General features: G+C 55.2%; 52 protein-coding genes and 1 other RNA gene (1 of these 53 running past the window's edge). 31 read left to right on the top strand and 22 right to left on the bottom strand.

The window, feature by feature from the left end; genetic code table 11:
• Both nifJ and KWG64_RS14895 read right to left on the bottom strand, forming a co-directional pair.
• A protein-coding gene (nifJ, locus tag KWG64_RS14900; RefSeq protein WP_218522315.1) for a pyruvate:ferredoxin (flavodoxin) oxidoreductase crosses the window boundary here: on the bottom strand, positions 1–781 show its 5' portion. The gene continues 2,750 nt to the left of window position 1, outside the view; 781 of the gene's 3,531 nt are visible here — the first part of the coding sequence; the start codon lies at positions 779–781; the stop codon falls past the left edge of the window.
• A 239-nt stretch (positions 782–1,020) separates the two neighbouring features.
• Positions 1,021–1,677 (bottom strand): MgtC/SapB family protein, encoded by a 657-nt coding sequence (locus tag KWG64_RS14895; RefSeq protein ID WP_195815298.1) that lies wholly within the window; start codon positions 1,675–1,677, stop codon positions 1,021–1,023.
• A gap of 249 nt (positions 1,678–1,926) precedes the next feature.
• Between KWG64_RS14895 and KWG64_RS14890 the strand changes: the two genes are divergently transcribed.
• The gene (locus KWG64_RS14890; RefSeq protein WP_152327127.1) at positions 1,927–2,211 is read left to right on the top strand and encodes a DUF333 domain-containing protein; all 285 of its coding nucleotides are present in this window, start codon (positions 1,927–1,929) and stop codon (positions 2,209–2,211) included.
• A gap of 32 nt (positions 2,212–2,243) precedes the next feature.
• Here the strand turns inward: KWG64_RS14890 and KWG64_RS14885 are convergent, their stop codons facing one another.
• The gene (locus KWG64_RS14885; RefSeq protein ID WP_152327128.1) at positions 2,244–2,660 is read right to left on the bottom strand and encodes an META domain-containing protein; all 417 of its coding nucleotides are present in this window, start codon (positions 2,658–2,660) and stop codon (positions 2,244–2,246) included.
• A 203-nt stretch (positions 2,661–2,863) separates the two neighbouring features.
• On the bottom strand, positions 2,864–3,589 hold the full coding sequence (locus KWG64_RS14880) for a pirin family protein (RefSeq protein ID WP_218522314.1): 726 nt from the start codon (positions 3,587–3,589) through the stop codon (positions 2,864–2,866).
• Between the two features lie 157 nt (positions 3,590–3,746).
• Between KWG64_RS14880 and KWG64_RS14875 the strand changes: the two genes are divergently transcribed.
• From KWG64_RS14875 to KWG64_RS14860, 4 genes are all read left to right on the top strand, one after another.
• Positions 3,747–4,637 (top strand): LysR family transcriptional regulator, encoded by an 891-nt coding sequence (locus tag KWG64_RS14875; protein ID WP_218522313.1) that lies wholly within the window; start codon positions 3,747–3,749, stop codon positions 4,635–4,637.
• A gap of 131 nt (positions 4,638–4,768) precedes the next feature.
• Positions 4,769–5,551, top strand: coding sequence for a phytanoyl-CoA dioxygenase family protein (locus KWG64_RS14870; protein WP_218522312.1), 783 nt, complete (start codon positions 4,769–4,771; stop codon positions 5,549–5,551).
• 756 nt (positions 5,552–6,307) lie between these two features.
• The gene (locus KWG64_RS14865; protein ID WP_218522311.1) at positions 6,308–7,150 is read left to right on the top strand and encodes an AraC family transcriptional regulator; all 843 of its coding nucleotides are present in this window, start codon (positions 6,308–6,310) and stop codon (positions 7,148–7,150) included.
• Between the two features lie 99 nt (positions 7,151–7,249).
• On the top strand, positions 7,250–8,308 hold the full coding sequence (locus KWG64_RS14860) for an NAD(P)-dependent alcohol dehydrogenase (RefSeq protein WP_195823204.1): 1,059 nt from the start codon (positions 7,250–7,252) through the stop codon (positions 8,306–8,308).
• 52 nt (positions 8,309–8,360) lie between these two features.
• Here the strand turns inward: KWG64_RS14860 and KWG64_RS14855 are convergent, their stop codons facing one another.
• A complete protein-coding gene (locus tag KWG64_RS14855) occupies positions 8,361–9,284 on the bottom strand; it encodes a DMT family transporter (RefSeq protein ID WP_218522310.1) in 924 nt (307 codons plus the stop codon).
• A complete protein-coding gene (locus KWG64_RS14850; RefSeq protein ID WP_218522309.1) occupies positions 9,281–9,868 on the bottom strand; it encodes a TetR/AcrR family transcriptional regulator in 588 nt (195 codons plus the stop codon). Before KWG64_RS14850 ends, KWG64_RS14855 begins: the two co-directional genes overlap by 4 nt.
• Before the next feature lie 220 nt (positions 9,869–10,088).
• Between KWG64_RS14850 and KWG64_RS14845 the strand changes: the two genes are divergently transcribed.
• Together KWG64_RS14845 and KWG64_RS14840 are read left to right on the top strand one after the other, a co-directional pair.
• Positions 10,089–10,520 (top strand): CopD family protein, encoded by a 432-nt coding sequence (locus KWG64_RS14845; protein ID WP_218522308.1) that lies wholly within the window; start codon positions 10,089–10,091, stop codon positions 10,518–10,520.
• Between the two features lie 196 nt (positions 10,521–10,716).
• Complete coding sequence (locus KWG64_RS14840) at positions 10,717–12,771, top strand: FUSC family protein (RefSeq protein ID WP_218522307.1); 2,055 nt, start codon at positions 10,717–10,719, stop codon at positions 12,769–12,771.
• Positions 12,772–12,837: 66 nt separating this feature from the next.
• Here KWG64_RS14840 and yahO read toward each other — a convergent pair whose 3' ends face one another.
• A complete protein-coding gene (gene yahO / locus KWG64_RS14835) occupies positions 12,838–13,116 on the bottom strand; it encodes a DUF1471 family periplasmic protein YahO (protein WP_195815310.1) in 279 nt (92 codons plus the stop codon).
• Between the two features lie 369 nt (positions 13,117–13,485).
• Here yahO and gntK point away from each other — a divergent pair, with 369 nt between their 5' ends.
• The 5 genes from gntK (at position 13,486) to KWG64_RS14810 (ending at position 19,891) form a co-directional block, all read left to right on the top strand.
• A complete protein-coding gene (gene gntK, locus KWG64_RS14830) occupies positions 13,486–14,043 on the top strand; it encodes a gluconokinase (protein WP_255562187.1) in 558 nt (185 codons plus the stop codon).
• Positions 14,040–15,377 (top strand): gluconate transporter, encoded by a 1,338-nt coding sequence (gene gntU / locus KWG64_RS14825; RefSeq protein WP_195815311.1) that lies wholly within the window; start codon positions 14,040–14,042, stop codon positions 15,375–15,377. The genes gntK and gntU overlap by 4 nt, the downstream gene beginning before the upstream one ends.
• 15 nt (positions 15,378–15,392) lie before the next feature.
• Positions 15,393–17,207: a phosphogluconate dehydratase gene (gene edd, locus KWG64_RS14820; RefSeq protein ID WP_218522306.1), complete on the top strand. Its 1,815-nt coding sequence runs from the start codon at positions 15,393–15,395 to the stop codon at positions 17,205–17,207.
• Positions 17,208–17,238: 31 nt separating this feature from the next.
• Positions 17,239–17,880, top strand: coding sequence for a bifunctional 4-hydroxy-2-oxoglutarate aldolase/2-dehydro-3-deoxy-phosphogluconate aldolase (locus KWG64_RS14815; protein ID WP_195823209.1), 642 nt, complete (start codon positions 17,239–17,241; stop codon positions 17,878–17,880).
• A gap of 676 nt (positions 17,881–18,556) precedes the next feature.
• Positions 18,557–19,891, top strand: coding sequence for an MFS transporter (locus KWG64_RS14810; RefSeq protein ID WP_218522305.1), 1,335 nt, complete (start codon positions 18,557–18,559; stop codon positions 19,889–19,891).
• Positions 19,892–19,955: 64 nt separating this feature from the next.
• Here KWG64_RS14810 and KWG64_RS14805 read toward each other — a convergent pair whose 3' ends face one another.
• Genes KWG64_RS14805 through KWG64_RS14790 form a run of 4 tightly spaced genes read right to left on the bottom strand, consistent with a single transcriptional unit; the run spans position 19,956 to position 22,875 of the window.
• Positions 19,956–20,645 carry a GGDEF domain-containing protein gene (locus tag KWG64_RS14805; protein WP_218522304.1) on the bottom strand — a complete coding sequence of 230 codons (690 nt, stop codon included), beginning with the start codon at positions 20,643–20,645 and terminating at the stop codon, positions 19,956–19,958.
• On the bottom strand, positions 20,629–21,039 hold the full coding sequence (locus KWG64_RS14800; RefSeq protein ID WP_195815316.1) for a DUF1987 domain-containing protein: 411 nt from the start codon (positions 21,037–21,039) through the stop codon (positions 20,629–20,631). The genes KWG64_RS14805 and KWG64_RS14800 overlap by 17 nt, the downstream gene beginning before the upstream one ends.
• Positions 21,040–21,054: 15 nt before the next feature.
• Positions 21,055–21,609, bottom strand: coding sequence for a SiaB family protein kinase (locus KWG64_RS14795; RefSeq protein ID WP_218522303.1), 555 nt, complete (start codon positions 21,607–21,609; stop codon positions 21,055–21,057).
• A gap of 9 nt (positions 21,610–21,618) precedes the next feature.
• A complete protein-coding gene (locus tag KWG64_RS14790) occupies positions 21,619–22,875 on the bottom strand; it encodes a SpoIIE family protein phosphatase (RefSeq protein ID WP_218522302.1) in 1,257 nt (418 codons plus the stop codon).
• Positions 22,876–23,156: 281 nt separating this feature from the next.
• Between KWG64_RS14790 and KWG64_RS14785 the strand changes: the two genes are divergently transcribed.
• The 6 genes from KWG64_RS14785 (at position 23,157) to efeB (ending at position 29,981) form a co-directional block, all read left to right on the top strand.
• Complete coding sequence (locus KWG64_RS14785) at positions 23,157–24,356, top strand: ceramide glucosyltransferase (protein WP_218522301.1); 1,200 nt, start codon at positions 23,157–23,159, stop codon at positions 24,354–24,356.
• 7 nt (positions 24,357–24,363) lie between these two features.
• Entirely contained in the window at positions 24,364–24,933 is a 570-nt protein-coding gene (locus KWG64_RS14780) for a DedA family protein (RefSeq protein ID WP_218522300.1), read from the top strand.
• Positions 24,930–25,607: a glycosyltransferase family 2 protein gene (locus KWG64_RS14775; protein WP_218522299.1), complete on the top strand. Its 678-nt coding sequence runs from the start codon at positions 24,930–24,932 to the stop codon at positions 25,605–25,607. The genes KWG64_RS14780 and KWG64_RS14775 overlap by 4 nt, the downstream gene beginning before the upstream one ends.
• Positions 25,608–25,836: 229 nt before the next feature.
• Positions 25,837–27,462 carry an iron uptake transporter permease EfeU gene (gene efeU, locus KWG64_RS14770; RefSeq protein WP_218522298.1) on the top strand — a complete coding sequence of 542 codons (1,626 nt, stop codon included), beginning with the start codon at positions 25,837–25,839 and terminating at the stop codon, positions 27,460–27,462.
• A 14-nt stretch (positions 27,463–27,476) separates the two neighbouring features.
• The gene (gene efeO / locus KWG64_RS14765) at positions 27,477–28,703 is read left to right on the top strand and encodes an iron uptake system protein EfeO (protein ID WP_218522297.1); all 1,227 of its coding nucleotides are present in this window, start codon (positions 27,477–27,479) and stop codon (positions 28,701–28,703) included.
• A 3-nt stretch (positions 28,704–28,706) separates the two neighbouring features.
• Complete coding sequence (efeB, locus tag KWG64_RS14760; protein ID WP_218522296.1) at positions 28,707–29,981, top strand: iron uptake transporter deferrochelatase/peroxidase subunit; 1,275 nt, start codon at positions 28,707–28,709, stop codon at positions 29,979–29,981.
• Between the two features lie 18 nt (positions 29,982–29,999).
• Here efeB and KWG64_RS14755 read toward each other — a convergent pair whose 3' ends face one another.
• Positions 30,000–31,022 (bottom strand): LacI family DNA-binding transcriptional regulator, encoded by a 1,023-nt coding sequence (locus KWG64_RS14755; RefSeq protein WP_218522295.1) that lies wholly within the window; start codon positions 31,020–31,022, stop codon positions 30,000–30,002.
• A 222-nt stretch (positions 31,023–31,244) separates the two neighbouring features.
• On the opposite strand from KWG64_RS14755, the gene KWG64_RS14750 reads away from it, so the two are divergent.
• Positions 31,245–32,441: an L-talarate/galactarate dehydratase gene (locus tag KWG64_RS14750; RefSeq protein ID WP_218522294.1), complete on the top strand. Its 1,197-nt coding sequence runs from the start codon at positions 31,245–31,247 to the stop codon at positions 32,439–32,441.
• A gap of 15 nt (positions 32,442–32,456) precedes the next feature.
• On the opposite strand, the gene KWG64_RS14745 is transcribed toward KWG64_RS14750, so the two are convergent.
• Positions 32,457–33,383, bottom strand: coding sequence for a LysR family transcriptional regulator (locus KWG64_RS14745; protein WP_218522293.1), 927 nt, complete (start codon positions 33,381–33,383; stop codon positions 32,457–32,459).
• Positions 33,384–33,565: 182 nt separating this feature from the next.
• Between KWG64_RS14745 and KWG64_RS14740 the strand changes: the two genes are divergently transcribed.
• From KWG64_RS14740 to KWG64_RS14720, 5 genes are all read left to right on the top strand, one after another.
• Entirely contained in the window at positions 33,566–34,315 is a 750-nt protein-coding gene (locus KWG64_RS14740; RefSeq protein ID WP_195815328.1) for a glucose 1-dehydrogenase, read from the top strand.
• Between the two features lie 291 nt (positions 34,316–34,606).
• On the top strand, positions 34,607–35,086 hold the full coding sequence (locus KWG64_RS14735) for an Hcp family type VI secretion system effector (protein WP_195823222.1): 480 nt from the start codon (positions 34,607–34,609) through the stop codon (positions 35,084–35,086).
• A 12-nt stretch (positions 35,087–35,098) separates the two neighbouring features.
• Complete coding sequence (locus KWG64_RS14730; RefSeq protein ID WP_218522292.1) at positions 35,099–35,998, top strand: hypothetical protein; 900 nt, start codon at positions 35,099–35,101, stop codon at positions 35,996–35,998.
• A gap of 16 nt (positions 35,999–36,014) precedes the next feature.
• Positions 36,015–36,443: a hypothetical protein gene (locus tag KWG64_RS14725; protein WP_195823224.1), complete on the top strand. Its 429-nt coding sequence runs from the start codon at positions 36,015–36,017 to the stop codon at positions 36,441–36,443.
• 127 nt (positions 36,444–36,570) lie between these two features.
• A complete protein-coding gene (locus tag KWG64_RS14720) occupies positions 36,571–38,199 on the top strand; it encodes an ABC transporter ATP-binding protein (RefSeq protein WP_218522291.1) in 1,629 nt (542 codons plus the stop codon).
• On the opposite strand, the gene KWG64_RS14715 is transcribed toward KWG64_RS14720, so the two are convergent.
• From KWG64_RS14715 to KWG64_RS14685, 7 genes are all read right to left on the bottom strand, one after another.
• The gene (locus KWG64_RS14715) at positions 38,196–39,017 is read right to left on the bottom strand and encodes a sulfurtransferase (RefSeq protein ID WP_218522475.1); all 822 of its coding nucleotides are present in this window, start codon (positions 39,015–39,017) and stop codon (positions 38,196–38,198) included. The genes KWG64_RS14720 and KWG64_RS14715 overlap by 4 nt on opposite strands.
• Positions 39,018–39,066: 49 nt before the next feature.
• Entirely contained in the window at positions 39,067–40,050 is a 984-nt protein-coding gene (locus KWG64_RS14710; protein WP_218522290.1) for an ornithine cyclodeaminase, read from the bottom strand.
• A 2-nt stretch (positions 40,051–40,052) separates the two neighbouring features.
• Positions 40,053–41,051 (bottom strand): 1-aminocyclopropane-1-carboxylate deaminase/D-cysteine desulfhydrase, encoded by a 999-nt coding sequence (locus tag KWG64_RS14705; RefSeq protein ID WP_218522289.1) that lies wholly within the window; start codon positions 41,049–41,051, stop codon positions 40,053–40,055.
• Positions 41,052–41,113: 62 nt separating this feature from the next.
• The gene (locus KWG64_RS14700; protein ID WP_218522288.1) at positions 41,114–42,496 is read right to left on the bottom strand and encodes a M20 family metallopeptidase; all 1,383 of its coding nucleotides are present in this window, start codon (positions 42,494–42,496) and stop codon (positions 41,114–41,116) included.
• Positions 42,493–43,407, bottom strand: a complete 915-nt coding sequence (locus tag KWG64_RS14695; protein WP_218522287.1) for an ABC transporter permease — start codon at positions 43,405–43,407, stop codon at positions 42,493–42,495. The genes KWG64_RS14700 and KWG64_RS14695 overlap by 4 nt, the downstream gene beginning before the upstream one ends.
• 1 nt (position 43,408) lies before the next feature.
• The gene (locus KWG64_RS14690; RefSeq protein WP_195815334.1) at positions 43,409–44,254 is read right to left on the bottom strand and encodes an ABC transporter permease; all 846 of its coding nucleotides are present in this window, start codon (positions 44,252–44,254) and stop codon (positions 43,409–43,411) included.
• A complete protein-coding gene (locus KWG64_RS14685) occupies positions 44,251–45,744 on the bottom strand; it encodes an ABC transporter substrate-binding protein (RefSeq protein WP_218522286.1) in 1,494 nt (497 codons plus the stop codon). Before KWG64_RS14685 ends, KWG64_RS14690 begins: the two co-directional genes overlap by 4 nt.
• A 185-nt stretch (positions 45,745–45,929) precedes the next feature.
• On the opposite strand from KWG64_RS14685, the gene KWG64_RS14680 reads away from it, so the two are divergent.
• Positions 45,930–46,595 carry a GntR family transcriptional regulator gene (locus KWG64_RS14680; protein WP_218522285.1) on the top strand — a complete coding sequence of 222 codons (666 nt, stop codon included), beginning with the start codon at positions 45,930–45,932 and terminating at the stop codon, positions 46,593–46,595.
• An 82-nt stretch (positions 46,596–46,677) separates the two neighbouring features.
• Here KWG64_RS14680 and KWG64_RS14675 read toward each other — a convergent pair whose 3' ends face one another.
• Complete coding sequence (locus KWG64_RS14675) at positions 46,678–48,189, bottom strand: anion permease (protein WP_152327167.1); 1,512 nt, start codon at positions 48,187–48,189, stop codon at positions 46,678–46,680.
• A 635-nt stretch (positions 48,190–48,824) separates the two neighbouring features.
• Between KWG64_RS14675 and KWG64_RS14670 the strand changes: the two genes are divergently transcribed.
• The 3 genes from KWG64_RS14670 (at position 48,825) to KWG64_RS14660 (ending at position 54,738) form a co-directional block, all read left to right on the top strand.
• Positions 48,825–51,602 (top strand): flavocytochrome c, encoded by a 2,778-nt coding sequence (locus KWG64_RS14670; protein ID WP_218522284.1) that lies wholly within the window; start codon positions 48,825–48,827, stop codon positions 51,600–51,602.
• 389 nt (positions 51,603–51,991) lie between these two features.
• Positions 51,992–52,073, top strand: a non-coding RNA gene (locus tag KWG64_RS14665) — RtT sRNA.
• Positions 52,074–52,422: 349 nt separating this feature from the next.
• A complete protein-coding gene (locus KWG64_RS14660; protein ID WP_218522283.1) occupies positions 52,423–54,738 on the top strand; it encodes a molybdopterin-dependent oxidoreductase in 2,316 nt (771 codons plus the stop codon).
• A 17-nt stretch (positions 54,739–54,755) separates the two neighbouring features.
• Here the strand turns inward: KWG64_RS14660 and KWG64_RS14655 are convergent, their stop codons facing one another.
• A complete protein-coding gene (locus KWG64_RS14655) occupies positions 54,756–55,643 on the bottom strand; it encodes a LysR family transcriptional regulator (protein ID WP_218522282.1) in 888 nt (295 codons plus the stop codon).
• 104 nt (positions 55,644–55,747) lie between these two features.
• Between KWG64_RS14655 and KWG64_RS14650 the strand changes: the two genes are divergently transcribed.
• The 3 genes from KWG64_RS14650 to KWG64_RS14640 all read left to right on the top strand — a co-directional run.
• The gene (locus KWG64_RS14650) at positions 55,748–56,377 is read left to right on the top strand and encodes an NADPH-dependent F420 reductase (protein ID WP_218522281.1); all 630 of its coding nucleotides are present in this window, start codon (positions 55,748–55,750) and stop codon (positions 56,375–56,377) included.
• A gap of 232 nt (positions 56,378–56,609) precedes the next feature.
• Positions 56,610–57,089, top strand: a complete 480-nt coding sequence (locus tag KWG64_RS14645; protein ID WP_218522280.1) for an Hcp family type VI secretion system effector — start codon at positions 56,610–56,612, stop codon at positions 57,087–57,089.
• Positions 57,090–57,098: 9 nt separating this feature from the next.
• On the top strand, positions 57,099–57,671 hold a 573-nt coding region (locus tag KWG64_RS14640; protein ID WP_218522279.1), incomplete at its 3' end, for a hypothetical protein.

Raw genomic sequence — 57,671 nt, 5'->3', positions numbered from 1 at the left:
CGACGTATTCGAACGGCTTATATTCGCGGCCGGTGAGGGCGGCGAACGCATTCATGGCGTCGATAACGTGCTGGCAGGTGGCGTTGTAATACGGATTGGTGGCTTCGCGGGACTGGAAATAAGTGTCCGGGTTGGCGGACGTGCCGCGGATCACCGGATGATCCGGTGACAAAGCGCGGGCGCGGTGTGCGTCAATCTGCGCCTGCGGCAGCATTTGCTGGAGCGTGTCGTCGCTCAGCGGTGCGATTTTATTGATTTCATGCGAGGTCCGGAAACCGTCGAAGAAATGGATAAACGGCACGCGGCTGTTAAGGCTGGCGACCTGGGCAATCAGCGCGAAATCCTGCGCTTCCTGCACGCTGGCGGCAGAGAGCAGGGCGCAACCGGTCTGGCGCACGGCCATGACGTCGGAATGATCGCCGAAAATAGACAACGCGTGCGTCGCGACGGTACGCGCCGCAACGTGCAGGACAAACGGCGTCAGCTGACCGGCCAGTTTGTAAAGCACCGGGATCATCAGCAACAGACCCTGCGACGAGGTGAAAGAGGTCGACAGCGCGCCGGTCTGTAATGCGCCGTGGACGGTGGAAATCGCACCGGCCTCAGACTGCATTTCCATTACCGTCGGGACATCGCCCCACAAATTTTTCTTCCCTTCGCCAGACCAGGCACCGGCAATTTCGGCCATGGTAGAACTGGGAGTGATCGGGTAGATGGCAATGACTTCGTTGGTGCGATAAGCCACGGAAGCGACTGCGTTATTACCGTCAGTGGTGATCATGGAATACCCTTTGCTTTGCTCACAAAAAGGCCGGGAAACAGTAATTTTTACCGGCAATAATCATAAAAGCTTAGCAGAGGGGGGATTAATCAATTTATCCTGATTGTGTGCAGGGCTTTTTCACCTGACATTTTAAGGGGTTATGTGCGGCGGGGCGGTTTCAGGAATAGTCGTAGCCGCTGGCAGGAATAACCTGTGCTTCAGCGGCGAAATAGGTGAATTCGCGCACTAAGTGGCGATTAATTAATATCGATGCGTTTTATTCCTTTCACTGACATCAGCGCTTCATAAAGTTTGTCGACACTTTGTTTGGGCCGCAGGATAACGTCCAGAATCAGTTCACATTTGCTTTCATCTTCATCGCGCTGATTGATTTTGATATGCCCGGGGCGAATACGCATTTTCTGTAATGCTAATAAAACCGAAGGCACACTTTCCGGCAATAAACGTATTTCGATTAAATGGTGATGACCGACCCAGTGATTGCTGATCTGGCGAAAAACTTCCAGCACAATTAAGGTCATAAAAGCGCCATATATCCCGATCTCATACAGGCCGCTACCAATCACCAGACCGATGGCGGCAGTGACCCATAATCCGGCAGCGGTGGTTAATCCCTTAACAATTTGCTTCTGGATAATGATGGTCCCGGCGCCGAGAAAGCCCATCCCGCTGACCACCTGCGCTGCCACGCGGCTGGGGTCAAAACTGACGTGCGTTTGCATCAGAATATCGGCGAAGCCGTATTTCGACACAATCATAAACATGGCGCTGCCAATCCCCACCAGAATATGGGTACGTAATCCGGCTTCTTTGGCGCGTAATTGACGCTCGATGCCGATCAATCCGCCCAAAGCACCGGCCAGGGCGATCCGCAGTAAGAAATCTGTCAGCATGTATTGCTCCTTTATCGTTATATTTCCCGTTCTAATTCAGGAGGAAAAGCGGTTAATCACGCTCTATTTTATGAGTTAAAGAAATAACCAGACGAAATAAAATGTGTCGGAGTGTTTAATTTTTGAATTATTTTAGGAAAAAGTTGATGTTATTTCGCCAACGGACTCGACGCAGGCGAAAAACCTCGGATATGATGGCGATTCGAAAAAATTCCCCGCATTACCCAAAATCATTCAGGAGCAGGACAGATGATCACTGCGTTTCGCGTGTTACTGGCCGCCGGTGTGCTGGTGTTAGCCGCATGCAGCAGCCACGACGATTCGGCTGACGTTCCCCAAAAAGGCAACAGCGTGAATGTCGGTCAGCGTACCGTCAACATGGACAGCCCGGCCTATGCAGCCTGTTCAATGGCGGGCGGGCAACTCAGATTAGCGCCACAGCTCGATGGCAGCCGCGTCGGCATGTGTTCGATGGCGAATGGCCGTCAGTGCTCTGAAGCCGCGTTGATGCAAGGGCGTTGTACTGCGGGTTAAAAAAGCCAGACGGGTGTCTGGCTTTTTCATGATTACATCCGGTCTTTCAGGCGGTAAACCAGCGTATGTTTACCCTGTTTCAGGACCATCTTGTTCTCATTGAGGGAAACGGCCGCGCCGTTATTGAGCACGTCGCTGATCACGTGATCCCATTTGTTCAGGTTCTCGTCCGGGCACAGCATCATGGTTGAGGCCAGGCCTTTCACCGTCAGCACGTTATTTTCCAGATTGCCCTGACCCATAAAGCGGTTACACATCTGGCCGGAAACATGCAGGTTTGAGCCGAACTCAATTTCCGGAATACGGCCCTGTGCGGCCGGAACCGTCTGACCATCCACACTCAGCAACTCGAAACGATGATGCTGCAAATCAGTTTGCTTCACGCCGGTCTGGCTGCTACATGCGCTGATAGTGATGGCGGCTGCCAGAACAAACAGTGACTTCTTCATGTTCTCTCCTGAGAAATATTCCATATGTGTCATACATATCGTTATATTCATCTTAATATATTACGTATCGCATCGCAATTATAGCGCAGGTGAATGCGTCGTCAGAACACTACCCGACGCCCAAAAAAAAAGCCTGCAACCTTCCTTTTCAGGATGATCACAGGCTTGGGCTTTTGCGTACTTTACTCAGGCATTACGCCGTATCAGCGTGACGGATGATTCACTTCAACCGGACGCAAATCAAACAGCAGGACTTCCGCCTGGTCGCCGTCGGTAAAGGTGACGCTATCTTCATTGCGGATACGCGCGCCGTCGCCGGTTCTGAATTCGACACCGTTCACCTTGATGCTGCCGCGGGCGACGTGGAGGTAAGCATAGCGATCCGCATCGAGGGCAAACGTCGCCTGTTCCGCACCGTCGAAGAAACCGGCATAGATTTTCATGTCCTGACGCACGGTCAGCGAACCGTCTGTGCCAGATGGTGAAACAATCAGGCGGAATTTTCCGCGTTTTTCCGCTTCTGCGACGGACACCTGCTGGTATCCCGGTTCGGTGCCATTTTCTGACGGCACAATCCAGATTTGCAGGAAATGCACGTTTTCTTCACCGGAGTGGTTGAATTCACTGTGTGTCACGCCGCTGCCTGCGCTCATCAGCTGAACATCGCCGGGGACAATCACGGAACCGGTGCCCATTGAATCTTTATGTTCCAGCGCGCCTTCGAGCACATAGGAGATGATTTCCATATTGCTGTGCGGATGCGCCCCGAAGCCGCGACCCGGTGCGACCTGGTCATCGTTAATCACCAGCAGGTCTGAGAAACCGACCTGTTTTGGATCCCAGTAATTCGCGAAAGAAAATGTGTGACGGGAATGCAACCAGCCGTGGTCACCTAAGCCGCGTTGTTCAGAGAGACGTTGTTCGATCATGGTGTACTCCTCAGTGTTGTCAGGGGGGAAGTGCGTTTGCGCTTCCGATGAACAGAGAATACACGTAAACTAATTTGCTCAACAATGAGGTGGATTGACTATCACTGTCACACTTTGGTTGACAATAACCGGGCGTATTCCTCAGGGCGAAACTGACATGCAGATTGAAGATCTCCGTATTTTTGTGGCGGTAGTGAAAGCCGGGAATTTCACCGCAGCGGCCGAACAGCTGCTGCTTTCCAAACAGTACGTCAGCCGCCGGATGGCCGCGCTGGAAGCGTCGCTGAGCGTCAGGCTGCTCAACCGCAATACTCGCAAACTGTCGGTGACCGAATCCGGCCAGCTTTTTGCACAACACGCGCAGCGCATTCTCGACGATATCGAAGAAGCCGAAAGGGCCGTTTCGCCTAAACGGCAGGCGTTGCAGGGCTCTTATCGCATCAGTATTCCGATGTCATTTGGCATCAGCCATCTCTCGCCGCTGATTGCGGAGTTTTTGCAGCAAAATCCGGCGATTCAGTTTCAGGTGGAACTGGTGGACAGGTATGTCGATCTGGTGGGCGAAGGCTTTGATATCGCCATCCGTATTGGCAATCTGGCGGATTCCTCGCTGGTGGCGCGCCGTCTGGGGCAGCTTAAACGCGTTATCTGTTGCAGCCCCGGTTATCTCGAACGGCGCGGCACGCCGGAAACGCCGGACGATTTACTCCGGCACGATTGCCTGCGATATGGCCGCGAAGGCCAAAACGGCTGGGAGCTGGAGCGCCACGGCAAACTGCGGATTTTCGACGTGCGCGGGCCGGTGCTGAGCAACAACGGCGAAGTGCTGCGCGACGCCGCCATTTCCGGGCTGGGCATTGTATTGCTGCCTGAATTTATCGTCGGTCCGGCGCTGGAAAACGGCTCGCTGGTACCCATCCTTGACGCCTTCCAGCCCGGCTCGCTCAGCCTGCATGCGCTCTATCCGCAGCACCGCCAGCGCAGCGAAGTCACCCGCGTGTTTCTCGATTTCTTACAGGAAAGGCTGAAAGCGCAGCGGGTGTCGTAATCTTTGCCACCCGCATCACATTCCCCTTCGGATAACACAAATATCCAGCTCTTTGTAGGATTTGCATCGTTTTTTCCTATAAAAATTGCCGTACTTTTGTGTTGCACAAACGTTAACTAAAGAGGTGGGAAATGATAAATTCATCTGAGCAATACCTGGATGAGCAGTACCTGGACGCCCTCGGCGCAACGCAGTCGCTTACCGCAGAACAGGCCGCTGAGCTGGAAACCCGGGGTTACGTTATTATTCATAACGTGATCGACAAAGACTGGCTGGAAGATATGCGCGTGACCTTCGATGCGCTGGTGGAAAAAGAGGGTGACAATCTGGCCGTTGAGCATCATCAGGAAGCCACCGCGACGCGTATTGCGAACATGATTAACAAAGGCACGGTCTGGGAAAAAGTGTGGTCGCATCCGCTGATCCTGTCCGTTTGCCGCCACATTTTCCGCGGCGCGTTTAAGGTCTCGAGCCTCAATGGCCGCGAAGCGCTGCACCGTGGCGGACATCAGCCGCTGCATGCGGACTGGAAAAAGCCGCGTCCGGATTTCCCCAAAGTACATCTGGTGAACTCCATCTGGGCGATTGACGATCTCAGCGCGGCAAATGGCGCACCGCGGATTATACCGGGCACGCATCACCGGCCAGAGCTGCCGGAAGATGTTCTGGCAGATGTCGGATTACCGCATCCCGACGAAGTGGTTTTTGAAGCGCCGGCCGGAAGCGTGATGATTTACGACGCGCACGCCTGGCACGGCGGCACCAACAATACCGTCGGCACACGCCGCCGCGTGCTGCACAGTTTGTACATCGACCGTGAAGATGCGCAGCAGCAGGACCAGCGCAAATGGCTTAAACCGGAAACCGCCAGCCGACTAACCCCGGCGCAAAAATGGCTGCTGGATGTGGTGTGAATGCCACTGCGGTTAAACTGGCTTTTAAAACAAAACATTGGACGTCGGCCCACACCGGTCAAGACCTTGGGCTCGCCGCCCAAACTGGCCCAAAGGGCGCGTTAACGCGCGCGCCCTCTGGACTCCCGCGCTTTTCAACTGCGCGCTACCGCTCGCTGGCACTATTTCAGGTACTACAGCTATTGCCGCGAAAACTTGCCGCTGCGCGGTGCCTTCATTTCGGTGTTCGAGCCCACGGTCTCGAAACTCTCACTCAGCAAGCTTTCTGAAAGCGGCCAGAAGCTTTAAAAAAGATAAAACCGTACTGCGTTTTTGAGATCAAAATCAGCGAGGTTGTGAACTAAAAAGCCATTGGCCGCTTTCAAAAATCACGCTGGAAGGAGAGGTGGAAAACCGCGTGTTTTTTCGCGCGGTTTGTAATCCGACTGGAAGGCACCGCGCAGCGGCGGGATTTTGCGGCACTAGCAAATGTTGCTGAAACAGTGCCAGCGAGCGACAGCGCGCAGTTAAAGAGCCCGGGATTCTCAAGGGGCGCGGCGACAGGCGCTCCTTGAGGCCAGTTTGGGTGGCAACCCAAGGTCTTGATTTTGACCCGAGGCCAGTTTGGGTGGCAACCCAAGGTCTTGATTTTGACCCGAGGCCAGTTTGGGTGGCAACCCAAGGTCTTGATTTTGACCTGAGGCCTGTTCGGGTGGCAACCCAAGGTCTTGACCTTGATGGCAAGATTCAATGCAATTGAAAAACTGAGAGAACACCATGCTGCCCGTTGTGATAGACACACTTTTCCGATCGTTTTGTGGCGGTGAAGCGCAGGCCGTGCGCTTTCCGGATAATACACAACCCATGCCCGAACTGGCGTTGCTGGTCAGTTTCCCGCGCATCGAATTTGTGGTCAGAGGCCAAGTTCATGACCGCAGTCTCCCGGCTGAAAAGGGCTTACTGAAAGAGGGCGAAGCGCTGTATATCCCCGGCGGAAAATGGAATCTCACTCAGTGGAGCGCGCCCGCCATGCTGCTGAGCATCTTGTTCAGCAAAGAAAAACTCGGCTTCAGCCTGCAATCCTGGGACGGCAACCGGTTTTCCGCAACGGACAAACAAAGCGTTGCCCGGCTGGGGCCGCGCGTCGGTTCGTTTTTATTGCAGGCGATGAATGAAATCGTTTCAAACCCGGATGACCAGCAAACTGCCCGCTGCGTGGTCGCCGGTTTACTGAGCCATTGTCAGGAACAGCTGGCGAACCGCACACAAATTCTGACCCGCAGCGGCGCGCTGTTTGAAGTGATGAAGAAATACATCGAGGAAAACGCCTCGCTGCCGCTGACCCGCGAAAACGTGGCGAAACGGTTCCATATCACGCCTAACTACCTGTCACATCTTTTCCGGAAATCCGGCGATACCGGTTTCAGCGAATACCTCAATCATGTCCGGCTGGAACGGGCAAAACTGCTGCTGAAAGGCTATGAACTGAAGATTAAAGAAGTGGCGAGCAGTTGCGGATTTACCGACAGCAATTATTTTTGCCGCGTGTTCCGTAAAAGCACCGCGCGATCGCCTTCGCAATACCGCAGCCAGTGGCTGAGCCAGCATCCCGAAAAGTAAACTGAACAGGATCAGGCAAGGATTCTGGAGAACTGTGGCTTGTGGCTTTGGGGGTAAATTCTATAGTGAAGGGGTCACTATCAACTCAGGAGTTTACCGATGAAAACTGTTGGATTTGCAGCGTACGATCCGAAAAAACCGCTGGCACCTTACGCATTTGAACGTCGCGGCCTGCGTGAAAATGATGTCGCAATGGAAATTTTGTATTGTGGCGTCTGCCATTCTGATTTGCATACTGCCCGGAATGACTGGGGCTGGAGCTATTATCCGATTGTTCCCGGTCATGAAATCGTCGGGCGCGTAACGCAGGTGGGCAATCAGGTTTCCCGCTACAAAGTGGGCGACCATGTCGCCGTCGGTTGTATGGTGGACAGTTGTCAGGAATGTGACCAGTGTAAAAAGGGCGAAGAACAGCTGTGCCGCGAAGGCAATACCGGCACGTACGCGGGTTACGACCGTTTCACCAAAGAGCCGACGCAGGGCGGATATTCCAAGCATTTAGTGGTGCGCGAGGAGTTTTGCCTGCGGATGCCGGAAGGGTTAGATCTCTCCAAAGCCGCGCCGCTGCTGTGCGCCGGTATCACCACCTGGTCGCCGCTGAAAACCTGGAATGTCGGGCCGGGCAGCCGCGTGGGCGTTATTGGTCTGGGTGGGCTGGGCCACATGGCCGTTAAACTGGCCGTCGGGCTGGGCGCGGATGTCACCGTGCTGAGCCGTTCCAACGCCAAAGAAGCCGATGCACTGGCGCTGGGCGCGAGTCGTTTGCTGGTCAGCGCAGACAGCGATGCCATGGCGCAGGCGCACGACCACTTCGATTTGATTATCGATACCGTGCCGGTCAAACACGACATCACGCCATACATGCCGCTGCTGGATGTGGACGCGACGCTGGTGCTGGTCGGGCAGGTCGGGCCGATGGAAGAGTTCAATACCGTGCCGCTGTTGCTGGGCCGTCGTCGTGTGGCGGGTTCGCCAATCGGCGGGATCCGCGAAACGCAGGAAATGCTCGATTTCTGCGCTGAGAAAAACATTCTGCCGGACTGCGAGATGATCCGTATGGATGAAATCAACGCGGCATTCGAACGTATGGAAAAAGCAGATGTTCGCTACCGTTTTGTCATTGATATGGCCTCGCTGGAAGCCCCTGCGGCGGTGTAAGAACGTGTGATTTTTGCTAAAAGAAATGGCCCTGCAAAGGGCCATTCTTCTTTCAGGCCGACGTCAGCACCGGCCTTCTTCTTAGCGGAACGGTGATGAAAATCAGGCAGGCGACGACCAGCCCGATGCCGGTCCAGCCCATTGCGGGCAGGCGTTCGCCGACAATCAGCACCGCCAGAACCGCTGCCACCGCAGGCTCGAGCAGTGTGATGGTAGTCGCCAGGCTGGCGGGAATGCGTGCCAGCGCATAACCAAAACACACATAACCGGTAAACATCGGGATCAGCGCCATGTAAGCGCCGACCGCGGCGTTATTCCACGACGCCAGCAAAGGCGCGCCGGTCACGAATAACACCGGCATCAGCAACAGGCCGCCGAGGCCAAACGTTGCGCCCATCGACACACGCGAAGGGACGCTGCGCTGCATCAGCTGGCGCGCCGCCCACGCGTAGAGGGCGTAAGTCAGCCCGGCAACCAGACCGAACGCCATACCCGCCAGCGCATGCGGTTGCTGCCCGGAAAGGGCGTGCGAGCTGCTTTCTGCCAGACATAACAACACCATTCCGGCCACACCAATGGCCGCGCCCGTCATCCAGCGGCGCGTCAGACGCTGGCCCTCGAGCCAGTATTCAATCAGTGCAGAAAGCAGCGGGGCAGAACCGATGGAAATCACCGTGCCCACCGTCACGCCCGCAAGGTGCATCGAGGCATAAAAAGCCAGCGGATAGATGCCGACGGAAAGGCCGCCGGTCAGTAAAATCCGCCAGTGTAAAGTGAGTGCGCGGCGGTGTCTGAGAATGCCCCGTGCGGCGATGACCGCCTGCAAAAGGCCGCCGATGCCCATTGCCACTGCGCCAATCGCCAGCGGGCTGACCTGCGGGGCGAACGTTGCCGCCGTGCCCGTGGAGCCCCATAACACCGAGGCAAAAACCACGGCCAGAATGCCGAGTAGCCGTTCTGCGGGCGAGCTTGTCACGGCGCCTCCATCATGGCTTCGGCCATCGCCATCGCCTGACGCACACAGGCACCGTTGCCTTCCAGCCCGGCGCGGGATATCGCTCCTTCAAGCAGGAATGAAAAATGCCGTGCCAGTAATTGCGCTTTTGCTTCATCGCCGGCAAACAGCTCAAGCAAATGGGCGGTCACGATGGATTCCACCTGTTCCTTGTGGCCGCGCACCGCCAGCCTGCCGGGCGCACCGGCCGGGAGTTCGGCGGCGGCATTCAGCAGCCCGCAGCCACGAAACCCACGTTCGTAGGAAAACTCCGCGTGGTCGTCATACGCGCGGAAAACCGCCAGCACTTTTTCTTTCGGGCCGGAAGCTTCCTGTTCGCGGCGGGCATACAGCGCCAGCCATTCGTCGTGGCGGACGGTGATGTACGTCGCGACCAGTTCTGCTTTGGATTCAAAATTGTTGTAGAGGCTTTTCTTCGCGACACCCGCTCTTTTCACGATGGCGTCAATGCCCGTGGCGGCGATGCCGTCGTTATAAAACAGGACATGTGCTGCGCCGAGCAGGCGGTCGCGGGCGCTTTCCGGTGGCGTTTCAGGTTGTGACATAACGTCGCTCATTTTGGTCTGTCATTGAGTAGGTAGCCCAGTCTACCTACTCGGTTTCCAAAAAGAAAGAAAACAGAAAGCCTGACGTTATGAAAACGCGCAGACATTACCCGTGCCTTTATCAGGGGAAAAGGACATAATCCGGTAAAAGCCGTGAAGAGACAGCAGGTTGAAGTTGTCCGGCGTACCGCATTGTCGTTAACTTTAGAAGGAATAAAACATGCTTCATGAGTGGCTGAATGCCCTGCACATTATCGCAGGGATATTGTGGATCGGCGGAATTCTGGCGATGGCGCTGGTTTCCATCACGTTTTCTAAAACCTCCGGAATGCAGGATAACGCGGGCAAAGCGGCGTTGCTCGACACCGTCCGCCAGTGGAACCGCTGCGTCACCAGCCCGGCGATGATTGTGCTGTGGATTGCCGGGATTGTGATGATTGTCAGCCACGGCCAGATCCCGCATGCGTGGCTGCTGATTAAGATCCTCGTGGTGTTCTTCCTTTCCGCGCTGCACGGGCTGCTTTCCGGCGATTTACGCAAACGCGCCACCGGGCAGCCCACAAAAAATTATGCGTTACTGCGCAATGCTGCGGGAATTATCGCTCTTTGCGTCATCATTATCGGGATTCTGGCGATCATCCGTCCTTTCTGAATCACCGACATTGTTACCCCCGATCCACGCCGCGGCGTGGATTTTTTTTGCCTGACGGAAGCGTAAATCGAGCGCGGGAGGCAATTTTGTAAGGTGACTAATAGTTTCGTATGTTTTGTTACACTCTTCAAAAGGGCGCAATCTTCCGCGCAGGCTAAAATACTGTTTTAAAATACGCTGAGCTGTTGATTTAAAAATGAAATGGTTAACAAAAAATGCGCTCTTGTTCTCCGTCAAAACCTGTATAGCGGCATTTTTAGCCTTATATATCGCGCTTGAACTCAATCTCGATAAACCTGCCTGGTCAATGGTTTCGGTTTATGTCATTTCCCAGCTCTATTCTGCCTCGACGCTTTCCAAAGCCACATACCGTTTTCTGGGCACGGTGCTCGGCGGAATTTTCATCTTTCTGGTGTATCCGTTTACGGTCACCGATCCGGTGCTTTTCAGCCTGAGTGTGTCGCTGTGGGTGGCTTTCTGCCTGTATCTTTCGCTGCATGACCGCACGCCGAAGGGGTACATTTTTATGCTGGCCGGATACAGCGCGGCGATCATGGGATTTGCCGACGTCGATACGCCGCTTTCCATCACTTATACCGTGATTTCGCGCGTCGAAGAGATCACGGTGGCGATTGTCTGTAGTTCGCTGATCCACATGCTGGTGTTCCCGGTGCGCATGCGTAATCTGCTGGAGAACAGCGTCAGTAACTGGTACGACAGTGCCAAAAAACTCTGTGCTGAGTTGCTGACCGTTACGCCAAAAGAGACGTCGCCTGAGCGCGAACACATTCTGGTGCAGATGGCGAACTATCCCATCAGCGTGGAAGCGCTGATTACGCACTGCGTGTTTGAAGGCGATTCCGCGCGCCGGTTAATTCGCCTGGTGACCGCGCAGTATCAGCATTTGTCGTATCTGATCCCGACCCTGACGGCGATTGAAAAACGTCTGAGCCTGCTGGGCGAGCAGGGCATTGCGTTCCCGGATTTTGTCTCCGCGACCTTCAGTCAGTTTTTGCTGTGGCTGAACAGCCCGGAGCAAAGCGGCAATGCGAAGGCGATTCAGGAAGACATCCGCGCGTCGCAGGAAAGAATTAAAGCGTGCTACGACCGGGGCGAAATGACGCCGGAAGAAGGGCTGCTGTTTATCGGTTTGCTGGAACGTTTGCAGAATTTCATTCACATTGCGGAATCGTACTTTGGCGTGACCGAACGCGTCAGCCAGTTCAGTAAAGAGAAAAAACGCAGCAAACTCAGGCTATTCAGAAAGCATAAAGATGAAGGGATGATCCTGTTGTCGGCCTTCAGCGCCTTTGCCGCCACCATGGTCGGCTGTCTGTTCTGGATCGGCACTGGCTGGCGCGACGGGGCTTCCGCGCCGATGATGGCGGCGGTCATCTGCTCGTTCTTCGCCTCACTCGACAGCCCGATTGCGTCGATCCACGTGTTTCTCAAAGGCGTGCTGATTGCGATTCTGATCAGCATTGTTTACGTCGCCGTGTTTATTCCGTTGGCAGTGACGTTTGAGTCCCTGATTATCTGCCTCGCGCCGGGCCTGCTGGCGCTGGGGCTGGTAATTGCCAATCCTTCCACCAACTTTATCGGCCTGATTATCGCCACGCAGATCCCCGGTTTTATCGGCATGAGCCATGATTTCAAACCTGACCTGCTGGTGATTGTTAACGCGGCGATATCCACGCTGGTGGGGATTGCGATTGCGTTACTGACCACGGCGCTTATCCGTAATAAACGGCCTTCGTGGACGGCAAAACGCGCATTGCGCAAAGGCATTAAAGAGTTATTGCAGTTTACCAGTGAGATCAAAATTAACGCGTCGTCACTGCGCGGGCGTCAGCAGTACGTCGCGAGTATGCTCGATAAAGTGAATATTATTTTGCCGCGTAATAAAGTTGATCCGGTGCCGAATGTCGCGCTGGGCGGAAATTTGATCACGGAAATCTGGCTGGGCGTGAATTGCTATGATTTTTATGCCCGCCATCAGGCTATTTTAAAAAGCCATACGCTGGAAACGGACGCGCTGATGTTTGAAATTAATCAGTACATTAAAAAGCGGCTGAAAAATATTTATATCTTGCCGCCGCAATCGCTGCTTGAGGAATTAAACCGCGTGTTGTTAAACCTCGAAGCGTTGTGCCGTTCGGACATGACGTTATTTAAACCGCTGTTCCATCTGTTCAATATCCGTATGGCGCTGTACCCGACGGAACGCTGGCCGGAAAGGCTTGCTGCCTGAAAACCCCTTTATTGCTGCATAAAAAAACCACGCCTTGGCGTGGTTTTTTACGATCACATTTTGGACTTATTTTTTCTTATACACGTCAGCGGTACCGTGGATTTTATTATTGGTATTGCCGGACGTTAATACAAAGACGTCGCCGCCTTTTTTATCGGCTTTCTTGGACAAATCTTCAATCGCGCCTGACTGAGAAGTTTTATTCGATGTGGTGACCGATCCGACTTTAGTGTATTCGGAAGCGACTTTTTCAAAATCGACTTTCTTCATGAGCTGAGCGGAAAAAGCGCTAAAGGACAAACCCGCAGTTAACGCCACAGCCAACAACGCGTGAGATATTTTCATTTTTTGCCTCAGAATATGAGTACCGGAAACCCGGTGGAAGAACTTCGGGATACGCCTGTTTTAATTACCCTGTTAAGTAATAACTCGATGCAAAAACAGCGGTTTATTACGTGATTTAAGTAATAGACAAGGAACGTGATTATTACAAGGCGGAATGAATATTCTTTGATGCGTCCCCCGCTGTGTTGCCTGCCTGTGTTATTCACCTGTTAATGGCCATACAAAAAATGTTTCATTGCTAATAGTTAACTTTGAACCTGATCACACTTATGGTTTTCACCCGCCGCCACCGATTGTCAGACGCCAAAATCCCTCTGATAATGTTACCGGTAACATTCTTAATAAAGATCCCGTGCCAGGAGCTAAATCGTGAGCCAGACCCAGAACAACAATCAGAATAACAACCGTATTTATATTTTCATGGGCGTGTCCGGCAGCGGGAAATCCGCCGTCGCCAATGCCGTGTCACACCAGTTGTCCGCCGGTTTTCTTGACGGCGATTTTCTGCACCCGCGCAGCAATATTTCCAAAATGGCCGCAGGCGAGGCGTTAAACGATGATGACCGTGCGCCGTGGCTGGCCGCACTCAATGACGCGGCGTTCGCGATGCAGCGGACCAATAACGTCTCGATCATCGTCTGTTCCGCGCTGAAAAAACGCTACCGCGACCGTCTGCGGGCAGGGAACGGCAATCTGTCGTTTATTTATCTGCAAGGCGATTTTCCGGTGATCGAGGAACGCATGGCGGCGCGAAAAGGCCACTTCTTTAAATCACAAATGCTGATTTCTCAGTTCGCCGCGCTGGAGCAACCCGGGGTTGAAGAGAGCGATGTCATCACCATCAATATCAATCAGCCGCTTGACGGTGTGATCGCAGAAACCCTGCAACATATTCAAAGTTTCCAGCAACAGGAGCACTGCGCGTGAATACAGTTACTTTAGTCGGGACAGCGGTCGGGTCAGTTTTACTGCTCCTGTTCCTGGTCATGAAAGTCCGCATGCACGCCTTTGTGGCGCTGATGCTGGTCTCCATCGCCGCCGGGATTTTTTCCGGTATGCCCATTGATACGATTGCCGACACCATGCAAAAAGGCATGGGCAGCACGCTCGGTTTTCTGGCGATCGTGGTGGCGCTGGGCGCGATGTTTGGCAAGATCCTGCATGAAGTCGGTGCGCTCGATCAAATTGCGGCCCATTTACTGAATCGTTTCGGCAAAAACAAAGCCAATTATGCGCTCGGGATTGCCGGGCTGGTATGCGCATTACCGCTGTTTTTCGACGTCGCGATTGTCCTGCTGATCGGCATTGTGTTTGCCGTTGCGCGCCGTACCGACGGTAACATTGTCAGGCTGGCGATCCCGCTGTTTGCCGGTGTTGCCGCGGCCGCCTGTTTCCTGCTTCCGGGGCCGGTGCCGATGCTTCTCGCGTCACAACTTAATGCGGATTTTGGCTGGATGATTGCCATCGGTCTGGTCGCCGCCATTGTTGGCATGCTGATCGCCGGGCCGCTGTACGGCAATTTCATCAGCCGCTATGTGAACTGGCCGATGCCGGTGGAAGAAAATGCGCCGACGCTGAACAAAGACAATCTGCCGTCTTTCGGTTTCAGTCTGGCACTGATCTTATGTCCGCTGGTTCTGGTGGGGATGAAAACCATCGGCGCGCGCTTCGTCACACAGGGTTCTCATTTGCAGCAATGGCTGGAATTTATCGGCCATCCGTTCACCGCCATTCTGATTGCCTGCCTGATCGTGATTTACGGTCTGGCTAAACCGCGCGGCATGACCAACGAACAAACGCTCGCCATCTGTTCTGCTGCCGTACAACCGGCCGGGATCATCCTGCTGATGACCGGTGCGGGCGGCGTGTTCAAACAAATCCTGGTGGATTCCGGCGTCGGCCCGGCCATCGGTGACGCCATGATTGGCACCGGTTTGCCTATCGCCGTGGCCTGTTTTGCGCTGGCCGCCGTGGTGCGCGTGATTCAGGGCTCGGCGACCGTCGCCTGCCTGACCACCGTCGGCCTGGTTCTGCCGGTGACACATCAGCTCGGGCTGAACGGCGGGCAACTCGCGGCGCTGGCAATCTGTATCACCGGCGGTTCCATCGTGCTGAGTCACGTGAACGACGCCGGTTTCTGGCTGTTCGGTAAATTTACCGGTGCCAGTGAACTGCAAACGCTGAAAACCTGGACCGTGATGGAAACCCTGCTGGGCACCACCGGCGGGATCATCGGCATGATTGCTTTCACGATGCTTTAAGAAAAGGAGAACGAAATGATTAACGAAACAGTCTCGCGCGTCACGCAGCGGATCATTGAACGCTCCGGCCCGACCCGCGAAGCCTATCTGGCGCGCATGGAATCTGCCCGTTCGAAAACGGTTCACCGCGCGCAGCTGGCCTGCGGCAATCTGGCGCACGGCTTTGCGGCCTGTCAGCCGGATGACAAAAACGCCCTGAAAAATATGGTGCGCAGCGACATCGCGATTATCACCGCCTACAACGATATGCTCTCCGCGCATCAGCCCTACGAGCATTACCCGCAGCGCCTGAAAGAGGCGCTGAAATCCGTCGGTGCCGTCGGGCAGGTGGCGGGCGGCGTGCCGGCAATGTGTGACGGCGTCACGCAGGGGCAGGACGGCATGGAACTGTCGCTGATGAGCCGCGATGTGATTGCCATGTCCGCCGCCATTGGCTTGTCGCACAACATGTTCGACGGCGCGCTGTACCTCGGAATTTGCGACAAAATCGTGCCGGGATTAGTCATGGCGGCGCTGTCATTCGGGCACCTTCCGGCGGTCTTTATTCCGGCCGGGCCGATGAGCACCGGGTTGCCGAACAAAGAAAAAGTGCGCGTACGCCAGCTGTACACCGAAGGCAAGGTCGATCGTCAGGCGCTGCTGGAAGCGGAAGCCGCGTCGTATCACGGCATCGGCACCTGCACGTTTTACGGCACGGCCAACACCAACCAGATGGTGATGGAAGTGATGGGCCTGCATCTGCCAGGTTCGTCATTTGTGCCGCCGGACACGGCATTGCGCGACGCGCTGACCGATTCGGCGGCGCGTCAGGTGACGCGTCTGACCGAAACCAGCGGTAACTATCAGCCGCTCGGGCAGATGGTGAATGAGAAAACCGTGGTGAACGGGATTGTTTCGCTGCTGGCGACCGGCGGTTCCACCAATCTGACCATGCACATGGTGGCGATGGCGCGTGCAGCGGGCATCATCATTAACTGGGATGATTTCTCTGAACTGTCCGACGCCGTGCCGTTGCTGTGCCGCATTTACCCGAACGGCCCGGCGGACATTAACCAGTTCCAGGCTGCCGGTGGCGTGCAGCTGGTGGTGCGCGAACTGCTTAATCATGGCCTGTTGCATCAGGACGTCAGCACCGTCGCCGGTTTCGGGCTGGAGCGTTACACGCAGGAGCCGTGGCTGGATAACGGCGAACTGGCGTGGCGTGAAGGGGCACAAAGCTCGCTGGATACAAACGTGATCGCCAGCGTTTCTGCGCCATTCGAACATCACGGCGGCACCAAAGTGTTGTCCGGCAATCTGGGACGCGCGGTGATGAAAACCTCGGCGGTTCCTGCGGATAATCAGATTATCGAAGCGCCTGCCGTCGTCTTTGAAAGCCAGCACGACATCGTGCCTGCGTTTGAGGCCGGGAAACTTAACCGCGATTGCGTGGTGGTGGTGCGTTTTCAGGGGCCGCAGGCCAACGGCATGCCGGAGTTACACAAATTAATGCCGCCGCTCGGCGTGTTAATGGATCGCGGATTTAAAGTGGCGCTGGTCACCGATGGCCGTTTGTCCGGCGCATCCGGCAAAGTGCCGTCTGCCATCCACGTCACGCCGGAAGCGTATACCGGCGGCATGCTGGCGAAAGTGCAGGACGGCGACATCATCCGCGTGAATGGCCGCACCGGCGAGCTGGCGTTGCTGGTGGACGACGCTGAGCTGGCGAAACGCACCGCGTACCAGCCGGATCTGAGTGCCGAACATACCGGCTGTGGCCGTGAGCTTTTCGGTGCCCTGCGCAGCCAGCTTTCCGGCGCGGAACAGGGCGCGTGCTGTATCAAATTTTAATGTCGAAGACGTGAGATAAGAGAAAACGAACATGAAAAACTGGAAAACAAGCGCTGAACAAATCCTGACATCGGGCCCGGTTGTGCCGGTGATTGTCATCAATAAACCCGAACATGCCGTGCCGCTGGCGAAAGCGTTGGTCGCCGGGGGCGTTCGCGTTCTGGAAGTGACGCTGCGCACCGCCTGCGCGATGGACGCGATCCGTGCGATTGCCCGCGAAGTGCCGGACGCAATTATCGGCGCGGGCACTGTACTGAATGCGCAGCAGCTGAAGGACGTCACCGACGCAGGCGCACAGTTTGCAATCAGTCCGGGTCTGACGGATGACCTGCTGAAGGCCGCAACGGCGGGAACCATTCCGCTGATCCCGGGGATTTCTACCGTGTCCGAACTCATGCTGGGGCTGGATCACGGGTTGCGTGAATTCAAATTCTTCCCGGCAGAAGCTAACGGCGGTGTGAAAGCGTTGCAGGCGATTGGCGGCCCGTTCCCGCAGGTGCGTTTCTGCCCGACCGGCGGCATTTCACCGGCGAACTACCGGGATTATCTGGCGCTGAAAAGCGTGTTGTGCATCGGAGGTTCATGGCTAGTTCCGGCTGATGCGCTGGAAAGCGGCGATTACGCGCGCATTACCCAGCTGGCGAAAGAAGCTGTGGCCGGTGCAAAAGCGTAACGAATAAACGCAGCAATAAAACCTAAATAGAAAAGCAGGCCCGCATGGAATCATTTCCGCGGGCCTGCTTTTTTTCTTTTATAACGCACTTATTGTTAAAGCTGTTTTGCTGATATTAAAGAACACACTGGTGAGTTCTTATTTATGCAGAAATAAACAGGGCTAACGTTGTTCTCTGAAAGGGGAATCACACATCGTCAATGAATACGGGTTAATGAAGGCAATTATAAAGTAAAGTTTCTGATTTCCCATTGTGCAACTGACCGGCTTTGCACGATGAATGCCGGAAGTTTTCTGGCATATGAAATATGAACTGTGACTTGCATCACTCTTTTTGAGGCGTGGCCGGTAAGCGATAAAAGAGTGTTATTTCAACGTTATCGTAATGTGAGAGTGCAAAGTAAAATAAGAAAATTCCCCGCAGATCCTTGGGCGTCTGCACAGTGTTATTTCTATTTCCCTTTCTTATACTGATTCAACCCTCTGAAGGTAGCCTTAAATCACAATCATTGCGTCAACAATACGGGTGAATTAAGGGCGTTATTTACCAAAAAAAATGCCAAATGGATTTTTTATTTTAACAGGGATAGCAAACCTCCGGTTTCTGCATTTCACACTTTAACTGAGATTGTTTCAAAGCGTGCTGACGCCGGAAAATGTTACAGAGAGGGATAACATGAGTGTTGAATCTGTGGCGTCAGGAAATAAAAAGACGCATGTCCGTTACATTATTCTGCTGATTATTTTCGTTATTACTGCCGTTAATTATGCCGACCGCGTGACGTTATCTATTGCCGGAACAGAAGTGTCTAAAAATCTGGGATTAGACGTTGTCGATCTGGGGAAGATATTCTCAGCATTTGGTATCTCTTATCTGCTGATGCAGCTGCCCGGCGGCTGGCTGCTTGACCGGTTTGGCACTATCAAAGTCTATACCTACAGCCTGTTTTTCTGGTCGTTCTTCACGCTGGTGCAGGGCTTTGTCGGCTGGTTCCCGGTGGCGTATGCCGTGGGGTCGCTGTTCCTGCTGCAATTCCTGTTAGGTTTTGCCGAAGCGCCGGCGTTTCCGGCCAACGCCCGCATGGTAGCAGCCTGGTTCCCGACGCGGGAACGTGCCACGGCGTCTTCCATCTTCAATGCGGCGCAGTATTTCTCGCTGGCTATTTTCTCGCCTTTCCTCGGCTGGCTGACCTACGCCTGGGGCTGGGAAAACGTGTTTGTGGTGATGGGCGTGATTGGTTTTATCCTGACGCTGTTCTGGGTGAAGTTTGTCCGTAACCCGCTTGACCATCCGGGGGTTTCAGCCAGCGAGCTGGACTATATTGAGCAGGGCGGCGCGGTGGTGAATATGGATCAGGCGAAATCCAGACAGGGCAAGCAGGGCCCGAAATGGAATTACGTTCGCCAGCTTCTGAGCAGCAGAATGATGTTAGGCATTTTCTTCGGCCAGTATTTCCTCAACACCATCACGTGGTTTTTCCTGACCTGGTTCCCGATTTATCTGGTGCAGGAAAAGGGCATGTCGATTCTGAAAGTCGGCCTGATTGCCTCAATTCCGGCTCTGTGCGGTTTCTGCGGCGGCATTCTGGGCGGCGTCGTGTCGGATAATCTGCTCAAACGCGGCTTCTCATTAACCGCGGCGCGGAAAATCCCGATTGTCTGCGGCATGATCCTGGCGTCCGGAATTATTCTGTGTAATTACACCGACAATAATGTGGTGGTGGTCGGGCTGATGGCGCTGGCCTTCTTCGGCAAAGGTTTCGGGGCGCTGGGCTGGCCGGTGATTGCCGATACCGCACCGAAAGAAATGATTGGTATGTGTGGTGCGATATTCAATATCTTCGGTAACGTCGCTTCTATCGTCACGCCGCTGCTGATTGGTTATCTGGTGAAAAACCTGCATTCCTTCAACAGTGCGCTGATCTTCGTCGGCTGTTCTGCGCTGATGTCCATGCTCTGCTATCTGCTGGTGGTCGGCGAAATCAAACGTCTCGAATTTAAGAAAGTGTGAGGCCAAAAAAAGGTGAATGCAGGCTGTCTGCATTCACGCTTTTATCTGCAATCCCGTGCCCTGACTATCCGCAATGCACCCGGTTTCTGCCGCGTCGTTTCGCTTCATACATGGCGGCGTCGGCGTCGTTGTATAACGTATCAAAGCTGCTGTTCTGCTTTCCCCAGCTTACGCCCAGGCTCGCCGTCACCAGCTGATGTGGCAGTAAATCCAGCGGCGATGCATTGAGCAGCGCGTGAATATAACCGGCGACAATCACCGACTGCGCTTTGGTGTAACGCGGCAGCAGGATGGTGAACTCCTCGCCGCCGACGCGCCCGATACTGCCCAGCTCCGGCACAGATTGTTCTATGCGCCGGATCAGCCCGCAAATCACCGCATCGCCCGCCGGATGTCCGTACTGGTCGTTGATCGCTTTAAAGTGATCGATATCGAGCAAAATCAGCCCGGCTTCTCCCGCGTTCAGCGCTTTCGTAATCTGATCAATGATGGCGCTGCGGTTATAAACCTGGGTCAGCGGGTCGTGCGTGGCCTCATACTCCAGCCGTTCATTGAGCTGGTTCAGATCCCGCTCGGCGCGGTCGCTGCGGCGGATCAGGCGGTAAGATTCATTCATGATCTTCTGATAATGCGCGGTCAGCTTGATCAGCGCGTCGCGGTAAACTTCCGCGTCCAGCCCCTGTGTCTCGGCCAGTTCGCGGTTGTCTTGCAGGATGGCGCTTTCTGCCGTGAATAACTCATCTAAGCTCGTCATGGTAGCTTTCCGCGTGGAGGTGGAAGGCGATGGCGGGGAAATCAAGGCTCAGTTCCTGGCCAAATTCTTCGGAAATATCATCCTCAGGATCGTAATACCAGTGCAGCGTGGTGGCGATCCCGGCGGCAGCGGCGTTATTCACCGCACTTAACAGGCTGAAAAGCATTTTGGTGCTGGAGCTGTTGAAGTAACTCAGCGCGACGTGCAGCGTCAGCGGCGAGCCGGTGCCCTGAGGTTGCGCGGGCACAAAGTTTTCCAGGGCGGTGATCAGCGGACGATAAAAAGCCGCCGCATTTTCCGGATAAGATTCACCGGCCAGCGACAGAGTTCGGCCATCAAAATCAAATTCAACTTCCGGCGTGCAGGAAGTCGCAGGGATGCTGATATTGTTCATAGTGATGCGCTCTTTTTAGATTATGGCTTTCAGATGAAAAGTGGACAGTTCAGAGGCTTCCACCTGATGAAAAGTAAATTCCAGCGGTTCACTGGCGTCGCGGGCGAGGGTGAGCAGGCCGATGTTGGCCCCTTTACTCCACACCGGGCTTTCCGCACGCAGCGACGCTTTATAGGTGAGTTTGATTTCGTCGGCGCTCATGGTTCTGATCGTCTCCAGATAGTCGCGCAGCCGCACAATATCTTCCGGGCGGATCAGGTTGGTGCTTTCGCACACGTAGCGGCCATTATCGATGCCCAGCGTGACGGATCCGAAACGCATTTCGTCGTCAGCACGCGCCAGCGCACGGCTGTCCGAGGAGTAACGCAGGATGTTTTGCACCATCTCAATAAAGGTGGAAAACAGTTTGCGGCGGGTGCTGGAAGACGCTTCATGCTGTTCCAGATACAAACGGATCACTTCGCCCATCGCGGTAATATTGTTTTGCGAGAAAAATCCGGTGTACTGCAATGCCACCACGTCATAATGCGGCGCACTGAACGGTTCGGTGAAAACGGGTTCGTTTGTCATAAATAAACTCTACGGTTGCCGGCCCCTGAGGCCACAATAACGAAAACCTAAAAAGGTCATATCATCGCGGCGTTGCTGATTGCCCTGCCAGTCGAGATAGGCCTGCATCATCGCTGCCGAGAGTTCGGGCACGGGCGCTGAACGGTGCTGTTCGAGCAGCGTTTTCACCTTTTTCTTCCCGAACATGATGTTGCGTTTACCGCCAACCTGATCGGTCAGGCCATCGGTATAAATAAACAGTAAATCCTGCGGATTGAGCGGGGTTTCATGCAGCGTCCAGCGATAATCAGCGGGCGTTTCGGTATACCCCACGCCCATGCGGTCGGCACTGAGCGCCACCGCTTCTTCACTTTCAGCCGGTAACAGGAAACCGGAAAGGCGCGCACCGGCCCAGATCAGCCGCGGATCCTGCGGGTCGATAAACGCCACCATCGCATCGCAGCCGTCGTTGGATGTGGAAGTCTGATTCGACTGTTCGGATTGCCCGAGCGTCTGTTTGATAAACTGATTCACGTGGCCGAGCAGCAAATCCGGACGGTTGGCCGGGCATTCCAGCAAGGATTTATCCAGCGCCGAGGAGAGGATCACGGTCATGAACGCGCCCGGCACGCCGTGGCCGGTGCAGTCGGCGACAAACAGCAGCCAGCCGCCGTCAACTTCATGAAACGCATAGAAATCGCCACCCACGCAGTCTCGCGGCTGCCACACCAGGCTCCAGTCTCTGAGCTGCGCCGTCAGCGTTTTATGCGACTTGTTCAGCATCGATTCCTGGATCACGCGCGCGTACTCAATGCTTTGCATGATTTGCTGATGCTGCTGCGTCTGGACGTTCGACACGGTTTTGATGACGTCGATCCCCAGCCCCATGCCGATGTAATGGCCGCCGGTGGTCAGAATAAATCCGTCAGTGACCGAACGGTCGCCGGACTCCACCATTTTCTGCGCCAGTTCATCGAGCGTACTTTCTGAATCAATCACCAGCGGATGCTTATCCATAAACGCGATACAACTTTTCCGGTCATAAAGTTCGCGAAAATAAGGGCGGGCCATCTGGGAAAGAAAGATATGGCGGTTGATCAGCCCGAACGGGCGGTTGTCCTCAACGACGGGTAGGCTGATCAGCGAATGGTGCTGGGTGAATAATTCCATCACTTTCAGGTTGTCACTTTCCGGGGTGACAAAAGGGACATCAATACACAATTCCCGGGCAGTTAGAGAACGGGAGCTGGGCGTAAATTGTCTTTGCAAATAGCCTGAGCGTTCCATGTTGACAGATCCGGTCACGATAAAGATGAACAGATTACTGCGGAAATATTTCAGTTTATCGGTGCCATTAAGAAAATTCCGAATAACAGATAATAAAAACATTTCCTTACGGCAAATGCCAACATTCATGCGCCCCGAAAGCCTGCTTTAAGAAAACCTTAATGAAACGTCTCTAGGATGATTATTACCTCGTAATCGTTTTGCCTGTTTTCTCACGATGCTGACCGCCGGAAATCACCGGTCACATCACGCCAGCGCTTAAAAAATGAAGGGGCATCATCATGGCTTTAAGCACCGCATTAACCGCCACCTTTGGCGGTTTCCTGATTACGCTGCAATTCACCTCTCTGGCGATCGCTTACTGGCGAATGCGCCGGGGCGTCCGGCGGGATGAAACGCAGGAAACGTCAGAATTTATCGCACTGGTGCGACCGCTGTGCGGGCTTAACGCCTTTGAAGAGGAAACACTGCGTTCCAGCTTTCATCAGGATTATCCCGGTTACGAAATTGTGTTCTGCGTCGCATCGCGCTTTGATCCGGTGATCCCGCTGGTGGAAAAACTGATGGCTGAATATCCGCATCAGCGTGCGCGTTTGCTGACCGGTGATGACAAAATATCGGCGAATCCTAAGGTGAACAATCTCAATAAAGCGTGGGAAAACACCACTGCCGGGATTGTGGCGATGGCGGACAGTAACCTGCTTTTACCGCCGAATTATCTGCGTTCGCTGGTGAATACTTTCGACGCGAAAACCGGAATGGTAAGTTCGCCTGCGATCGGCATTCGTCCGGAAAATATCTGGGGCGCGGTGGAAGCCGCAATGCTGAACACGCATCAGGCGCGCTGGCAGTATCTGTCTGATTTTCTCGGTAACGGTTTTGCGCAGGGGAAAACGCTGTGCTGGCGGCGCGAGGTGCTCGATAATGGCGGCGGCATGGCGGCGCTGGGCAGTGAACTGGCGGAAGACGTGGCGTCGACCAAACTGGTGAGGCGCGCCGGGCTGAAAGTGCGTTTACCGGCGCAACCTTTTGCGCAACCCGTCGGTCATCGCAGGCTGGACGCGGTCTGGAGCAGGCAACTGCGCTGGGCGCGTATCCGCCGTGACGGTTTTTTCTGGCTGTTCGTGCCCGAAATTATTATGGGTTTTCTGCCTGCGCTGGCGGCCGTCACCTGGCTGACCGCCGCCGGTGATTTGCCGCTGTTCGCACCGGCTGCGCTGTTTGTGTTGTGGTTTGGCGGCGAATGGGCGCTGGCAAAAGCGCTCGGCTGGCCGCATCAGCTGAGGGATATTCTGGCGATGTGCCTGCGCGATATCATGATGCCCGCGCTGTGGTTAGGGTGCTGGGCAGGGCGCGGTTTCACCTGGCGCGGCAATCCTTCCGGCGAAAAAAGCCTTTCGGGCAAGATAAAGCTAACCGGTAAAATAAAACTATCAGGTAAAAAACAACCCGTGCCTGTGAGTCAGTCGCCGGGAAAATAAGGACCGTATGTTTGCTCTTGAAACCATTGAATCACTGATTAAAGCGCACGGATTGCTGTTTCTGACCCCGCTGGCCATTATCGAAGGGCCGGTGGTGACGGTGCTTGCCGGTTATTTTGTCCGCCTCAACTATTTCAGTTTATCCGTCATCTTCGCCGTGGTGATGGCGGGAGAAATTCTCGGGGATATTCTTTTTTATTCCCTCGGTCGCTGGGTTATCGGGCCGGGCGGACAACCGCCCGGCTGGCTGGCGCGTCTGGGGCTGACGCAGCCCAGACTGGAAAAAATGGTGCGCAGTTTTGACCGCAAAGGCGGGCGGTTGCTGGTGTTAGCCAAGCTGACCCATTCCGCCGGTGCGCTGGTGCTGACCGGCGCGGGCATGGCGCGGATGCCGCTCATCCCGTTTCTGTTCTACAACATTATCGCCGCCATTCCCAAAAGCCTGTTTCTGCTGGCGATCGGCTGGATGTTCGGCGACATCATCGCGCAGGTGAACAACTGGATCCTGTACGTCTCGCTCGGGTTGCTTATCGTGCTGGTCACCGCAGGCGTCATGTGGCTGAGGAGCAAAGAATGATCACCGTCAGTTGCATTATCCCGGCGTGTAATGAAGCGGCGCGGATCGGCAAAGTGCTGGATGTCGTGCGCAACCATCCCTTGCTGTTTGAGATTATCGTGGTGGATGACGGTTCAGCGGATAACACCGCAGACGTGGCACGGGAAAAGGGCGTTCGCGTGGTCAGGCTGGCAAAAAATCAGGGTAAAAGCCACGCGGTGGCGGAAGGCATTGCGGCCGCATCGGGCAGCCATCTGCTGATGCTGGACGCCGATCTGCTGGGGCTGAACTGGCGTGATATCACCCGCCTGATCCAGCCGGTAATACAAAATCAGGCGGATGTGACTATCAGTCTGAGGCGCAACAGCCCGTGGATCTGGCGGTGTATCGGGCTGGATTATATTTCCGGCGAGCGGGTGTTTGCGCGCGAACTGCTGGCAACACGGCTGGACGAAATCCGCGCTTTGCCGCATTTCGGGCTGGAAGTCTGGATCAACCGGTTGTGGATCGCCGCCGGATCCCGCGTGCGGGTGGTGAGCTGGCAGGGCGTGATTAGCCCGTACAAAGCCGCCAAAATGGGCTGGATGCGCGGGTTAATGGCGGATATGTCGATGATGCGGGATATCTTCCGCACCATTTCGTTGCGGGAATCTGTACAACAAATCATCCGCCTCAGACGCCGCAGTCAGGCATGATGTTGGCCGGAATGTGAACGATAATTTTCTGCGCCGCGACCTTCACTTTGGCGTTTTTATTCTCTGTTTATTATTTGGTTACAAATAAAGCACTCTTTACACCATATTCTTAATTTCACATCACTCTGTTGCAAATCCTCATACTCCATTTCTTCCTTCCCGTTCGGGCAACTGATATCAATTATCATTAATAATTGATAATGCTTCTTGTTGCCACGGAGTCAGCCTTTTGTTAGCCACTTTTATTATCGGACTTCGTGAAGGTTTAGAAGCCGCGCTTATCGTCGGGATTATTGCGGCGTTTCTCCGTAAGAATGGCAAAAGTCTGACCGCGATGTGGGTCGGCGTGGTGCTTGCCGTGGTGCTTTCTGTCGCGGTCGGTGTGGCGCTGGATCTGACTGAACGCGCGCTGCCGCAGGCGGGACAGGAAGGGATGGAATCGGTGATTGGCGGTGTCGCCGTCTTCTTCGTCACCGGCATGATTTTGTGGATGAACACCCACGCCCACAACATGAAGAAAGAGCTGGAAAGCGAGGCCGCGCAGGCGATCAGCCAGTCGGGCGCCTGGGCGCTGGCGAGCATGGCATTTCTGGCCGTGCTTAAAGAAGGTTTTGAAACCAGCGTCTTCCTGCTGGCCACTTTCTCGGTGGCGCAGTCGGCGGCCTGGGCTGCCGCCGGGGCGGTTATCGGCCTGCTGGTGGCGGTATTTATCGGCTGCGGGATTTACTACGGCGGCATCCGCATCAACCTTTCCCGCTTCTTCCGCTTCACCGGCCTGTTCCTGATTTTCGTCGCCGGTGGCCTGATTATTACCTCACTGATGACCGCGCACGAAGCGGGCTGGCTCAACATCGGGCAGCAGCGCGTTGCCGATCTCTCCTGGCTGGTGCCGCCGGGCACGGTCCGTTCGGCGCTGATCACCGGCGTTCTGGGGATCCCTGCCGATCCGAACCTGATTGAAACTTTCGGCTGGGTGCTCTACATCGCGATTGTCACGGTGATGATTTACTGGCCCGCGAACCGTCGTCCTTCTGCAAAAGTTGCTGCCCGCGCCATGCTGGCGTCCGCCGCCGTGCTGGCGCTGGCGGCCCTTTCGCTGTGCCTGTTTTATCCTGCGTTTACGCTTCAGGTGCCGGACACCGCGCCGCTGGTCAGCAATGACGCGCAAGACGCCGCGGGGCAGCTACAGCTTCTGCCGGTGGCCGGAAACGGTTATCAGCTGAGTGTGAAAACGGCCAGCGGCGGTGCCACTGTGATTAACCTGCCTGCGGATGCGGCAACGGCGGGCAGCCAGGCCGGAATGCCAGCGGATGAGTGGACGGTTAAAAGTACGTATTCGCCGCCGGACGCACCGGCGATTCTGGATCTCGATGCGGTGGTGGCGTTGTACGGCAACCGTATTCCCATCGGGCTGGATCCGGCGCAGCATCCGGGGCCGTATCAGGCGGCGTGGACACTTCACTGCACCGTTCAGGTTTCCGTGGCGCAGGGCGTTTTGCTGGGAGCCAGCGCACAGGCCGACGAAGTGATCACGCTTTCGGGCAGCGGCCTGCAATCTCCGCGCACCGTCACGGCGCGCAGTCCTACGGCGGCGGCGTCTGACTGCAACTGGCAGGTGAGCGGCGCGTATCAGCAGCGCGTTTCTGACGCGCTGCAACAGATGCAAACTTATCAGGATACTTACCGTTTTTGGGCTGTCATGTTGCCTGTTGTTCTGGCGGCGCTGGCCCTTATTTTTGTCATCTCTGCATTACGGGTTCTCTTGAAACTCCGCAATGAACGGCTTTCTGTTTCGGGTAAAGACGGCCTGTCATTCGGTTCTTCATTACACACTGGCTTGCCAAAAAATAAATAAAGGATAGGAAACTTATGCGCATTAAGACGTTTAAGAAAAAAGAATCTCTGATGACGGCCGCGGGTCTGACGGCATTGCTGATGTTCTCCGTGGAAGCGCCTGCCAATGCGGCATCAGTGGCGCCGGTGAAAAACGGCGTTTCTGAAGTTAATATCACCATGACCAGCGCCGCCGACGGCACCTGCGTGGTCGACCACGATTCTGCGAAAGCCGGTCCGGTGACGTTTAACGTGGTGAACAAAACCGCGACGTCGATCACCGAATTAGAGCTTTTGAGCAACAACCGTATTTTGGGCGAAAAAGAGAACCTCGCGCCGGGGCTGCCAGCGGTGAAATTCACCCTGACGCTCGATGGCGGCAAATACCAAATCTATTGCCCGGGCGCGAAACGTGAACTGATCGACTTCACCGTGACCGGCAAAAGCGCCGCGCAGCCGCAGGGCAGCACGGCTACCATTCTGGCGCAGGGCACCAAAGATTACGCGACTTATGTGAATGGCGTGGTGGACGCGATGGTCGTGGCCGTTAACCGCCTGAAAGCGGATATCGATGCCGGCGACCTGGCAACGGCCAAAGCTGATTACGCCAAAGCGCGTCCGTTCTACGAACGTATCGAATCTGACGTGAACGGTTTTATTCTGCCGGGCTTCAAGGCGACTGATAACGCCGGGAATCTGGATTACCTGATCGACATGCGTGCCTCCAATCTGGATCCTAAAGCGGGCTGGCACGGCTTCCACGCCATCGAACGTGACCTGTTCGGTCAGGGCAAAATCACCGCAGAAACCAAACAAACGGCCACCGAATTGCAGCAGAACGTGGTGCGTCTTGACGCACTGACCAAAGCGCTGACTTACAAACCGGAAGATCTGGCTAACGGCGCTGCCGACCTGCTGGAAGAAGTGCAGAACACTAAAATCAACGGGGAAGAAGAGGCATTCAGCCACTTTGATCTGGTGGATTTCGCCGGTAACGTCGAAGGCGCGCAGCAGGCATTTGCTTACCTGCAACCGGGTCTGGAAAAAATTGATCCTGAGCTGACTAAGCAGGTTGCCACGCAGTTCGCTGCCGTTCACGACATGCTGGAAACCTATCGTGATCCTAAAGTACCGGGCGGATACAAATACTACACGGCTGAGCTGAAAGCGTCTGATGCCGCCAAACTGAGCCGTACTATTCAGGCGTTGCAGGAACCTCTGTCCAAAATCGCTGAGAAAGTGGCGGCGAATAAAGGAGCCTGATGAATGAGCGACAAACTCCATCCGGCCAGGGAGGCCGGTAAGTTTTCTCGTCGTGAATTGCTGAAAGGAGCAGTGGCTGGCGCCAGTGCTCTGGCTATTCCAACGGTCAGCTATGCGCACGGGCAGGCGACGGCCGCCCGCGACCCGGAAGATAAAATTGACCTTTCCCGTCAGTATTCTTTTTACGGTCACGAAGGGCAGGCAGGGATCAGCACGCCGCCGCAGCGTCATATCATGTATATGACCTTTGATCTGACGACCTCCACGCGGCAGGACTTGCAGGTTCTTCTGGCGCGCTGGTCGTCGGCGATTGCGCAGCTCATGAAAGGCGGCACCATCGGACAGGTTGAACCTGCCCGTGACAGCGGCGTCGGGATGGATACCGGTGAAGCGATGGATCTCGGCCCGGCGTCACTGACGGTGACCGTCGGTCTGGGGCCGCGCGTCTTCACGGACACATTCGGGCTGACGCAGCACAAACCGGTGCTGATGCGTAACCTGATGCAGTTGCCGAGTGACGACATGCAGCCGGAACTGACCGGCGGCGATTTGTCATTGCAGGCCTGTGCGGACGATCCGCAGGTGGCGTATCACGCCATCCGCGATCTGGCGCGTATCGCCAAAAGCACCGGCGCAGCCCAAACCCGCTGGACGGTCATGGGCTTTGGTCGTGCGTCCGCCGGAAAAGGGCAATCCACGCCGCGCAATCTGTTCGGCTTCAAGGACGGCACGCGCAATATCACCGAAAAAGCGGATTTCGACAAATATGTCTGGATCAAAGACGGTGGCCCCGCGTGGCAGCAAAACGGCAGTTATCAGGTTGTGCGTAAAATCAAAATTCACATTGAAAGCTGGGACACCGACCGCGTCAGTGATCAGAACAATGTGTTTGGCCGTCACAAAGTGTCCGGCGCGCCGTTAACCGGCACAAAGGAATTTGATACGCCTGATTTTAAGAAGAAGGATGCAGACGGTAACCTGATCATTCCGGCGACCGCGCACATCAGTCTGGCGTCGCATGAAAATAATCAGGGCATTAAGATTTTACGCCGCTCTTACAACTACACGGACGGTCTGAATAACATGGCGCAGCTGGATGCCGGCCTGTTGTTTATCAGTTATCAGAAAGACCCCGCGCAGTTTGAAGCGCTGCAAACCCGCCTCGGTTCTTCCGATGCGCTGAACGAATACATTTCCCACATCGGTTCGGGGATCTTCTTTGTGCCGCCTGCGCCGAAAGAAGGGTCGTATATCGGCGCGGAAATGTTCGAAGCCTGAAAATTTGCCTCAACGGTTTTACGCTGAACCTCTTTCAATCAGCGTAAAACCGATATCCACCACGCTTTCTGCCACCGGCAATCCTTCAATTTTATCCGCCAGCAACGTGGCGGCCTGCTGTCCGATTTTCCAGCGATCGATTTTCACCGTCGTCAGCGGCGGCAGCGTGCATTGTGCAAAGTCCAGATCGCCAAAACCTATCACCGCAACATCCTCAGGAACCCGCAATCCGCGGCTTTGCGCCTCAAAAATGGCACCCTGCGCCAGCGTATCGGAGCTGCAAATTATCGCACCGTATTGTTCGCCGCTGTCCAGAAGTTGCGCCATTGCCTCGCGTCCGCGCGCAATGGTCGCGGGTAACGGCACGTGACTGTCGGTAAACGTCAGACCTTCGTGCGTGGCGAACACATCCATAATGCCTTTATGACGAAGCGCGGCACGCTGGTCGGGCGTCCAGATCAGCCCGAAGCGCTGATGCCCTTTACCGAACATGAAACGGGCGAGGGCATTGCCGATTTTCTCGTGCGAAAAGCCGATCAGCATGTCGAGCGGCGTCGGCGTCAGATCCCAGATTTCCACCACCGGAATGGCGGCATTCAGCACGCATTTTTTCAGCTCGCTGCTGTGGTGGATCCCGGTCAGCACAATGCCGTCCGGCCTGCGGGAAAGCAGCGTCGAGACAATATCCGCTTCCGTTTCCGGGCTGTAGCCCGACACGCACAGCAGCATGTGGTAATTACGCAGCGCCAGCTCGTCGCTGATGGCCTGAATCGTGTCAATAAACATGCTGTTATTGATTTGCGGAACCACCACGGCAATCAGTTTGCTGCGCCGCGACGCCAGCCCGCCTGCCAGCATATTGGGAATATAGCCGGTCAGCTGCACCGCCTCTTTCACCTTAGCGACCGTTTTCGGGCGCACGATATCCGGCGTGTTCAGCGCGCGGCTTACGGTGATCGGCGAAAGCCCCGCCGCGCGGGCGACATCTTCCAGCGTCGGTGGCCGGGCGGGACTTTTTTTAGCGTCAGAAGCGTTTTTCACAGGCGGAACCTTTTATTAATGATTGCGATATCATTACGCGTAAACAGCAGGGAAGCAGTATCTCAGGGATTAAAATACAAATCATGCTTACTTCCGGATATGTCGCCATTTTTGTGACTGGTAACAAATTTACCTGCCTTATTTATAGCCAGCGTTAAGGCGCGGGTGTATCAATGATTGCGCAATCATTTTAAATATTCCCTTAACGTGGAGGTTTAGCAGATGGTTTCCGGAACAAATTCTCAGGCAGTGACTTACGCAAAAGCGACAGACACCAAAACGGCGGCAGAAACCGGTGACAGAATTGCGTGGGTGAAAATCTCGCTGTCCATTTTGCCGCTGGCGACGCCCGTCAGTGACGCAAAAGTGCTTACCGGGCGGCAAAAACCGCTGACAGAAGTGGCGATTATTTTCGCCGAAATCCGCACGCGTGACGGCTTTGAAGGCGTCGGGTTCAGCTATTCCAAACGGGCTGGCGGGCAGGGAATTTATGCTCACGCGAAAGAAATCGCCGACAATCTGCTGGGTGAAGATCCGAACGATATCGACAAGATTTATACCAAACTGCTCTGGGCGGGCGCATCGGTCGGGCGCAGCGGCATGGCCGTTCAGGCGATTTCGCCAATCGACATCGCGCTGTGGGATCTCAAGGCCAAACGCGCCGGACTGCCGCTGGCGAAACTGCTCGGCGCACACCGCGATTCCGTGCAGTGCTACAACACCTCCGGTGGTTTCCTGCATACTCCGCTGGAGCAGGTCATCAAAAATGTCGCGATTTCACGCGAAAGCGGCATTGGTGGTATCAAGATAAAAGTCGGCCAGCCGGATACCCGCGAAGACATCCGCCGCCTGACCGCCGTGCGTCAGGAACTGGGCGATGATTTCCCGCTGATGGTCGATGCCAACCAGCAATGGGATCGCGAAACCGCCATCCGCATGGGCCGGAAAATGGAAGCATTTAATCTGGTATGGATTGAAGAGCCGCTGGATGCTTATGACGTGGAAGGCCACGCCGCGCTGGCCGCCGTGCTCGATACGCCGATCGCCACCGGAGAAATGCTCACCAGCTACCGCGAACATGAACAGCTGATCCTCGGCAATGCCAGCGATTATGTGCAGCCGGATGCGCCACGCGTGGGCGGCATCACGCCGTTCCTGAAAATTATGGATCTGGCCGCGCGGCACGGTAAAAAACTGGCCCCGCATTTTGCGATGGAAGTGCATCTGCATCTTTCCGCCGCGTATCCGCTGGAACCCTGGCTCGAGCATTTCGAGTGGCTGAACCCGCTCTTTAACGAACAGCTGGAACTGCGCGACGGGCGGATGTGGATATCAGACCGCCCGGGTCTGGGGTTCACGCTGAGCGAACAGGCCCGCAAATGGACGCAGCGGGAGTGCGAATTTGGAAAACGTCCATAGCGGTAAACCCGTTTTTCAGCTCTGTATTGCTGGCAGCTGACCGCTGACTTTTTGCGGAAAGGTTTCCACCAGCCAGTCGATAAACACGCGCAGGCGATGCGGAACGTGGCGGTTTTGCGGGTAGACCACATGGAACGGATAGGGCGCAGGCCGCCATTCTCTCAGAATTTCCACCAGCGTTCCGCGTTGCAGCGCGTCGCAAATGGAATAGCTGAACGTCTGGATAATCCCCAGACCGGCCATTCCGGCCGCCAGATGGGCGTTGCTTTCATTCACGCCAATACGGTGATCGACCTTAATTTCCGTTTTCCCGCCATCGTGTTCAAAACGAAACGGAAAAGCCCGGCCATTCTGCGGTGAAAGATAACTCACCAGCCGGTGGCCGTTTTTCAATTCATCGGGATAAGCCGGTGTGCCGAAGGCTTTCAGATAAGCCGGTGTCGCGCAGGTGATAAGCGTCGCATGGCCGATATTGCGGGCAATCAGCGAAGAGTTGTCCAGCGGCCCGCCGCGTATCACGCAGTCCACATTGTCACTGATGAGATCCACAGGACGGTCAGAAACGCCCAGATCCAGACGGATTTCGGGATAACGCGTCATAAAATCAGCCAGTGCCGGGATCAGCACATCGCGCGCCGTCGAACCGCCGACGTCAATGCGCAACAGCCCGCGTGGCTTGCTGCGCACGGCGTTAAACGACGTATCGACATCTTCCAGATCGCGCAGAATGCGTGCCGTTTTCTCATAATATTCGCAGCCCTCCGGTGTTACCGTCACGCGCCGCGTGGTGCGCTGCAACAACCGCACGCCGAGATGTGCCTCCAGTTCCTGCACCATTTTGCTCAGCGTCGCATTGGGCATATCCAGAGAATCCGCCGCGCGGGTGAAATTCCCCGCCTCAACCACCCGGGCAAACGCCCGTATTGCCGTTAACTGATCCACACGCTTTTCCCGCCGGTTATCCGATGCTTTGATTATACACACACAGGAATAGTCATTTTCATTTTTCGCTATTTTTCAATAAACCGTCTGGCGCTAAATTACAGCCATGCCTGAGGCGGCAGACAACGGTCACCGGCCTCAGGCAACTTTACTTAACCTGAACTGACTTTGAGGAATGAAAAATGACAACTCCACTGAACGGTAAAATTGCACTGGTCACCGGCGGGACAAGCGGCATCGGTCTGGGTACAGCGAAAGAGCTGGCGGAACAGGGCGCGCAGGTCTTTATCACCGGCCGCCGTCAGGCAGAACTGGACGCCGCCGTCGCTGAAATCGGCGCTGCGGCAACGGGTATCCGCGCCGACGCTTCCGTACTGGCCGACCTTGATGCGGTTTATGCACAAATCGCCAAAACCGCAGGGCGCCTGGACATTCTCTTCGCCAACGCCGGTGGCGGTGACATGCAACCGCTGGGCGGCATCACGGAAGAACACTTTGACCGGATTTTTGGCACCAACGTCCGCGGCGTATTGTTCACGGTTCAGAAAGCTTTACCGTTACTGACCGATGGCGCATCGATCATTCTGACCGGCTCCACCACTTCAGTGCTGGGCACGGCGAGTTTCAGCGTGTACAGCGCCAGTAAGGCCGCCGTGCGTAACTTTGCCCGCTCATGGGCGCTGGATCTGAAAGACCGCGGTATCCGCGTCAACGTCGTCAGCCCGGGCCCGATCCGCACTCCGGGCTTAGGGGATCTGGTTCCGGAAGAACACCGTCAGGGCCTGTTCGATGCACTGGCCGCACAAGTCCCGTTAGGCCGCCTGGGTGAACCGAAAGAAATCGGCAAAACCGTCGCATTCCTGGCCTCCGATGCCGCCAGCTTCATTAACGGCGTCGAACTCTTCGTCGACGGCGGAATGGCGCAGGTCTGAGTATTAAAACGAGAGCAAAAATGAACCGGCGGAATAGTGCCGGTTTTTTTGTGTCTGAATTTCTGTCACTTCGGCTGTCTGCTCTTCTTTTTAATAATGTGCATAACATCTCATATTAAGTTTAATGTTTAAGAGAATGACTAACTTCATAAATTAAGCTTTCCTGCAATAAAGGGACTTTTATTGGCAATTATACTTTGGATGTATTGTTTCTGTTTTTATATTGATATACAGCATTTGTATGAAGAAAATTATTCAGATATAACCTCTTAAATTCACAGGAGGTGTTAAATGGCTAATCAAATCTACATGACGTTGAACGGAGAGAAACAAGGCCTCATTTCTCAGGGGTGCGGAAGCTATGACTCAATGGGGAATAAATATCAGGCACTGCATCGTGATCAAATATTCTTACTCGCACTTTCACACAGCACGCATCGTGACCAAAACGTGTGTCATCAACCTCTATCAGTAACCAAAGTTATCGATAAATCGTCGCCCTTGCTGGGCGTTGCCATCGCCAATAATGAAAAATTACAGTGTAATTTCGACATTATGCGAATCGATACGACAGGTATGCTATCTAAGTATTATTCAATCGAATTACGTGACGCTTATCTTATTGATGTTTCGATTAATTTCCCCCACTCCATAGACCACAGCGAAGCACAACCGGAAGAAAATCTGATTTTTACGTTTAAAAGCATCACATGGCATCATCTTCAGGCGGGAACGTCAGGTTACAGCTTCTGGCAAGAAATTGTGATGTAAAGGAGAAGAAAAATGAGCAAACGCAGTGATATAAAAGATGGAATCAGTTCGTCAGGGGAAAAAAGTGGAATCATTTATACCCGGGTTTTGGGCTGGATCGATCTCGGCCATGCTGGTGGGGAGGATTGCCGGAGGCTTAAAGCCATTTTGTTCGAAGAAAAAAACAGAAAATTCTTTCCTGAGTTTAATGAATGGTACTTTCCGGTAGATTACTTTCAGGATTTTGCCTTGAACTTTAAGATCAATAATATCACGAGGCAAACTGCTGTCGGGATTAATACGCCTTTGATGGTGCGTTCTTGCCTGAGCTGGGAGGTCAAAAAAAGAATCGCACTGACCATCATGATGAAAACAGCGTACCGGCTCGAAGCACTGGAGCAATCTCACGCTTTTTCCTGGTATACAGACAGCGGATTTAGCGGTGAGGATCTGGTTTCGGATTTAGTCGGTTTTTACCGGATTTTTGGCAACGGTGTGGATCCGGTCGTTCTTGCCTATCCCACAACCAAAGAATATGCCTTACGTATTTGGGATTGCTACGGGCCAATAGGAAGCTATAAGAATAAAGAGTTCCGGCCATTGCTGTTCCCCCAGCCTTCACCGCTCAGGAAATTTTTGCCGAGAAAAGGCTATCTTCCCTCCTGGCTGAATTACATTAAACCACTCACTGACCTTTCTGATAATTATATATATAACAGAATTAATGACAGGCCCTTTGAAACATTATTTGAATCAAGAGATAGAATGAATCATGAACTTTATTTTTCACCCAGGAATAAGGGATGGGATTATACTGATGGGCTAAAGAATAATCGCAAACCTCCGATGATTGATTTGTGGCCACATACGCCTGTTGTGCCCGATTATTTCCAGATGAGAGACTGGAAAACGAAACACGCTGTTTTTAATTAATAAAAGGATTGCGGTAATGTTAAGCGCGATAAGATTTTTTCTGAAGTCCATACTTGCGATAATTATTCTGATAGTTATCACAGTGATTCTTTTTGTCTTTTACTTATATTTCATGCTCATCTATACGCTGGACGGGAAGGATTATAAGAGATCAAATGTCTTTGATTATTATCTTTTAACCCCAAAGCTATTCAGGGATGCCCCCGATATCTCTAAGAATATTTTGTACTACACAAGGGCTGACGATAATTATGGTTTTACACAAGAACGGGTCACATGGGAAAACGTGGGGGACATCATGGTAGCGAAGAAAAAGGTTGAAAATTATCTTTCAGAAAATGGCATCAAAAACGGAGAACTAAACAGCATGGGAGAAACATATTCAATCGTTTTGGATGGTGATGATATCACCCTGGTGTTGATCACTTGCACCCGATACTGTTGAGTCAGATCCTTACCAACCAAACCGGCATAACCCTGCACAAAACCGTCTAACCCGCTGCCTGCATTCGGGTTGTCACTTAAAGATATACGATATATTCTCTAAGTTCATTTCTTCGCCGGATTTGCCCATGACAACCGCCAGACCGCTTCTTGATGTCCGCTCTCTCGCCATTCATACCGCCGCCGGTTTGCCGCTGGTGAAGCCGGTTTCGTTGCAGGTGAACCGCCGTGAAATTGTGGCGCTGGTCGGTGAGTCCGGTTCGGGGAAAACCCTGAGCTCGCTGGCGCTGATGGGGCTGTTGCCGCCCGGCGTGAATATGACCGGTGGCGAAATCTGGCTCGATGATCAGAGGATTGCCAGCCCGCAGATGCCTTTTGACGCGCCGGTGCGCGGGAAACGGCTGGCGATGATTTTTCAGGAACCGATGACCAGCATGAATCCGGTACTGAAAGTCGGGGAGCAGATTGCCGAGGTGCTGGTTCGGCATCAGCAGCTGAGCTGGAAACAGGCGCACCGCGAAGCGGTGGCGTTGCTCGGTCGCGTCGGGATTGTGAACCCGGAACAACGGGCGAAGCAGTATATTCATCAGCTTTCCGGCGGGATGCGCCAGCGGGTGATGATCGCCAGCGCCATCAGCTGTAAACCGGCGTTGCTGATTGCCGATGAGCCGACGACGGCGCTGGACGTCACCATTCAGGCACAAATTCTGACGTTGTTGCTGGAACTGCAACAGGAAATGGACATGGGCATTTTGCTGATTACGCATGACCTGAGCGTAGTGGCGCGTTACGCCGATCGCGCTTACGTGATGCATCAGGGAAATCTGGTCGAGCAGGGGCCGGTGGCGCAGTTGCTGACGGATCCGCAGGAGCCGTATACCCGCAAACTGATTGGCGCGTCGCAGCCGGAGCCGCGTGAAAAGAGCGGTGAAATCAGCGCGGATTCGCCGCTGGTGCGGCTGCGCGGGCTGACCAAAAGTTATCCGCAGGCGCAGCGTCTTCCCTTTGTTCCGGCGAAACGCCAGACGGTACTTTTCCCGACCACGCTGGATATCCGCCGGGGTGAAATTCTCGGGCTGATCGGTGAATCCGGTTCCGGCAAAACCACGCTCGGGCGCGCCATAATTGGCCTGACGGACACCGACAGCGGCGATATCGAATTTGACGGCGTGTCGCTGACACTGGCCAGCCAGGGAACGCGGCAGAAAATGCGCCGCCGTGCGCAGATTATCTTTCAGGATCCTTATGCCAGCCTGAATCCGAAAATCACTGTCGGCGAGCAGATTGCCGAACCGCTGCGCGTGTATAAACTGCGGCCTGCGGCGCTGATTCAGGCGCGGGTAGAAGAATTACTGAAACTCGTCGGGCTGGAAGCGCATCACGCCAACCGCCTGCCAGGTGCGTTTTCCGGCGGTCAGCGCCAGCGTGTGGCAATTGCCCGCGCACTGGCGCTGGAGCCTGAATTACTGGTGGCGGATGAAGCGGTTTCGGCGCTGGATCTTTCGGTACGCGGGCAGATTCTGGCGCTGCTGGATCAGTTACGCCAGCAGCTGGGGCTGACGGTGCTGTTTATCAGTCACGATCTGGCGGCGGTGAAACAGGTGTGCGATCGCGTGGTGGTGCTGTATCACGGGAAAATCGTGGAAAGCGGCGATACAGCTCGGGTTCTGCGTGCGCCGCAACATCCTTATACGCAAACCTTACTGGCCGCCGCGCCCGATATCACGCGGGCGCTGCAACTGCGTCGGGCGGGTTAACCGCCTGTCAGCAACGGCAGTTCGCGGTGTTCCGCCCATTCATGCCATGACCCTACGTACACCGCCAGCTGGCGATAACCGGCCAGCTGAAGCGCGGTGTACACCGTAGCGGCCCGCGCGCCACGATGACAATAAATGATCACCCTCCGGTCAGGCGATAAGCCCGCGGCTTCTGCCCGCTGACGGATTTCCTCCGCGCTGAGAAATGCGCCGTTCTGCACCACATCTTCCCAGAAAAGCAGTTTCGCGCCGGGGATCCGGCCTGCGCGGTGGCAGCATTCATGCGCAAATTCACCGCAAAATTCCGTCGGGCGGCGTGCATCCAGAATTTGCACGCCATTGGCCTGCGCGTTCAGCACTTCATCGCGGGTGGCAGTCAGGTCTTTCTGAAAAACGGAGGCGTTTAACGCGTTCGGGCTGTCCGGGCTGACCACCGCGCTGCGTCCGGTGCCGGGCTGCAATTTGCCGCCTGCCTCTACCCAGGCGTCCAGTCCGCCGTCCAGTATCAGCGCGTTTTCGATGCCGCCGAACTGCGCAAACCATGCGCCGCGCGGGGAACGCATGCCGACTTGTTGTTCGAAAAATACTGGCGTGACGTTGTCACTGATGGCCAGTTGTTGCCATGCCCGATGAAAGGCATCCGCCATGCCCCGGATACCTGCAACGGTGCTGTCGGGAATAAAATAATCGTACACGTTGAGATGAAGCGCATCGGGCAACGTTTCTGCCTGCCACAGTGAGAACTCACGGACGTCAATCAGGGCAAATTCCTGTCCAAGCTGGCGGCGCGACAACAGCTCTGCGGCACCGATCAGCAGCCGGTGATTGAGAACATTTTGTGCGGGTAAAGGATAAACAGCCAAAGTCTTACTCCGGGAAAAGCGATAAAAGCGTGCCCGTTCCGCGTTCGGCGGCGAGTTTTAGTACGCGCGATGCGAGGGCGATGTCAAAAACGTTGAGGCCGAACGAGGAGAAATACACGCTGTCATCAGCCGCCGGTCGCCAGCCGTCGAGCAGCAGATTGCCTAAATCGGCGTCCACGTGTTCGGGCAGGAATTTTCCTGCGCGGTACATCTGGAACAGGCTTTTGGCGCTGGTTTCACAGAAATCCCCCCATAAATCAACCAGCACGCGCGTCGAGCGGTTAATCGCTGCAAAGGACACTTCGTGATAGCCAACCTGAATCACCAGACGACCGGCGCGGACAGCTTCCGGCCCGAGCAGCGGTTCGGCGGCGCTGGTGCAGGTGATCACGGCGTCAGCGTCCTGCGCCAGCGCATTGTGAAGATCGGGAACCCGAATCAGCGGCCAGGGGAATTGCGCGGTATCCACCGGCAACGCAGTGGCACTGCGATCCCACCAGCTTACCTGGTGCAGATCGGGGAAAAGCTGGCGAAGCATGTCGAGATGAGCCAGTGCCTGAACACCCGCACCGAGCAGTAACACGCTTTGAACCGGACGCGGCGAGGCATTGCGCAGTGCAAGGGCCGACACCGCTGCGGTGCGCGTGGCGGTCAGCGCGCCGCTCTCCACCAGCCCGAGCGGCTGGCCGTTATCGGCGCGGTTAATCAGCGTCAGCGCCATCGCCTGCGGGAGCTTGTCCTGTGTATCCGGGCGATGTGCGGTCCATTTCACCCCGGCGGCGTTAAACCGCCCGCCAACGCTGGCGGGCAGCGCATACGCTTTGCCGCGCGGCGTGCCTAAACTGACGTGGGTTTCCGCAGGCATCTGCGCCGCATTCTGGCGCATCAGCGTGACAACGTCACAGATATCTTCCAGCGCGGCCTGCGGATCGGTGCCGCCCAGCGCCACCACGTCCGCGCGGCTCAGTGTGCGAAAACCGGATGTCATATTCAGTGCTCCAGCAACGTTTGTGCGAAAGGATAAAGCGCCGGTGAACCGCCGCAGTGCACGAAAATCACCCGCGAACCGGCGCTGATTTTGCCTTGCTCAGTCAGGCTGATTAAGCCGTGCATCGCTTTGCCGGTGTAAACCGGATCCAGCAACACACCTTCGGCCTGTGCAACGCGGTAAATGGCGTCGATACCGCCGTCAGAAGGCACACCGTAGGCGGTGCCGACAAAACCGTCTTCAATCCAGATATCTTCCGGCGTCCAGCTTTGCGGCCATTCGAGCAGGTCAGCGCAATCTTGCGCCATGGCTGAAATGCGGGTCTGGAACCAGTCGGCTTTAGCGCTGACGCTGATACCGGCAATTTTGGTGTCCGGCCAGTAACGGCGCGCACCGACGTACAACCCGGCCAGCGTGCCGCCGGAGCCGGTTGGGGCGACGATGACGTCCGGCGCTGGTTCGCCGCGAGCTTTCAGTTGGGCGTCCATTTCTTCGATGGCGCGGACATAACCCAGTGCGCCAAGCGGTGTGGCACCGCCCAGCGGGATAATCAGCGCTTTTTCGCCCCGCGCCTGTGCGGCGTCAGCATGGGCGTTCATCGCGCCTTCAATCTGAGTGAAATAGCCGTCCGGATCGAGAAACTCCAGCTCCGCGCCAAAGAGTTTGTCGAGCAGCAGGTTGCCCTGATACGTCTCAGGCTGATTGCCACGCAGCACCAGCACCGGTTTCATGCCGAACTTACGCGCGGCGGCGGCGACCATGCGCGCGTGGTTTGACTGATGTCCGCCGGTGGTGATCACCACATCCACGTTTTTGCGGCAGGCGTCGGCCATCAGATATTCCAGCTTACGGACCTTATTGCCGCCGCCGCCGAAACCGGTGTAGTCATCGCGTTTGATGTCCAGCGTGACGCCAAGTGAGTCGCCCAGAGTGGTCAGGCGCTCAAGCGGCGTGGGGAAGAACCCCAGTGGAACTCTTTCAAAATCATCGGACTGTTTCATGGTAAATATCCTGCTGGTTTATTTTTAAAACTTTCCCGGGAGTTGACGCAAAACACCGGCGGCTAAACCGCCGGTGCAGAAAAAGGGGGTTCCTCACCGAACAGGGTGATCCATTCAGTGACCGACTGCTGAAAACGTTCCAGCCCGCGCAGGGTGACGAATTCGTTCACGCCGTGCGCGTTGCCGCCGTGGCCCAGCCCGCCAATCAGGAAGGCCGGCGCCACGCGCGCGAAGATGTAAGCCGGTGCGCAACCGGGTGCCCACGGCCAGATCTGCGGTTTCGCGCCTTGCATTTCATAGCTGGTGAGCAGGGCGTCGACGCCGGGGCTGTGACGGACAAAACGGTGGCCGGGATAACTGTCGTCGAGTTCCAGTTCCACGCCGTCGAATTCCGGGCGGGCGAGCGTCTGGCGGATCACCGCCAGCAGGCTTTCACCGTCAATGCCCGGCGGAACGCGCAACGCAATCTCGGCGCTGGCGCTGCGGGGAATGACACCGCGTGACTCCAGCGGATCGCTGCGGATTTCCGAAATATTCAGCACCGCGCCGTTGATCAGCTGTTGCAGGCAGGCCAGCGTATCGCCGCTGACGGATAAGGTTTCGCTGCGGCGGAACTGTAATTCATCGGCGATGCTGAACTGCGCGGCGAGCGCACACAGCAGCCGGTTGGCTTCTTCATCAATGGCCTGCCGGGCAATTACGCCGCTGTTATGTGCGGGCGCGATGGCGTTCAGCGCGGCAACCAGCCGCCAGACGGGGTTGGCGATCCAGTTAGCGTTACTGGCGTGGATCGCCGCAGACGGGCCGCCCCATTTGCCGCCGCTGACTTTTAAGCGGCCTCCGCTCAGCCCGCTGAATCCGAGATAAACGCGCGGCTCGCCGCCGCCGTATTCGCACAGTGACGGGAAAAAGACCGCGCTGGCGGCTGAGACCGGGCAGGGATCCTGCGCCAGATAGCGGCGCAGCTGGCCGCTGCCCGTTTCTTCTTCGCCTTCCAGAATAATTTCAATATTGACGCTGAGTTTTCCGCTGTCGCACAGTGATTTCAGCGCCATCAGCATGCCAGCCAGCGGGCCTTTGTTGTTCTCGGCACCGCGCGCAATAAATACTTCGCCGACGCCCGGCCATTCAGATACGCCACCGCTGAACGGCGGAAATTCCCAGCCCGCGTCATCTGCGGGCATCACGTCATACATGTTGTAAAGCACCAGCGTTTTTTCCGCCTGCCGGTCAATGCGCATATGCACCAGCGGCGGGGCGTTTTGCACGGTTTGTTCACTTACCGCCAGCACCGGAATGCCGCCCAGTTCGGTACGGATCCAGTCTTCCAGCCACTGCGCCAGTGCGCGTTGCTGATCAATCTGGCCGGAAACGCTGGCAAACGGCGTGATGGCAGACAGCAAATCCAGCGTCGGGTAAATCGCGGGCGTAATGGAAATACTCACAGGCGGATCCTCGGATTCAGTACCCCATAGAGCAGGTCGATAATCAGGTTGATGCCGACAAACACCAGCGCGGCCAGTAGCACAATGGCCTGCACCAGCGGGAAATCACGGTTCTGAATGGCCTGCACGGCGAGGCGGCCAATGCCCGGCCAGGCAAAAATGATTTCCGTTACCAGCGCGCCGCCGAGCAACGAGGCGAAATACATTCCCTGCACGGTAATGACCGGGATCAGCGCATTGCGTAATCCGTGGCGCACCACAATCCGCCAGGCACTCAGCCCCTTGGCGCGCGCGGTGCGGATGTAATCCTGCTGCATCACGTCAATCAGGCTGGCGCGGATCAGGCGCGCAATCGCGCTCATGTAATACGCGCCGAGGCTCAGCGCAGGCATGATGAGCTGACTGGCGCTGCCATAACCGCCGGACGGCAGCCAGCGCAGGTTCAGGCTGAACACAATAATCAGCAGCAGCCCGAGCCAGAAAACCGGGATTGCCTGACCGCTGAACGCCAGCAGACGCGAGAGCAAATCCCACGCGGTGTTCTGGTACAGCGCGCTGATAATGCCGAGCAGCAAACCGGCCACCGTGCTCCAGATGAGGGCACTGACGGCGAGCAAGAGCGTGGCGGGAACGCGCTGACCAATTAACTCCGTAACCGGCTGGCTGTAGCGCAGGGATTCGCCGAGATCGCCGTGTAAAACGCCGGTGAGATAATGTCCGTATTGCCAGATAAGTGAACGATCAAAGCCCATGCTGTGGCGGAAATTCTCGATTTCCTGCTGGCTTGAACCGGGCGGCATCATGACCGCCGCCGGATCTCCGGTGAGGTGCAAACTGTAGAAAATCAGCAGGGAAACGCCGAACATTACCAGCACGGATTGCCCGAGGCGTTGCAGGATATAACGCAGCATGTCAGTCGAGCCTCGTGTGGGTTTTGCGCAGCAGGCTGTCGCCGAGCAGGTTGCAGCCGATCACCAGCGCGGCAATCACCAGCCCCGGATACAGCACCAGCCACTGCGCGAGCAGCATGTAAGAACGGCCTTCGCCGATCAGATTCCCCAGCGTCGGCGTCGGCGGCTGAATGCCCATGCCGAGAAAACCAATCGACGCTTCAAGCACGATAAGCCGCGGAATATCCAGTGTCAGCAGGACAATCAGCGGCGTCATCAGGTTCGGTAAAACGTGGCGCAGCAAAATGCGCGGCGTCGAAAAGCCCATGGCTTTGACGGATTCGATGTATTCCAGCTCGCGGATTTCCAGCGTTTTGGCGCGCGCCACGCGGGCGTAAATCGCCCAGCTGGTGACACCCATAATCAGGATGATGTTGGTCAGCGACGCGCCGAACAGCGCCATCACCAGTAAGATCAGCAGGATAAACGGCACCGCCAGCTGAATGTCCATCAGGCGCATGATCAGCGCGTCCAGCCAGCCGCCCGTGTATCCGGCAATCATGCCCAGCACCGAACCGATCACCGCCGCAATCACCGCCGCCAGCAATACCACCATCAGCGAAAGGCGGGTGCCTGCCAGAATACGTGACAATAAATCGCGCCCCAGCTGATCGGTGCCGAGCAGATGCTGACCGCCGGGGGCAGAAAATGCCGCGACCAGATCGTTCTTCAGCGGATCCGGCAGCGGTAACCACGGCGCAAGAAGCGCCGGGATGATGACCAGCAACAGCAAAAGGCCGCCGAGAATACCGTCGCCATAAAAGCGACGACGGGGTTTTCTCTGCAAAACCGAACGCAGTGAAATCATTTAAGCCTCAGGTCGAACAGCGGAATGCGGGAGTCTGCGCGGCCTTTGAAGGTCACGTTATCCGCGCTGGCGTACAGTGAATCTTCCTTGTAAAGCGGGATCAGCGGTTGCTGTACCGCCACAACCTGCTGGATTTGCTGCAAAATCTTCTCGCGTTTGGCCGGGTCCACCGTGGTGCGGCTGCTGTTAAGCAGGGCGTCCAGCTCCGGAGAATTCACTGTTGAATACGGCTCGCCGGAATGCAGGATCGGGTACAGCGCGGCATCGGCGTCGAGCGTCTGGGTGGAACCCCACGCCAGCATGTACAGCGGAGCCTGTTTCTGCGCCGCCACCTGCTGGGTATAAACCGACCATTCCGGGACTTCCAGCTCGGCTTTCACGCCGATCGCCGCCAGATCCTGTACGATCGCCTGTGCCACATCGGCGCTGGCAATATAACGACGCGGTGCCTGGAATTTCAGGGTGAAGCCCTGCGGATAACCGGCTTCCGCCAGCAGGGATTTCGCTTTCGCGACGTCCTGCGCCGGTGCCGGGATCGCGTCATAGCCAAAATCTTTCGGCCCGGCCATCGTGCCGGTTGGCGTCCCGAAACCGTGGAGCAAATCGCGGGTATACGCCGTGCGGTTCAGTGCCAGAGAAAGCGCCTGACGCACGCGCACGTCGTTCAGCGGTTTCTGGTCGTTCTTCAGCCCGAGGTAAATCGTCAGGCCGCCGTTTTTGACCTGCTCAAGATGCACGCCCGGTTTGTTTTTCAGCGCCGGAACCAGATCGGCCGGAACGCCATCCACCAGCTGAACTTCACCGGTCAGCAGGGCGGTGATACGGGCAGTGGCTTCAGGAATTGGCCGCCAGGTGACGGTATCGATTGCGGGCTTACCACGCCAGTAATCCGGATTGGCCTGCATCACGACTTTTTCGTCGGGGATAAACGTCTGCAAGGTGTACGCCCCGGACCCGACCGGTTTACGCGCAAATTCAGCCGCGCCCACTTTTGTGACATAGGCCGGTGGCACAATGTATGTCGGGTAGCGGCTCATGCGCGTGGGCAACAGCGGATCCGGGCCGCTGGTATGAATTTTCACCTGATAATCACCGGTGACTTCCACTGATTTAATTGTGCGGATATAAGAGATGGTCGGCGCGTGGTTTGCGGGATCAAGAATACGGTCGAGAGAGAATTTGACGGCCTGCGCATTGACCGGCTCGCCGTCGCTGAATTTCACGCCCTGACGTAATGTGAATTCCCAGGTGGTGTCGTCGAGCGACTTCCAGCCGGTTGCCAGCCCCGGCTGCAACTGCATATTGGCATCGCGCAGCACCAGCGTATCAAAGAGGTTGTCCACCAGCGTGGCGGATTCTTTCAGGAAGCCCGGATCCATTGCCGTGGCAGAAGTGGTTTGCGCGATCACCAGTTCAGAAGCGAAAGCGGCAGGTGTTGCGAGGCCAGTCAGCAAAGCCAGTGACGCCAGTTTGAAGGCAGGTATTCTCATTACGGTCATTCCCAAAGTGAAGCCGCCAGAAAGGTTGACGGAATTAAATGAAGTCGGTGCGTTAGAAAAAACGTTCAATCAATGTTCAATTCCTTAATACATGATATATCCTATATAATGTATTTTTGGCAAGCCAGAGTTTAAACTGCAAAAGCAAATCGATAATTTTGCTAAAGGAAAGTCACATGTTTGAGATGGAAAAAGCGCAGCGAGTCAGCCTGACGATGCAGGTTGAAGCGAAGCTGAAAGGAGCGCTGATTGTCGGTGTACTCAAGCCGGGCGCGCGACTGGTCACGAAAGAGATTGCAGAAAAACTGGGAACCAGCGTCACACCGGTACGCGAAGCGTTATTGCGGCTGGTCTCTGCCGGTGCGCTGGATGCCACGCCCGCGCAGGCGTTTCTGGTGCCAAAGATTCCCCAGTCACGCTATCAGGAAATCACGCTGATCCGCAAAAATCTGGAAGGGCTGGCGGTGTCGCAGGCCTGTGAGCGGGTCACCGCAGATCACATCGCGCTGCTGAAAAAACTGAACGCAAAATTCCTGGCCGCCAAAAGAGAAAACAAGGTGGAAGAGGCGCTCGAGGCCAACCGCGAGTTCCGCTTTACGCTGTATGAGATGGCCGGAATGCCGACGCTGATGGCGCTGATCGAGCAACTCTGGGTGCAGATCGGCCCGTGCTTTAATTACCTCTATCCGCAGTCTTCGCCGATGACGCAGGGCAAGCACAATTATGATCAGTTGCTGCTGGCGCTGGAAGCCGGCGACAGCAAACGCTGCGTGAAGCTGGTCCACAAAGCGATTGATGACGGCGCGGCTATTCTGGTGGAACACTATTTTTCACAGGAATAATTCAGCGCTGTGCCGGACGGTTCCCGCCCATAAAAAAGGTGCACAAATGTGCACCTTTTTGCTTATAACGCCGTGGCGTTTATCAGAACATCAGAACCATCCACGGATAGGCAATCAGCATCATCCCGCCGAGGAAGATGGCACCGAAAATGGTGCCCAGACGCCAGTAATCTTTGGTTGGCAGATAGCCGCTGCCGTAATAAATCGGGCTCGGGCCGGTGCCGTACGGCGTAATAATCCCCATCACACCCAGCGATGTCACCATCATCAGGCAGTAAACCGGCATGTTGATGCCCGGAATGGCGGCGGCGATGGTCAGCATCGCCGGTAACAGCGCGGTGGTGTGCGCCGTGGTACTGGCGAACAGATAGTGCAGCAGGAAGAACGCAATCAGCAGCATCACAGCGGCGACCTGCGGGTCGAAACCGTTGAGCAACTGGCCGCCTTCTTTACCCAGCCAGGCGATGAAACCGACGCGCGCAAGGCCATCCGCCAGCGCGACCAGCGTGGCAAACCAGGCGAAAGTATTCCAGGCCGGTTTGTTGCTGGTAATGTCGTTCCAGTTCAGTACGCCGGTCCACAGCATCAGAACCACCACCAGCAATGCGGCCAGCGCCGGTTCAATCCAGGCGGCGGCAAAAATCCACATCAGCAGGGCGGAACACACGAAGATCAGCAGCAGGATTTCGTTACGCGACAGCTTGCCCAGTTTCTCCAGCTCAGCCTTCGCCCATTTCGGCACTTCATCGTTAATTTTGACTTCCGGCGGATAGAACCAGTACGCCAGCAGCGGCATGGTCAGGATCAGAATCACGCCCAGCGGCAGGAAGGCTAGGAACCACATGCCCCATGAAATGTTGAAACCGATGATGCTTTTTACCAGTGCCAGCGCCAGCAGGTTCGGGGCCAGTGCGGAGAGGAACATCGAACTGGTGATACAGGCGGCGGTGATTGCCACCCACATCAGATACGAGCCGATTTTACGTGCGCTCGGGTCGTTCGGTTTGGAACCGTACAGCGGCGGCAGGTTGGCGATGATCGGGTAAATTGTCCCGCCGCTGCGCGCCGTGTTAGAAGGCGTGAAGGGCGCGAGCAACAGGTCAGCGAAGGTGATGGCGTAACCGAGCGTCAGGCTGCGACGACCCAGATATTTCACCAGAATCAGCGCCAGACGGCGGCCAAACTGCGTTTTGTCATAACCGGCGGCAAACATAAAGGCACCGAAAATCAGCCAGACCGTGGAATTACCAAAGCCGCTGACCGCCCATTTAAAGGCTTCGGTCGGCATTTTAAACTTCGGATCTGCCAGTTCTGCCGGGCTGAACAACAGCCACTGGCCGAACAGCGCGATGACTACCACGCCGGTCAGGCCGATCACCGCACCGGGCAACGGCTCGAAAATCAGACCGACAATTACCCCGACGAAGACGGCGAAGAAATGCCAGGCATAAGGTTGTAATCCGGCGGGAACCGGCGTCAGCAGCAACAGCACTGCCACCAGAACTGGCAGGAATAGCATGATCAGACGTTTTTTTTGCCCCGCAGAGGCCGGAGCGGCCTTGTTGGGGTCATTCAAAGTCGTTGTGGGTTTCATAGTTTGGTCTGCCCGTGATTGAAAGTGAGCGTTACGCCCTGGTTGTCCATGCGTGATTTCGTGTTCGAAAAAGTCATTTTGCTATTTCACTTTGACATCTTAAATCCATGAATTTTTCTTTATCGGAAGCTTGTCACGTATTACAAAAAGATGATGTTTTGAGTAAGAGATGATTAAAAACTAAATATTATCTGTAACCTGCATGACCCCACGAAGTCATTATTATTTAAATAAAATACCACTGTAAGTTGTGTGGTTATTTTTTGGCAAAAAGTCCTGCTAATGAGAATGTAGAGTAAAATTTCACAAAATCCAGTTTCCAGCCCCAACCTGCTGATTTATCAGGTGAGATTTTTTATGTTAATCAAAAGTTGATTTTTGTCAATCGCTCGATAACAATTGGAGATGGTATTTGGTTTAATGTCGGGTAAATAAACAACTCCTGTTCCCTCGAACGTTATAACGACCCACATCGCCCTTTTCTTTATTCGCACAAACAGAAAAGTAAACACAAAAGTAAACAGAAAATCAGACCGATTTTTTTAAATTCATCACCTGCATCGGATTGCTTAATTTAACGGTAAGTAATGCGGCCACGGAAAATTCAAGACTTTTAAATTGCGGAGTTGATCAACATGAATAAGCTCACCCCGGTCCTTAAGCCACTGACGCTGCCGAACGGCGCGGTGCTGAAAAACCGCCTGCTGATGGCGCCTATGACCACCTGTACGGGCTTTTACGACGGTACCGTCACCAGCGAACTGGTGGAATATTACCGCGACCGCGCCGGCAGCATCGGGACCGTCATCGTTGAGTGTTGTTTCATTGATCGTTTAGGCCCGGCGTTTCCGGGCGCGATTGCCATCGACAGCGACAACAAAATTCCCGGCCTGAAAAAAATTGCGGACGCCATCAAATCCAAAGGGTCGAAAGCGATTCTGCAGATTTATCACGGCGGCCGTATGGTCGAACCTGAACTGATCGGTGGCCGTACGCCGGTTGCGCCGAGTGCTATCGCCGCGCCGCGTGAAGGTGCCACCACACCGAAAGAACTGACCGGCGAAGAAGTGGAAACCATGATCACCAAATTTGGTGATGCCGTGAACCGTGCGATTAAAGCCGGTTTCGACGGCGTGGAAATCCACGGTGCGAACACGTATCTGATTCAGCAGTTCTATTCCCCGAACTCCAACCAGCGCACCGACAAATGGGGCGGCGACCGCGACAAACGCGCGCTGTTCCCGATGGAAGTGCTGGAAATCACCCATAAAATGGCGAAACGCTTCGCCGACGCCTCCTTTATTATCGGCTACCGTTTCTCGCCGGAAGAGCTGGAAGTGCCCGGCATCCGTTTCGACGACACGATGTACCTGCTGGAAAAACTCGCCGCGCGCGGGCTGGATTACGTGCATTTCTCCGTCGGCCAGCTGCTGCGTCCTTCTATTGTCGATACCCAGGATCCGACGCCGCTTATCACGAAATTCCGCGCCATGCGTTCTGAGACGCTGGCCAAAGTGCCGGTGATTGGCGTGGGCGGTGTGGTGAATAAATCCGACGCCGAAAGCGCGCTGGAGCACGGCTTTGATCTGGTGGCGGTGGGCAAAGCCTGCATCGCGTACCCGGACTGGGCTGACCGCATCATCAATAACGATCACCTTGAGCTGTACATCGACAGCCACAAACGTGAAGAGCTGAATATTCCGGAACCGCTGTGGCGCTTCTCGCTGGTCGACGCCATGATCCGCGACACCAGCGTCACTGGCCGTAAATATAAGGCCGGTGTTTATCAGGAGAAAGTCGAAGCCGAAGCGCTGAAACTGAAAATCAACGTGGTGCTCGACACCGACCGTATTACTGATATTCAGCTGGTCAAAGATGACTCGCTGGACGTCGATTTCACCACCACGTTCGAAAGCCTGCGTACCCGCATGCTGGTTGCCAACAGCCCGCACGTTGATGCGATTACCGGCGCAACTACGCAGAGTGAGGCGCTGAAAAAAGCCGTTTCACGCGCCATGACGACCTCGAACAAAGAACACGTCATTGATGAAGGCGGCAACCCGCAGGCACCGCAAAACTTTGACGTTGTGGTCATCGGCAGCGGCGGCGCAGGGCTGGCGGCAGCAATTCAGGCGCACGACGACGGCGCGCATGTGGTGATTATCGAAAAAATGCCAACCATTGGCGGCAACACCATCAAAGCCTCCGTCGGGATGAACGCGGCAGAAACCCGCTTCCAGAAACTCAAAGGCATCGAAGACAGCAAAGACCTGTTCTATGACGAAACGCTGAAAGGCGGGAAGTTTAAAAACAATCCGGTCCTGCTGCGCGAGTTCGTTGAACTGGCACCGGAAGCTATCGAATGGCTGGCGGCGAAAGAGATCGAACTTAACGACATCACCATCACCGGCGGGATGAGCATCGACCGCACGCACCGTCCGGCGGACCGTTCTGCGGTGGGCGGATTCCTCATCAGCGGTCTGGTGAAAAACATTAACAAACGCGAAATCGAAGTCCTGCTGGAAACGTCTGTTTCGGAAATCCTGTTCGAAAACGGCGCTGTCTCCGGCGTGCAGGTGGTTGATGAATATAACGACACCCGCATCCTGAATGCGAAAAGCGTCATTGTTGCCACCGGGGGGTTCAGCGCCAACCGTAATATGGTGGTGAGCTACCGTCCGGATCTCGACGGTTTCGTGACGACCAACCACGCAGGCGCCACCGGCAGCGGCATCGCGATGCTGCAAAAACTGGGCGCAGATACCGTGGACATGGGTGAAATCCAGATCCACCCGACGGTCGAACAAACCACGTCGTACCTGATTTCCGAAGCCATTCGCGGCGGCGGGGCGATTCTGGTCAGTCAGGCGGGTCACCGCTTCTACAATGAAATGGAAACCCGCGACAAAGTCTCCGCCGAAATTATCGCTCTGCCGGAGAAAAGCGCGTGGATTATCTTCGATGAGCAGGTGCGGGCAAATAACAAAGCCGCGGATGAATACATCGCAAAAGGGTTTGTGCTCAGCGCACCGACACCGCAGGAACTGGCCGTCAAACTGAACATGGATCCGCAGGTGCTGGCCGACACGCTGGAGCGCTATAACCTGTTCGTGGTCGCGAAAAAAGACGAAGACTTTGGCCGTACGACTGCGCTGCGTCACCCGCTCAATCAGGGGCCGTTCTTTGCGATCCGCATCGCACCGGGCGTTCACCACACCATGGGCGGCGTCACCATCAACCCGGACACCGCGGTTCTGGATGCCCAGAAACAAATCATCCCGGGCGCCTGGGCTGCCGGTGAAGTCGTGGGCGGTATCCACGGCGCAAACCGGATTGGCGGTAACGCCGTGGCCGATATCATCATCTTTGGCACCCTGGCGGGGAGGAAGGCGACGGCGTTTTCAAAAGGATAAACATCGCGCTGTGCGCATAAGCGTGGGACTGGACTGACCGAGAAAATTTCGGTTTCTCAATTGCAGTGATCGCTCAGCGGCTGACGCCGAAACCGACCAAAGAGGCCCAGGACGTGGCCTCTTTGGAATCTCCACGTCTTTTTCAACACGCGCTATCGCTCGCTGGCCCTGTTTCAGCAACTCAGGCTAGTGCCGCAAACGCCGCCGCTGTGCGGTACTTTCGCTTCGGGTTCGAACCTGCTCGAAAAAAGACTCTCGCTGTTTCTCACCACTCTCTCAACGTCGTTTTGAAAGCGGCCAATGGCTATGTAATTCAAAAGATACATGCAGGCTGGATTTTGAATTTAAAAATCCTCCAGCCGCTTTCAGAAGCTTGCCGAGCGAAGTGTTTCGAGACCAATGGCTCGAGCCGAGCGAAGCGAGACAGCGTCACGGAGTGACGACCCGAAGGGCGAGGCCGCAGGCCGAGTAAAACCGAGTAAGGGAACCGCGTAGCGGCAAGTTTTCGCGGCAATAATTGTGGCTGATGAAATATAGCCAGCGAGCGATAGCGCGTGTTGAAAAAAGCGAGGAGGGATACAAGGGAGGAAAAGCACTTTCCTCCCTTGCTCGGTTTCGGCACCCGCCGCTAAGTGATCGAATTTATTGAAAAACCGAAAATTTCTCGGTCCAGCTATTAACTGCCCCTAGGGTAGGTTATCAACCTCATAACGTTATGATAAAAATAGCATTAACACCGATCGCGTAGCGAACACGTTACCGGCATGTTAATGTGCGTTTTTGCCTGCCAATTTTTGCCAATAATAAAAGCCTGCTAATAATGAAAAACAATCACGATCTGGCCGTTATGCACTGGGGGACGTACCGCGTCACCACCGATGACGGTGTTTTGAAATCTGTTAAACCGGTGGAATGGGATCGCAACCCGTCCGAAATCGGCCAGTCGCTGGTCGGTGGCGTCGACGGTGACAGCCGTATCCGCCGCCCCGCGGTGCGCCTCGGCTATTTACAACACGGCGCGGCCTCACGTGAAGGGCGCGGGAAAGAGCCGTTTGTGGAAGTCAGCTGGGACACCGCGTTATCGCTTATCGCAGGCGAGCTTCAGCGGGTGAAAACCGAACACGGCAATTCCGCGTTTTATGCCGGTTCCTACGGCTGGTCGAGCGCCGGGCGTTTCCATCACGCACAAAGCCAGATGCACCGGTTCTTCAACCAGTTTGGCGGCTACACCGGCAGCACCAACACTTACAGCCTGGCCGCTGCTGAACGTTTATTACCCCACATCATCGGCGATCTGGACGTCCTGCAAAAACAACACACGCACTGGTCGGTTCTGGCCGGAAATTGCGAACTGTTTGTCGCTTTTGGCGGCCTGCCGTGGCGCAATGCGCAGGTTAACGGCGGCGGCGCGAACGATCACTCCCTGAAATACTGGCTCCAGACCATGGAGCAAACGGGTACGCGCTTTATCAACGTCAGCCCGGTGAAAAACGATCTGTCTTCGGTGAAATCCGCGCAGTGGATCTCCCTCAAACCGGGCAGCGATACCGCGCTGCTGCTGGCGCTGAGCTATGTTCTGATCGACGAATCCCGCTATAACGCCGGTTTTGTTGCCAGCCATACCGTCGGATTTGACACCTGGCGCGACTACCTGACCGGCGAGAAAGACGGCAAAGCCAAAACGCCGGAGTGGGCAGAATCCCTGACCGGTATGAGCGCGGAAAGCATCCGGGCGCTGGCGCGGGAGATGTCGGAAAAGCGCACGATGATCAACATCGCGTGGTCATTGCAGCGGGCAAGGCAGGGCGAACAGACCTTCTGGGCGACGGTGGCGCTGGCGTCACTGCTCGGGCAAATTGGTACGCCGGGCGGCGGGCTGGGTTTTGCCTATGCCTCGACCAATCTCGCCGGTTCCGACCGCCGCACCTTCTCCGGCCCGCGTTTGCCGATGGGCAAAAATGCGATGAGCGAGCATATTCCGGTTGCACGGCTTTCCGACATGCTGCTCAGTCCGGGCGCGGAATATCAGTTTGACGGCAAAAATTGCCGGTATCCGGATATCCGCGTGGTGTACTGGGCGGGCGGCAATGCGTTTCACCATCATCAGGACATCAACCGGCTGATCACCGCCTGGCGTAAACCGGACACCGTCGTGGTTCACGAACAGTACTGGACGGCACAGGCGAAATTCGCCGATATCGTGTTGCCGGTGACGACATCGCTTGAACGTGAAGACATCGGCAGCGCCAGCAATGACGGCTTTATGATTGCTATGCGTCAGCATATTCCGCCGTTTGCAGAGGCAAAAAGTGACTACGGAATTTTCGCCGAACTGGCCGAAAAAATGGGCTTTGGCGAGGAATTCAGCGAAGGGCGCGACCCGGCGCAATGGCTGCACCATATCTATGAAATTTCGCGTCCGCGTGCCGAAGCTGACGGCATCGAACTGCCTGACTTTGAAGATTTCTGGCAGCAGGGAAAAATGGAGTATGCGCGGCCGGACACACCGCAGATCTTCCTGAAAGCGTTCCGCGATGACCCGCAAGGCGCGCCACTCGCCACGCCATCGGGCAAAATCGAACTGTTTTCGCAGACCGTCGCCGACTTTGATTACGAAGAATGTCCCGGTTTTCCGTTCTGGTTTGAACAGGATGCGCAGGAACAGCAGGCCTTCAGCGCCCGCTGGCCGCTGCATCTGCTTTCCAGCCAGCCACGTACGCGTCTGCACAGCCAGTACGATCACGGTGTCGTCAGCCGCAGTACTAAAGTGCAGGATCGCGAACCGTTGTGGCTTCACCCGCAGGACGCCGCTGCGCGCGGCATCACAGAAGGCAGCATCGTGCGCGTCTTTAACGATCGCGGGGCGATTTTAGCGGGCGTGCATATCACGGAAGATTTGCGTCCCGGCGTGGTGCAGATGTCCACGGGGGCCTGGTATGACCCGCAGGATCCGACGCAGCCGGATTCAATCGATAAGCACGGCAATCCTAACGTTCTGACGGAAGATCGCGGGAGTTCGCGCCTCGGTCAGGGGTGTACCGCGCAAAGTTGCTGGATAGAGATCGAGCGCTGGGATGCACCACTGCCGGATGTGACGGCGTTTCAGCCTCCGGCTTTTGTCGGGGCAGACGCGTAAAATGGTGACGGTGCGATTCAGCCAAACGCCTCTTTAATCGCATTAATAAAGCAGCGGATTTTCACAGTTTGCCGCAGCCCGGCCGGTGTCAGTACATGCATCGGCCGGGAAGGGCCGGTGTAATCCGGCAAAATCTGCACCAGCCGTCCTTGCGTAATTTCCTCATTGAGCACATCTTCCGGCCCCAGCGTCACGCCGTAACCTTTGACCGCCGCATGCAGCAAGGCCCGCCAGTCATTGGCGCGTAAACGCCCGGTGGGGTGGACTTCATGGGTTTTTCCGTCCTTGCTGAATATCCAGCGGCACGGATCCTGTGGCGGCCAGATCCCGTAAACCAGACACGAATGCTGCGCCAGACTGGCAGGCGTATCCGGCACACCGTGTTGCGCCAGATAGCCTGGCGAAGCGCAGGCAATCAGCCGGTAAGGCCGCAGCGGGCTGGCAATCATCGGGCCGTCGCTGAGTTCGCCAATGCGCAAAATCACCTCATAACCTTCCTCGACCGGATCGACCATCCGGTCGGTCAGCGTCAGCTCGACCTGCGTTTCCGGGAATTTATCCAGATATTGCGTAATAAAAGGCGCGAGCGCAGAAGAACCGAACGTCACTGGTGCATTCACGCGGATAACGCCAGACGGTGTGGCTTTCATGTCCAGCGCAATCGCATCGGCGGCTTCCGCCTCGGCCAGCACCAGTTTGCAGCGTTCATAATAGCTTCGGCCAATATCGGTGAGATGCTGACGGCGCGTGGTCCGGTTGATCAGCACGGTGCCCAGCCGCGTTTCGAGCCGGGCAATATGCTTAGCCACCATCTGCGGAGAGATCCGCAATGCCTCCGCGGCGGCTGCAAAAGAGCCCAGTTCGGACGTCCTGACGAACACATTCATGCTGGTTAACCGGTCCATGATTCACTCCTTTTTGTTGTTTGTCTGTGCTGATGACGGCGATTTATCAACGCTGAGTATCGAATTATTCTTTATCTTTCTGCAACGAAATGAAAGGTGAAATCATGAAAATAGGCATTATTGGCGCGGGGTTTGTCGGCCGCGCAGTCGCCAGACTGGCACTCAAAGCGGGGCATCAGGTGATGCTGAGTAATTCACGCGGGCCGCAGACATTGTTCAGCCTGAAACCTATGATTGGTTGTGAAATCGGGACTGCCACGGAAGCCGCCATTTTCGGTGATATCGTGGTGATTGCCGTGCCGCTGACCGCCATCGGGCAATTACCGGCCGCCGAACTCACCGGAAAGCAGGTTATCGACGCCGTAAATTACTACCCTGATCGCGACGGTCAGGTGCCCGAACTGGATAGCCACACGACAACCACCAGCGAATATCTTGCCGGTTTCCTGCCGGGCGCGACCATCACCAAAGCGTTTAACTCGATTCGGATGACCGATCTTGAAAACGAAGGCTTACCCGCCAGCGACCCGCAACGCCGCGCACTCCCGCTGGCCGGTGACAACACCGCAACGAAAAAACGCGTGGCCGGTTTGTACGATGCCTTTGGTTTCGACGCCGTCGACGCCGGTTCGCTCTCCGAAGGCTGGCGCTTCGAACGCGGCACGCCGACGTATTGTGTGCTGATGTCGAAAGAAGAACTGAAGGTTGGGCTGGAAGGGACGAAGAGGGATTAAGAATAGTCAGTCAGGGTGGCAATAATAAATGACTAGGCTAAAACGAATAAATCCGTAAATTCGTTCCTCGAACAACCTGAGTTACTTAATTTATTGAGTAACTCATTTTCTTTAAAGCATTTTCACTTAGGAATATATCCTCTTTGTATTTATTCAATTTATCCATTGAAATATAGCATTTGTTTCACCATCACGATTAGGTTACAACCTCTTAAATTAAAAGGAGGCTCCAATGGCTAATCTGATCTACATGACCTTAATGGGTGAAAAACAAGGGCTGATATCACAAGGTTGCGGAACCTATGATTCCATGGGGAATAAATATCAGGCTGCGCATCGGGATCAAATATTTCTTCTCGCACTTTCTCACAGCACACACCGGGTTCAAAATGTTTGTCATCAACCCGTTTCTGTGACCAAAACTATCGATAAATCCTCACCCTTGCTGGGTGTTGCCATTGCCAATAACGAAAAATTGCAGTGCAACTTTGATATTCTGCGTATAAATAAAACGGGAATGAGCGAAAAGTACTATTCCATCGAATTACGCGACGCGTACCTGATTGATGTTGCCCTAAATTTCCCACATTCCGTCGATCACAATGGTGCCGAAGCTGAAGAAACACTGATATTGATTTTCAACAGCATAACGTGGCATCACCATCAGGCCGGAACTTCCGGTTACAGCTTCTGGCAAGATATTGTGATGTAAGGGAATAATATGACTGAGCGGAAAGATATCAAGGATGGAATTTTATCGTCAGGAGAAACGAGTGGGGCAATCTACACCAAAATTTTGGGTTGGATAGATCTCGGGCATGCAAGTGGCGAAGATTCGCGACGGCTCAAAGCTATTTTGCTTGAAGAGAAAGGGCGTAAATTTTTTCCGGAATTTAATGGGTGGTATTTTCCCGTAGATTACTACCAGGATTTTGGGAAGAAAATAAAAGTGGGTAACTTTCAGACCGTGGTATATATGGGAATAAATACTCCATTGATGATTCGCTCATGCCTTAGTTGGGAGATTAAGAAGCGTATAGCACTGACCATTATGATGAGAACGGCTTATCGTCTTGAGGCTTTCGAGCAATCTCCGATGTTTTCCTGGTATACCGACAGTGGCTTCAGCGGGGAGGATTTAGTCTCGGATTTAGTCGGGTTTTATCGCATTTTCGGAGATGGAATCGATCCGGTTGTACTTTCGTGTCCGACAACTAAGCAGTATGCGCTTGCAATATGGGATCATTACGGCCCTGTTGGTAGTTTTAAGAACCGAGAGTTTCGGCCCTTACTT

It is taken from the genome of Rahnella sp. PD12R (genome assembly GCF_019200965.1).
Classification (GTDB): Bacteria; Pseudomonadota; Gammaproteobacteria; order Enterobacterales; family Enterobacteriaceae; genus Rahnella; species Rahnella laticis.
Note: the sequence above shows the minus strand (reverse complement) of the source record. Positions and strands in the feature narration are given on the sequence as shown.

Bases quoted from the DNA above. Each gene is read 5' to 3' on its own strand.
- KWG64_RS14895 (WP_195815298.1), bottom strand. From the start codon at position 1,677: ATGCTGACAGATTTCTTACTGCGGATCGCCCTGGCCGGTGCTTTGGGC.
- KWG64_RS14890 (WP_152327127.1), top strand. From the start codon at position 1,927: ATGATCACTGCGTTTCGCGTGTTACTGGCCGCCGGTGTGCTGGTGTTA.
- KWG64_RS14885 (WP_152327128.1), bottom strand. From the start codon at position 2,660: ATGAAGAAGTCACTGTTTGTTCTGGCAGCCGCCATCACTATCAGCGCA.
- KWG64_RS14880 (WP_218522314.1), bottom strand. From the start codon at position 3,589: ATGATCGAACAACGTCTCTCTGAACAACGCGGCTTAGGTGACCACGGC.
- KWG64_RS14875 (WP_218522313.1), top strand. From the start codon at position 3,747: ATGCAGATTGAAGATCTCCGTATTTTTGTGGCGGTAGTGAAAGCCGGG.
- KWG64_RS14870 (WP_218522312.1), top strand. From the start codon at position 4,769: ATGATAAATTCATCTGAGCAATACCTGGATGAGCAGTACCTGGACGCC.
- KWG64_RS14865 (WP_218522311.1), top strand. From the start codon at position 6,308: ATGCTGCCCGTTGTGATAGACACACTTTTCCGATCGTTTTGTGGCGGT.
- KWG64_RS14860 (WP_195823204.1), top strand. From the start codon at position 7,250: ATGAAAACTGTTGGATTTGCAGCGTACGATCCGAAAAAACCGCTGGCA.
- KWG64_RS14850 (WP_218522309.1), bottom strand. From the start codon at position 9,868: ATGTCACAACCTGAAACGCCACCGGAAAGCGCCCGCGACCGCCTGCTC.
- KWG64_RS14845 (WP_218522308.1), top strand. From the start codon at position 10,089: ATGCTTCATGAGTGGCTGAATGCCCTGCACATTATCGCAGGGATATTG.
- KWG64_RS14840 (WP_218522307.1), top strand. From the start codon at position 10,717: ATGAAATGGTTAACAAAAAATGCGCTCTTGTTCTCCGTCAAAACCTGT.
- yahO (WP_195815310.1), bottom strand. From the start codon at position 13,116: ATGAAAATATCTCACGCGTTGTTGGCTGTGGCGTTAACTGCGGGTTTG.
- edd (WP_218522306.1), top strand. From the start codon at position 15,393: ATGATTAACGAAACAGTCTCGCGCGTCACGCAGCGGATCATTGAACGC.
- KWG64_RS14815 (WP_195823209.1), top strand. From the start codon at position 17,239: ATGAAAAACTGGAAAACAAGCGCTGAACAAATCCTGACATCGGGCCCG.
- KWG64_RS14810 (WP_218522305.1), top strand. From the start codon at position 18,557: ATGAGTGTTGAATCTGTGGCGTCAGGAAATAAAAAGACGCATGTCCGT.
- KWG64_RS14805 (WP_218522304.1), bottom strand. From the start codon at position 20,645: ATGACGAGCTTAGATGAGTTATTCACGGCAGAAAGCGCCATCCTGCAA.
- KWG64_RS14800 (WP_195815316.1), bottom strand. From the start codon at position 21,039: ATGAACAATATCAGCATCCCTGCGACTTCCTGCACGCCGGAAGTTGAA.
- KWG64_RS14795 (WP_218522303.1), bottom strand. From the start codon at position 21,609: ATGACAAACGAACCCGTTTTCACCGAACCGTTCAGTGCGCCGCATTAT.
- KWG64_RS14790 (WP_218522302.1), bottom strand. From the start codon at position 22,875: ATGGAACGCTCAGGCTATTTGCAAAGACAATTTACGCCCAGCTCCCGT.
- KWG64_RS14785 (WP_218522301.1), top strand. From the start codon at position 23,157: ATGGCTTTAAGCACCGCATTAACCGCCACCTTTGGCGGTTTCCTGATT.
- KWG64_RS14780 (WP_218522300.1), top strand. From the start codon at position 24,364: ATGTTTGCTCTTGAAACCATTGAATCACTGATTAAAGCGCACGGATTG.
- KWG64_RS14775 (WP_218522299.1), top strand. From the start codon at position 24,930: ATGATCACCGTCAGTTGCATTATCCCGGCGTGTAATGAAGCGGCGCGG.
- efeO (WP_218522297.1), top strand. From the start codon at position 27,477: ATGCGCATTAAGACGTTTAAGAAAAAAGAATCTCTGATGACGGCCGCG.
- efeB (WP_218522296.1), top strand. From the start codon at position 28,707: ATGAGCGACAAACTCCATCCGGCCAGGGAGGCCGGTAAGTTTTCTCGT.
- KWG64_RS14750 (WP_218522294.1), top strand. From the start codon at position 31,245: ATGGTTTCCGGAACAAATTCTCAGGCAGTGACTTACGCAAAAGCGACA.
- KWG64_RS14740 (WP_195815328.1), top strand. From the start codon at position 33,566: ATGACAACTCCACTGAACGGTAAAATTGCACTGGTCACCGGCGGGACA.
- KWG64_RS14735 (WP_195823222.1), top strand. From the start codon at position 34,607: ATGGCTAATCAAATCTACATGACGTTGAACGGAGAGAAACAAGGCCTC.
- KWG64_RS14730 (WP_218522292.1), top strand. From the start codon at position 35,099: ATGAGCAAACGCAGTGATATAAAAGATGGAATCAGTTCGTCAGGGGAA.
- KWG64_RS14725 (WP_195823224.1), top strand. From the start codon at position 36,015: ATGTTAAGCGCGATAAGATTTTTTCTGAAGTCCATACTTGCGATAATT.
- KWG64_RS14720 (WP_218522291.1), top strand. From the start codon at position 36,571: ATGACAACCGCCAGACCGCTTCTTGATGTCCGCTCTCTCGCCATTCAT.
- KWG64_RS14710 (WP_218522290.1), bottom strand. From the start codon at position 40,050: ATGACATCCGGTTTTCGCACACTGAGCCGCGCGGACGTGGTGGCGCTG.
- KWG64_RS14705 (WP_218522289.1), bottom strand. From the start codon at position 41,051: ATGAAACAGTCCGATGATTTTGAAAGAGTTCCACTGGGGTTCTTCCCC.
- KWG64_RS14695 (WP_218522287.1), bottom strand. From the start codon at position 43,407: ATGCTGCGTTATATCCTGCAACGCCTCGGGCAATCCGTGCTGGTAATG.
- KWG64_RS14690 (WP_195815334.1), bottom strand. From the start codon at position 44,254: ATGATTTCACTGCGTTCGGTTTTGCAGAGAAAACCCCGTCGTCGCTTT.
- KWG64_RS14685 (WP_218522286.1), bottom strand. From the start codon at position 45,744: ATGAGAATACCTGCCTTCAAACTGGCGTCACTGGCTTTGCTGACTGGC.
- KWG64_RS14680 (WP_218522285.1), top strand. From the start codon at position 45,930: ATGTTTGAGATGGAAAAAGCGCAGCGAGTCAGCCTGACGATGCAGGTT.
- KWG64_RS14675 (WP_152327167.1), bottom strand. From the start codon at position 48,189: ATGAAACCCACAACGACTTTGAATGACCCCAACAAGGCCGCTCCGGCC.
- KWG64_RS14670 (WP_218522284.1), top strand. From the start codon at position 48,825: ATGAATAAGCTCACCCCGGTCCTTAAGCCACTGACGCTGCCGAACGGC.
- KWG64_RS14660 (WP_218522283.1), top strand. From the start codon at position 52,423: ATGAAAAACAATCACGATCTGGCCGTTATGCACTGGGGGACGTACCGC.
- KWG64_RS14655 (WP_218522282.1), bottom strand. From the start codon at position 55,643: ATGGACCGGTTAACCAGCATGAATGTGTTCGTCAGGACGTCCGAACTG.
- KWG64_RS14650 (WP_218522281.1), top strand. From the start codon at position 55,748: ATGAAAATAGGCATTATTGGCGCGGGGTTTGTCGGCCGCGCAGTCGCC.
- KWG64_RS14645 (WP_218522280.1), top strand. From the start codon at position 56,610: ATGGCTAATCTGATCTACATGACCTTAATGGGTGAAAAACAAGGGCTG.